The organism is Paraburkholderia sp. NMBU_R16 (genome assembly GCF_013282575.1).
Classification (GTDB): Bacteria; Pseudomonadota; Gammaproteobacteria; order Burkholderiales; family Burkholderiaceae; genus Trinickia.
Genome location: NZ_JAAAYE010000020.1, coordinates 1 through 57671, shown reverse-complemented (window position 1 = coordinate 57671; position 57671 = coordinate 1). Strand labels below are relative to the sequence as shown.

The 57671-nt window shown below is 64.0% G+C and carries 49 protein-coding genes, 1 other RNA gene and 2 pseudogenes; 12 read left to right on the top strand and 40 right to left on the bottom strand.

Going from position 1 to position 57671, the window contains the following annotated elements; translation table 11 throughout:
• Positions 1-82 precede the first annotated feature (82 nt).
• Together bktB and rimO are read right to left on the bottom strand one after the other, a co-directional pair.
• Complete coding sequence (gene bktB, locus GWC77_RS12635; RefSeq protein WP_173257242.1) at positions 83-1267, bottom strand: beta-ketothiolase BktB; 1185 nt, start codon at positions 1265-1267, stop codon at positions 83-85.
• 132 nt (positions 1268-1399) lie between these two features.
• Positions 1400-2797 carry a 30S ribosomal protein S12 methylthiotransferase RimO gene (gene rimO, locus GWC77_RS12630; RefSeq protein ID WP_173257241.1) on the bottom strand — a complete coding sequence of 466 codons (1398 nt, stop codon included), beginning with the start codon at positions 2795-2797 and terminating at the stop codon, positions 1400-1402.
• Between the two features lie 230 nt (positions 2798-3027).
• Here rimO and GWC77_RS12625 point away from each other — a divergent pair, with 230 nt between their 5' ends.
• The gene (locus GWC77_RS12625; protein WP_173257240.1) at positions 3028-3921 is read left to right on the top strand and encodes an alpha/beta fold hydrolase; all 894 of its coding nucleotides are present in this window, start codon (positions 3028-3030) and stop codon (positions 3919-3921) included.
• A gap of 32 nt (positions 3922-3953) precedes the next feature.
• Here GWC77_RS12625 and phaR read toward each other — a convergent pair whose 3' ends face one another.
• The 6 genes from phaR to GWC77_RS12595 form a co-directional block, all read right to left on the bottom strand.
• Positions 3954-4526 carry a polyhydroxyalkanoate synthesis repressor PhaR gene (gene phaR, locus GWC77_RS12620; RefSeq protein WP_173257239.1) on the bottom strand — a complete coding sequence of 191 codons (573 nt, stop codon included), beginning with the start codon at positions 4524-4526 and terminating at the stop codon, positions 3954-3956.
• A gap of 146 nt (positions 4527-4672) precedes the next feature.
• Entirely contained in the window at positions 4673-5413 is a 741-nt protein-coding gene (locus tag GWC77_RS12615) for a 3-ketoacyl-ACP reductase (RefSeq protein ID WP_173257238.1), read from the bottom strand.
• A gap of 101 nt (positions 5414-5514) precedes the next feature.
• Positions 5515-6696, bottom strand: a complete 1182-nt coding sequence (locus tag GWC77_RS12610) for an acetyl-CoA C-acetyltransferase (protein ID WP_173257237.1) — start codon at positions 6694-6696, stop codon at positions 5515-5517.
• A 98-nt stretch (positions 6697-6794) separates the two neighbouring features.
• Entirely contained in the window at positions 6795-8681 is a 1887-nt protein-coding gene (gene phaC / locus GWC77_RS12605) for a class I poly(R)-hydroxyalkanoic acid synthase (RefSeq protein ID WP_173257236.1), read from the bottom strand.
• Positions 8682-9014: 333 nt separating this feature from the next.
• Positions 9015-9845, bottom strand: coding sequence for a peptidoglycan editing factor PgeF (pgeF, locus tag GWC77_RS12600; RefSeq protein WP_173257235.1), 831 nt, complete (start codon positions 9843-9845; stop codon positions 9015-9017).
• Positions 9846-9894: 49 nt separating this feature from the next.
• Positions 9895-11091, bottom strand: a complete 1197-nt coding sequence (locus tag GWC77_RS12595; protein ID WP_173257234.1) for an RluA family pseudouridine synthase — start codon at positions 11089-11091, stop codon at positions 9895-9897.
• Between the two features lie 71 nt (positions 11092-11162).
• Between GWC77_RS12595 and GWC77_RS12590 the strand changes: the two genes are divergently transcribed.
• Positions 11163-12023, top strand: coding sequence for an outer membrane protein assembly factor BamD (locus tag GWC77_RS12590; protein WP_254366929.1), 861 nt, complete (start codon positions 11163-11165; stop codon positions 12021-12023).
• A 103-nt stretch (positions 12024-12126) separates the two neighbouring features.
• Here GWC77_RS12590 and GWC77_RS12585 read toward each other — a convergent pair whose 3' ends face one another.
• The 3 genes from GWC77_RS12585 to GWC77_RS12575 all read right to left on the bottom strand — a co-directional run bounded on the left by GWC77_RS12585 (position 12127) and on the right by GWC77_RS12575 (position 15592).
• The gene (locus GWC77_RS12585) at positions 12127-14316 is read right to left on the bottom strand and encodes an ATP-dependent DNA helicase (protein ID WP_367949041.1); all 2190 of its coding nucleotides are present in this window, start codon (positions 14314-14316) and stop codon (positions 12127-12129) included.
• A gap of 131 nt (positions 14317-14447) precedes the next feature.
• On the bottom strand, positions 14448-14663 hold the full coding sequence (locus GWC77_RS12580; protein WP_173257231.1) for a DUF465 domain-containing protein: 216 nt from the start codon (positions 14661-14663) through the stop codon (positions 14448-14450).
• 83 nt (positions 14664-14746) lie between these two features.
• Positions 14747-15592, bottom strand: a complete 846-nt coding sequence (locus tag GWC77_RS12575) for a colicin transporter (protein ID WP_173257230.1) — start codon at positions 15590-15592, stop codon at positions 14747-14749.
• Positions 15593-15756: 164 nt separating this feature from the next.
• Between GWC77_RS12575 and GWC77_RS12570 the strand changes: the two genes are divergently transcribed.
• Positions 15757-18099 (top strand): Tex family protein, encoded by a 2343-nt coding sequence (locus GWC77_RS12570; protein WP_173257229.1) that lies wholly within the window; start codon positions 15757-15759, stop codon positions 18097-18099.
• Between the two features lie 125 nt (positions 18100-18224).
• Here the strand turns inward: GWC77_RS12570 and GWC77_RS12565 are convergent, their stop codons facing one another.
• The 17 genes from GWC77_RS12565 to ndk all read right to left on the bottom strand — a co-directional run bounded on the left by GWC77_RS12565 (position 18225) and on the right by ndk (position 37077).
• The gene (locus GWC77_RS12565) at positions 18225-20117 is read right to left on the bottom strand and encodes a potassium transporter Kup (protein ID WP_173257228.1); all 1893 of its coding nucleotides are present in this window, start codon (positions 20115-20117) and stop codon (positions 18225-18227) included.
• A gap of 145 nt (positions 20118-20262) precedes the next feature.
• The gene (locus GWC77_RS12560; RefSeq protein WP_173257227.1) at positions 20263-20835 is read right to left on the bottom strand and encodes a phosphoribosyltransferase; all 573 of its coding nucleotides are present in this window, start codon (positions 20833-20835) and stop codon (positions 20263-20265) included.
• A 15-nt stretch (positions 20836-20850) separates the two neighbouring features.
• Positions 20851-22197 (bottom strand): adenylosuccinate synthase, encoded by a 1347-nt coding sequence (locus tag GWC77_RS12555; protein ID WP_173257226.1) that lies wholly within the window; start codon positions 22195-22197, stop codon positions 20851-20853.
• Positions 22198-22320: 123 nt separating this feature from the next.
• A complete protein-coding gene (locus GWC77_RS12550; RefSeq protein WP_173257225.1) occupies positions 22321-23475 on the bottom strand; it encodes an ATP phosphoribosyltransferase regulatory subunit in 1155 nt (384 codons plus the stop codon).
• Between the two features lie 39 nt (positions 23476-23514).
• Entirely contained in the window at positions 23515-23706 is a 192-nt protein-coding gene (locus tag GWC77_RS12545; RefSeq protein ID WP_173257224.1) for a DUF2065 domain-containing protein, read from the bottom strand.
• 42 nt (positions 23707-23748) lie between these two features.
• Positions 23749-24657, bottom strand: a complete 909-nt coding sequence (gene hflC, locus GWC77_RS12540) for a protease modulator HflC (RefSeq protein ID WP_173257223.1) — start codon at positions 24655-24657, stop codon at positions 23749-23751.
• A 13-nt stretch (positions 24658-24670) separates the two neighbouring features.
• Positions 24671-26026, bottom strand: coding sequence for an FtsH protease activity modulator HflK (hflK, locus tag GWC77_RS12535; RefSeq protein ID WP_173257222.1), 1356 nt, complete (start codon positions 26024-26026; stop codon positions 24671-24673).
• A gap of 32 nt (positions 26027-26058) precedes the next feature.
• Positions 26059-27261: a GTPase HflX gene (gene hflX, locus GWC77_RS12530; protein WP_254366927.1), complete on the bottom strand. Its 1203-nt coding sequence runs from the start codon at positions 27259-27261 to the stop codon at positions 26059-26061.
• A 76-nt stretch (positions 27262-27337) separates the two neighbouring features.
• Complete coding sequence (gene hfq / locus GWC77_RS12525; protein ID WP_035930711.1) at positions 27338-27574, bottom strand: RNA chaperone Hfq; 237 nt, start codon at positions 27572-27574, stop codon at positions 27338-27340.
• A 142-nt stretch (positions 27575-27716) separates the two neighbouring features.
• On the bottom strand, positions 27717-29054 hold the full coding sequence (gene der / locus GWC77_RS12520) for a ribosome biogenesis GTPase Der (RefSeq protein WP_173257221.1): 1338 nt from the start codon (positions 29052-29054) through the stop codon (positions 27717-27719).
• A 275-nt stretch (positions 29055-29329) separates the two neighbouring features.
• Complete coding sequence (bamB, locus tag GWC77_RS12515; RefSeq protein WP_173257220.1) at positions 29330-30475, bottom strand: outer membrane protein assembly factor BamB; 1146 nt, start codon at positions 30473-30475, stop codon at positions 29330-29332.
• 101 nt (positions 30476-30576) lie between these two features.
• The gene (locus GWC77_RS12510; RefSeq protein WP_173257219.1) at positions 30577-31206 is read right to left on the bottom strand and encodes a tetratricopeptide repeat protein; all 630 of its coding nucleotides are present in this window, start codon (positions 31204-31206) and stop codon (positions 30577-30579) included.
• A gap of 71 nt (positions 31207-31277) precedes the next feature.
• Entirely contained in the window at positions 31278-32618 is a 1341-nt protein-coding gene (gene hisS / locus GWC77_RS12505) for a histidine--tRNA ligase (RefSeq protein ID WP_173257218.1), read from the bottom strand.
• A 25-nt stretch (positions 32619-32643) separates the two neighbouring features.
• Positions 32644-33948: a flavodoxin-dependent (E)-4-hydroxy-3-methylbut-2-enyl-diphosphate synthase gene (gene ispG, locus GWC77_RS12500; protein ID WP_173257217.1), complete on the bottom strand. Its 1305-nt coding sequence runs from the start codon at positions 33946-33948 to the stop codon at positions 32644-32646.
• 93 nt (positions 33949-34041) lie between these two features.
• On the bottom strand, positions 34042-35187 hold the full coding sequence (locus GWC77_RS12495) for a helix-turn-helix domain-containing protein (RefSeq protein ID WP_173257216.1): 1146 nt from the start codon (positions 35185-35187) through the stop codon (positions 34042-34044).
• 214 nt (positions 35188-35401) lie between these two features.
• A complete protein-coding gene (gene rlmN / locus GWC77_RS12490) occupies positions 35402-36538 on the bottom strand; it encodes a 23S rRNA (adenine(2503)-C(2))-methyltransferase RlmN (protein ID WP_173257215.1) in 1137 nt (378 codons plus the stop codon).
• Between the two features lie 113 nt (positions 36539-36651).
• Positions 36652-37077 carry a nucleoside-diphosphate kinase gene (ndk, locus tag GWC77_RS12485; RefSeq protein WP_173257214.1) on the bottom strand — a complete coding sequence of 142 codons (426 nt, stop codon included), beginning with the start codon at positions 37075-37077 and terminating at the stop codon, positions 36652-36654.
• A 246-nt stretch (positions 37078-37323) separates the two neighbouring features.
• On the opposite strand from ndk, the gene GWC77_RS12480 reads away from it, so the two are divergent.
• A complete protein-coding gene (locus GWC77_RS12480; protein ID WP_173257213.1) occupies positions 37324-38022 on the top strand; it encodes a Bax inhibitor-1/YccA family protein in 699 nt (232 codons plus the stop codon).
• Between the two features lie 66 nt (positions 38023-38088).
• Here the strand turns inward: GWC77_RS12480 and rlmD are convergent, their stop codons facing one another.
• Positions 38089-39492 (bottom strand): 23S rRNA (uracil(1939)-C(5))-methyltransferase RlmD, encoded by a 1404-nt coding sequence (gene rlmD / locus GWC77_RS12475; RefSeq protein WP_173257212.1) that lies wholly within the window; start codon positions 39490-39492, stop codon positions 38089-38091.
• Between the two features lie 83 nt (positions 39493-39575).
• Here rlmD and GWC77_RS12470 point away from each other — a divergent pair, with 83 nt between their 5' ends.
• Positions 39576-40430 (top strand): endonuclease/exonuclease/phosphatase family protein, encoded by an 855-nt coding sequence (locus tag GWC77_RS12470; protein WP_173257280.1) that lies wholly within the window; start codon positions 39576-39578, stop codon positions 40428-40430.
• 30 nt (positions 40431-40460) lie between these two features.
• Here GWC77_RS12470 and GWC77_RS12465 read toward each other — a convergent pair whose 3' ends face one another.
• From GWC77_RS12465 to ffs, 10 genes are all read right to left on the bottom strand, one after another.
• Positions 40461-41240, bottom strand: a complete 780-nt coding sequence (locus tag GWC77_RS12465) for a 3'-5' exonuclease (protein WP_173257211.1) — start codon at positions 41238-41240, stop codon at positions 40461-40463.
• Positions 41241-41257: 17 nt separating this feature from the next.
• Positions 41258-42358 carry an RNA polymerase sigma factor RpoS gene (rpoS, locus tag GWC77_RS12460; RefSeq protein WP_173257210.1) on the bottom strand — a complete coding sequence of 367 codons (1101 nt, stop codon included), beginning with the start codon at positions 42356-42358 and terminating at the stop codon, positions 41258-41260.
• A gap of 11 nt (positions 42359-42369) precedes the next feature.
• Positions 42370-43335 (bottom strand): peptidoglycan DD-metalloendopeptidase family protein, encoded by a 966-nt coding sequence (locus GWC77_RS12455; RefSeq protein ID WP_173257209.1) that lies wholly within the window; start codon positions 43333-43335, stop codon positions 42370-42372.
• Positions 43336-43340: 5 nt separating this feature from the next.
• Positions 43341-44171, bottom strand: a complete 831-nt coding sequence (locus tag GWC77_RS12450; protein ID WP_173257208.1) for a protein-L-isoaspartate(D-aspartate) O-methyltransferase — start codon at positions 44169-44171, stop codon at positions 43341-43343.
• Positions 44168-44926 carry a 5'/3'-nucleotidase SurE gene (gene surE / locus GWC77_RS12445; RefSeq protein WP_173257207.1) on the bottom strand — a complete coding sequence of 253 codons (759 nt, stop codon included), beginning with the start codon at positions 44924-44926 and terminating at the stop codon, positions 44168-44170. Before surE ends, GWC77_RS12450 begins: the two co-directional genes overlap by 4 nt.
• A gap of 89 nt (positions 44927-45015) precedes the next feature.
• On the bottom strand, positions 45016-46221 hold the full coding sequence (locus GWC77_RS12440; protein ID WP_173257206.1) for a CaiB/BaiF CoA-transferase family protein: 1206 nt from the start codon (positions 46219-46221) through the stop codon (positions 45016-45018).
• Positions 46222-46257: 36 nt separating this feature from the next.
• Entirely contained in the window at positions 46258-46854 is a 597-nt protein-coding gene (recR, locus tag GWC77_RS12435; RefSeq protein WP_173257205.1) for a recombination mediator RecR, read from the bottom strand.
• Between the two features lie 49 nt (positions 46855-46903).
• Positions 46904-47230 (bottom strand): YbaB/EbfC family nucleoid-associated protein, encoded by a 327-nt coding sequence (locus GWC77_RS12430; RefSeq protein WP_173257204.1) that lies wholly within the window; start codon positions 47228-47230, stop codon positions 46904-46906.
• 85 nt (positions 47231-47315) lie between these two features.
• A complete protein-coding gene (locus tag GWC77_RS12425; protein ID WP_173257203.1) occupies positions 47316-49538 on the bottom strand; it encodes a DNA polymerase III subunit gamma/tau in 2223 nt (740 codons plus the stop codon).
• A gap of 114 nt (positions 49539-49652) precedes the next feature.
• An RNA gene (ffs, locus tag GWC77_RS12420) (signal recognition particle sRNA small type) lies at positions 49653-49751 on the bottom strand.
• Between the two features lie 369 nt (positions 49752-50120).
• Here ffs and trxA point away from each other — a divergent pair.
• From trxA to GWC77_RS12390, 6 genes are all read left to right on the top strand, one after another.
• Positions 50121-50447, top strand: a complete 327-nt coding sequence (trxA, locus tag GWC77_RS12415; RefSeq protein WP_173257202.1) for a thioredoxin TrxA — start codon at positions 50121-50123, stop codon at positions 50445-50447.
• Positions 50448-50637: 190 nt separating this feature from the next.
• Positions 50638-51900, top strand: a complete 1263-nt coding sequence (gene rho, locus GWC77_RS12410) for a transcription termination factor Rho (RefSeq protein WP_173257201.1) — start codon at positions 50638-50640, stop codon at positions 51898-51900.
• A gap of 118 nt (positions 51901-52018) precedes the next feature.
• Positions 52019-52867: a M90 family metallopeptidase gene (locus tag GWC77_RS12405; protein WP_173257200.1), complete on the top strand. Its 849-nt coding sequence runs from the start codon at positions 52019-52021 to the stop codon at positions 52865-52867.
• Between the two features lie 173 nt (positions 52868-53040).
• Entirely contained in the window at positions 53041-53307 is a 267-nt protein-coding gene (locus GWC77_RS12400; RefSeq protein WP_173257199.1) for a type B 50S ribosomal protein L31, read from the top strand.
• Between the two features lie 197 nt (positions 53308-53504).
• On the top strand, positions 53505-55259 hold the full coding sequence (locus GWC77_RS12395) for a glycosyltransferase family 39 protein (RefSeq protein ID WP_173257198.1): 1755 nt from the start codon (positions 53505-53507) through the stop codon (positions 55257-55259).
• Between the two features lie 2 nt (positions 55260-55261).
• Complete coding sequence (locus tag GWC77_RS12390; protein WP_173257197.1) at positions 55262-56644, top strand: MATE family efflux transporter; 1383 nt, start codon at positions 55262-55264, stop codon at positions 56642-56644.
• Here GWC77_RS12390 and GWC77_RS12385 read toward each other — a convergent pair.
• Positions 56611-56928, bottom strand: a pseudogene (locus tag GWC77_RS12385) (carboxymuconolactone decarboxylase family protein); the annotation flags it as partial. The gene GWC77_RS12390 and the pseudogene GWC77_RS12385 sit on opposite strands and share 34 nt — an antisense overlap.
• Positions 56929-57153: 225 nt before the next feature.
• Between GWC77_RS12385 and GWC77_RS12380 the strand changes: the two are divergent.
• Positions 57154-57671, top strand: a pseudogene (locus GWC77_RS12380) (IS21 family transposase); the annotation flags it as partial.

The window sequence follows — 57671 nt, the reverse complement described above, 5'->3', positions numbered from 1 at the left end:
GATGGAAGAATAAAAAAGCGGCCCCTCGCCCTTCAAAGCCCTTCAAAGCCCTTCAAAGCCCTTCAAAGCCCTTCAAAGCCCTTCAAAGCCGCTCGAAGATCGCGGCGATACCCTGGCCGCCGCCGATGCACATCGTCGCGAGGCCGTAGCGCCCGCCGCTGCGAGCCAGTTCGTAGATCGTCTTGACCGCAATGATGGCACCGGTTGCGCCGATCGGATGCCCGAGCGAAATGCCCGAGCCGTTCGGGTTGACCTTGGCCGGATCGAAGCCGAGCTCGGCAGACACCGCGCAGGCCTGTGCGGCGAACGCCTCGTTTGCTTCGATCACATCGAGATCGCCCACTTGCAGCCCGGCGCGCTCGAGCGCCTGACGTGTGGCCGGCACGGGCCCAATGCCCATGTAGGCGGGGTCGACACCCGCGTGCCCGTACGCGACGAGCCGCGCGAGCGGCGCGATGCCGCGCGCCTTGGCCGTGCCATGCTCCATCAGCACGAGCGCGCCGGCGCCATCGTTGATACCCGATGCGTTGCCGGCCGTCACCGTTCCGCCCTCCCTCTGATAGACGGGCTTCAAGCGAGCGAGATCGGCGGCCGACGTGTCATGGCGAACGTGCTCGTCCGTATCGAAGATCGTTTCGCCTTTCTTGCCCTGCGATGCGATGGGCAGAATCTGATTGCTGAAGTAGCCTTCGCGGATCGCGCGCGAAGCGCGCCGGTGCGATTCGACCGCGAGCGCGTCCTGCATTTCACGCGTGATTCCGTACCGGCGGGCCACGTTTTCGGCGGTCACACCCATATGAAACGACTCGAACGGATCGTGCAGCGCGCCGAGCATCATGTCGACGAAGCGCGCGTCGCCCATGCGCTGCCCGAAGCGAGCGGCCGGCGCGATATAGGGCGCCCGGCTCATGCTTTCGGCACCGCCGGCAACGGCAATATCGGCATCGCCGAGCAAGATGCTTTGTGCGGCGGACACGATGGCCTGCAGACCCGAACCGCATAGCCGGTTGACCGTCATGGCCGGTGCGTGTTGCGCCACGCCGGCGTTGAGCGCCGCCACGCGCGCGAGATACATGTCCTTCGGCTCGGTTTGAATCACGTTGCCGAAAACGACGTGTCCAACGTCCTCGCCCGATACTCCCGCGCGGCGAAGCGCTTCCTTGACGACGCGCGCGCCGAGCTCGGTCGGCGCAAAGTCCTTGAGGCTGCCGCCGAAATCGCCGATCGCCGTGCGTACACCGCTCACTATCACCACTTCACGTTGCATTGCTGTCTCCGTAGTCTCGTGCAGTGGTCGGCGCTAAGCGGCACCGATGGCTACACTGGGTTGTCGGTACGATGCAGATACATCAAGGCAGCGAAGTGCGGCGAATGTCGGGGACCGGCGGGGAGCCGCCGTTCAGACTTCTCCCCATAGATCGTGGCTGTCTGCACCCGTGATCCGGACCGACACGAACTCACCGACCTTGTAGCGCTTCGACGCCTTCGTAGCCGGCGCGACGTAGACGACGCCGTCGATCTCCGGCGCGTCGGCAGCCGTGCGGCCGATCCCGCCTTCGGCATGAACCTCGTCGATGAGCACCTTGACCGTCTTGCCGACCTTGCGCGTCATGCGCTTGGCCGACACTTCCTCGGCCACTTCCATGAAACGCGCGCGGCGCGCCTCGCGGACTTCGTCGGGCAGCGCGCCATCGAGCTCGTTCGCACTCGCACCCTCGACAGGAGAGTACGCGAAGCAGCCGACGCGATCGAGCTCCGCGGCCCGAATGAATTCGAGGAGCGTCTCGAATTGCGCTTCCGTCTCGCCGGGGAATCCGGCGATGAACGTGCTGCGGATCGTGAGATCGGGGCACATGCGTCGCCAGGCCGCCACACGCTCCAATGTGCGTTCGGCGTTGGCGGGGCGCTTCATGCGCTTGAGCACCTGCGGATCGGCATGCTGGAACGGCACATCGAGGTAGGGCAGCACATGGCCCTGGTATGGCCCTTCGGCCATCATCGGAATGATCTCGTCGACGTGCGGGTACGGGTAGACGTAGTGCAGCCGCACCCATGCGCCGTACTGCGCGGCCAGCTCGCCGAGGGCGCCGACGAGCTCGGTCATGCGCGTCTTGACCGGACGGCCATTCCAGAAGCCCGTGCGGAATTTGACGTCGACCCCGTAGGCGCTCGTGTCCTGCGAGATGACGAGCAGTTCCTTGACTCCCGATTTGAAGAGATTTTCGGCCTCGAGCATGACTTCGGCAACGGGACGCGATACGAGATCGCCGCGCATCGACGGGATGATGCAAAAGCTGCAGCGATGATTGCAGCCTTCGGAAATCTTCAGATAGGCATAATGCCGCGGTGTCAGCTTGATGCCGGCCGGCGGAACCAGATCGACGAACGGATCGTGCGGTTTCGGCAAATGGCTGTGCACCGCCTGCATGACCTCGCCCACCGCATGCGGCCCCGTCACGGCCAGGACTTTCGGATGAACCTCTTCGATGAGGCCCGAGCCGCTCGCGCTTTTTTTCGCGCCGAGGCACCCGGTCACGATGACCTTACCGTTTTCGGTCAGCGCTTCGCCGATGGCATCGAGGCTTTCCTGCACCGCCTCGTCGATGAAACCGCATGTGTTGACGACCACGAGATCGGCGCCGTCGTAGGTGCCGGAAATCTCGTAGCCCTCCGCCCGCAGCTGCGTAATGATCTGCTCGGAGTCGACGAGGGCCTTCGGGCAGCCGAGCGAGACGAAACCGACCTTAGGGGCCGCAGGCGTAGGCATAGCCGCGGCGGGAGAAGAACTCTGGGGCATGTGATGGATCCAGCGATAACGGGAACGAATGGCGCGTAGCGGCGAACGGCTGCGAACGACGCGCGTTCCGGCCCGTTGTCCGATATGACGGGAAAACCGCGTATTGTACCGCGTCGCATCGACACCGGCTCGGCCCGACGCAACGCATTCACGCGCGCTCTGCGGTAACCTTTCTGAACTGCGCGGCCCCGGCCCGCCCCATCCTGCACGATTTTCCGCGGAGAAAAGCGATGCTCGATCATCCACGTCACATTCGAACCAGCAAGCTCGATATCGCCTACACCGACACGGGCCCGTCCGACGGTCCACCGGTTCTGCTGCTGCACGGCTGGCCCGATTCCGGGCGCGCCTGGCTCGGCATCGCCCCGCGGCTCAACGCCGCGGGATGGCGCACCATCGTGCCCGAATTACGCGGATTCGGCGCGACGCGTTTCCTGCGCGAGGACACGATGCGCGACGGTACGGGCGTCGCATTGGCACAGGACGCCATCGATCTGGCCGATGCGCTCGGTATCGCGCGTTTCGATGTAATCGGCCACGATTGGGGCGCTCGCGTGGCCTACACGCTCGGGGCGCTCTTTCCCGAACGCGTGAAGCGGATTGCGGCAATCGCGCTGGCCTTCCAGCCGAAAGGTGCTTTCGAGCTGCCGGACACGTTCGCTCAGGCGCGCCGCTTCTGGTATCAATGGTTCATGACGCTCGACGATGGCCCTGCCGCGGTGCGACGAGACCCGAAAGGCTTCGCCCGGATCCAGTGGGAAACGTGGTCTCCACCGGGCTGGTTCGACGACGCGGAATTCGAGGCGACCGCACGTGCCTTCGACAATCCCGACTGGGCGGAAATCACGCTCAACGGCTACCGCACGCGCTGGTGCACGGGCGACCCGACCGACCCCGATTACGAGCCGCTACGGTTGCGGCTCCATGCAATCGAAACGCTGGCGACACCTACGCTGATGATCCAGGGCGGCGCCGACGGGTGCGACGAACCGGAGCTTTCCGCCGGCCTGGAGCGCTATTTCACAGGGGGCTACCGACGCCTCGTGCTCGACGGAGTCGGGCATTTTCCGCCGCGCGAAGCGCCCGAAGCCGTCGCCGATGCGCTCATAGGACATCTGGGCTGAGGGTGGCCGGACGTTCGGGCGTCGAGCGCGGGTTACTTTTTCTCGGGCTCGGGCCCGGCGCCGCCCGGCTTGTTGAATGGAAACGTGCTGAACATGGTCTTCGCCTGGTTCTGCATCTGCTCTTGCAACTGGACGAACATGTTCTTCGACTGTTCGATGTAACTCGTCATCATGCCCTGCATCATCGGCGCCTGCATGTTCATGAACTGGGACCAGACTTCGGGGTTGAGCGCATTGCCTTCGTAGAGATTTTTCGATTGCTCGGTGAGCTTGTTCTGAATGTCGATGAAGGCCTGGATGTTCTTTTCGAGGTAGGTCCCCATCATGCCCTGCATCGCGTGCCCGTAAAAACGGATGATCTGCGAGAGCATCGACGACGAGAACATCGGCACCCCGCCGCTTTCCTCCTCGAGGATGATCTGCAGCAAAATGCTGCGCGTCAGATCTTCGTTGGTCTTGGCGTCGATGACCTTGAACTCCTCCTGCTCGAGCACGAGTTGCTTCACGTCGCTCAACGTGATGTAGGTGCTCGTCTCCGTGTCATAGAGCCGGCGATTCGGATATTTTTTGATGAATCGCTCGGCTGTTTTCTTTGTAGTCGACATGTACGCCTTCTTTATGAACGCAAACGCAGCGCAGTAATGGCGCCCGCGCGCCTGCCCGCGCAACGCGGGCAGGCCGGACCCCCGAAACCGAAACGCTCTGACGCGAAAAGCGGCCGGGGCGTGAAAGCCGGCCAGCCGCCCCCGCATCAGCCCATGTGCAAACCGCCATTCAACGAGAAGTCGGCACCCGTGGCGAAACCGGACTCGTCGGATGCGAGCCACGCCACGATCGACGCGATCTCGTCCGGCGTGCCGAGCCGGCGCACGGGAATCGTCGCAATGATCTTCTCGAGCACGTCGGAGCGAATCGACTTGACCATATCCGTTCCGATATAGCCTGGCGAAACCGTATTGACCGTCACGCCCTTGGTCGCCACTTCCTGCGCGAGCGCCATCGTAAAGCCGTGGATGCCGGCCTTCGCCGTCGAATAGTTGGTCTGGCCGAACTGCCCTTTCTGGCCGTTGACCGACGAAATATTGATGACGCGCCCGAAGCCGCGCTCGACCATTCCGTCGATGACCTGCTTCGTCACGTTGAACAGGCTCGTGAGGTTCGTATCGATGACCGCGGTCCAGTCTTCATGCGTCATCTTGCGAAACACGACATCGCGCGTAATGCCCGCATTGTTGACGAGGACGTCGATTTCGCCGACTTCGGCCTTGACCTTGTCGAACGCATCCTTGGTCGATTCCCAATCGCCGACATTGCCCTCCGAGGCGATGAATTCGAAGCCGAGCGCCTTTTGCTGCTCGAGCCATGTCACGCGGCGCGGCGAGTTCGGCCCGCAGCCGGCGACCACCTTGAAGCCCTGTTTGTGAAGGCGCTGACAAATACCGGTGCCGATGCCACCCATTCCGCCGGTTACGTATGCAATACGCTGACTCATGAATCACGCTCCATTTTCGTTTTCTGCAGGGCCCATGCGAGCCCCTCGTCTTCGCCGCCCGCCCAGGCGCGGCGCGCCGGCGGCCCTCATGCCGCCCGGCGTCAGACTCGCTCGACGGCCAGCGCGACGCCCATCCCGCCGCCGATACACAGCGACGCGAGGCCCCGCTTCGCGTCACGCTTTTTCATCTCGTGCAGCAGCGTGACGAGAATACGGCAGCCGGACGCTCCGATCGGGTGCCCGATCGCGATGGCACCGCCGTTCACATTGATCTTCGACGTATCCCAGCCCATTTGCTTGTGCACCGCTAGCGCCTGAGCCGCGAATGCCTCGTTGATCTCCATGAGGTCGAGATCGCCGACCGACCAGCCGGCGCGCTCGAGGCACCGGCGCGAAGCCGGCACCGGACCCATGCCCATGACCTTCGGGTCCACGCCCGCGTTGGCATAGGCCTTGATGCGCGCAAGCGGCGTGAGCCCCAGCGCCTCGGCTTTTTTGGCCGACATGACGAGCACCGCGGCCGCGCCGTCGTTCAGGCCCGATGCATTCGCGGCCGTCACCGTGCCCTCCTTCGAAAACGCCGGCTTCAGGCCCGCGAGCGATTCGGCCGTGACGCCGTGACGCACGAACTCGTCGGTCGCGAAGCGCACGGGCTCGCCCTTACGCTGAGGAATGTCGACCGGCACGATCTCGTCGTCGAACCGACCGGCCTTCTGGGCCGCCTCGGCCTTGTTTTGCGAGAGCGCCGCGAACTTGTCCTGCTCCTCGCGCGTGATCCCGTGCTCCTTGGCGACATTCTCCGCGGTGACACCCATGTGGTACTGGTTATACACGTCCCAGAGGCCGTCGACGATCATGGAATCCACGAGCTTCGCGTCGCCCATGCGAAAACCGTCGCGCGAGCCCGGCAGCACGTGCGGCGCGGCACTCATGTTTTCCTGGCCGCCGGCCACGACGATGTCCGCGTCGCCGGCGATGACCGCGTTGGCGGCCAGCATGACCGCCTTGAGTCCCGAGCCGCAGACCTTGTTGATCGTCATGCCGGGCACCGCGCTCGGCAGTCCCGCCTTGATGAGCGACTGGCGCGCCGGGTTTTGACCCGAGCCAGCCGTCAGCACCTGCCCCATGATCACTTCGCTGATCTGCTCCGGCTTCACGCCCGCGCGCTCCAGCACCGCGCGGATCACCGTCGCGCCGAGCTCGGGTGCCGCAATGCGCGCCAGCGAGCCGCCGAATTTGCCGACCGCCGTGCGGGCAGCCGATACGATCACTACGTCTGTCATTTGAAGCTCCTTCGAGCGAGGCGGCTCAAAGAACCGCAACTCGTCCAGTTGAAAACGATCGCGCCGAACATGACGCGATACCCGTCGTCGCGTGCGCGTCAGTCGCGCTGTTGCACATAACGCCCCGGCGCCGGCTCGATGACCGGATAACCGGCCGAGCCGAGCTGCGCACGGGGCTTCACTTTCTTGCCGCCGTACTGATCGAGCCAGGCGATCCATTCCGGCCACCAGCTGCCGGGCTTTTCGACGGCGGCACCGAGCCACGCGTCAGGATCGGCATCGAGCTCGCGCTCCTTCGTCTCGTGCGCCCAGTAGCTGCGCTTGCCTTTCGCGGGCGGATTGATGACCCCCGCGATGTGCCCAGACGCACCGAGCACGAACCGCTTCGGCCCGGTTAGCAGCGGCGCGGAGGCATAAGCGGTCCGCCAAGGCACGATATGGTCGTCTCGCGAACCGTAGATGAACGTGGGTACGTCGATGCGCGACAGATCGAGCGGCTCGCCGCATACGGTCAGCGCCCCGGGCTCGCGCATCTTGTTTTCCAGATACGTGTTGCGCAGGTACCAGACATACATCGGCCCCGGCAAATTCGTCGAGTCACTGTTCCAATAAAGCAGATCGAACGACGCCGGCGTGCGGCCCTTTAGATAGTTATCGACGACATAGTTCCAGACCAGGTCGTTCGGCCGCAGAAACGAGAATGCGTTGGCAAACTCGATGCCGCGCATGAGGCCCGGCGGCGTGCCGTTCGCCCCGCCGATCGTCCGCTCGCGCATGAGCACATGCGCTTCGTCGACGAAGACATCGAGCACGCCCGTGTCGCAGAAATCGAGCATCGCCGTGAGCAGCGTCATCGACGCCGCGGGATGCTCGCCGCGTGCCGCGAGCACGGCGAGCGCGGCCGCAATCATTGTCCCGCCGATGCAAAAACCGAACGTGTTGATCTGCTCGCGCCCGCTGACGGCCTTCACCACCTCGATCGCGGCGAGCACGCCATCCGTCGTGTAGTCGTCCCAGGTCTTTGCCGCGAGCGTCGCATCGGGATTGCGCCACGAGATCATGTAGACCTGGTGTCCGCACTCGAGCGCATAAGCCACGAGCGAACTCTCGGGCTGTAGATCGAGGATGTAGTACTTGTTGATGCACGGCGGCACCATCAAGAGCGGCCGCTCGAAAACGCTCTCGGTCCGCGGCTTGTACTGAATGAGCTGCATCAGCTCGTTTTCGAAGACGACGGCGCCTTCCGTCGTGGCGAGATTCTTGCCGACCACGAAGCGCGATTCGTCGCTTTGCGAGATTTTCCCGCGCTGCAGATCGGACAACAGGTTCATCACGCCCTGGCGAAGGCTCTCGCCGTGGCTCTCGAGCAGTGTTTTCTGCGCTTCGGGATTGAGCGCGAGAAAGTTGCTCGGCGAGGTGGCCGCGGTCCACTGCTGGACCGCGAAGCGAATGCGCTCGCGGGTCTTCGGATCGGTATCGAGCGCGTCGGCAAGCTCCTGCAGATAACGTGCGTTGAGCAAATACCACGCAGCCATGTACGCGAACGCCGGCGACGATTTCCATGCGTCGGACGAGAAACGCCGATCCGGCAATTCGGGCGCGGACAGACCGGGCGCGCCGAATTGCTTCATGAGTTCGAGGCACTCGCGCGAATAGTCGGCCTGCAGTTGCTGCAATCGCTGCGGCGGCACCGAAGCGACAGGCACCTTTAGCGTATCGAATGCCGGCGCGGCAGCACTGCCCATCCCGGGCGTCGCCCCGGGCATCGGTGGCATCATGAACGGGAACGGCATCGCAGTGCCGTTCATGGTCGCGCCCGCTGGGCCCGCGCCCGGCCGCGGCATCTTCTCGGCGAACGCGCGCCACGCGTTCATCCATGCATCGAACATTCGCTGGGCCTCGGCGGGGCCGGTTCCGGCCTGCTGCTCGCTCGTCGAGGAGGTGTCGGGATGAGAGGAAGCTGATGGACGTTTTGATGCAGACATACCCGCTTATGACCGGTGAGTCTCGGAAGACTGGTTGAAAGGCGGGTGTGAAGCGCGGTCGGGGCGAACCCTCATGACCTTCATGCGCTCACCCTTGCGAGCGGCCATTCTGTCTCCCAGGCGCAAAATATGTCAATGCTTGGGCCGATTTTGCCGCACCGCGATAAGTTTTTTATTATCGTTTTCCCGATATCGATTGATCGGGCCGAGCCTCCGGCCCGGCTTGGCGTTGCATGCGTCGGCCGCTCCCGGCTGTCGCCGGGCGTCCGCCAGCGCACGGACCGCCAGCGGCGTTCGTGCGCTACATCTTTGTGCAGCGCATTGCTGCTGCCGTTACGCTCGATCGGCAAGCCAGATCAGCGCGGCCATGCGCCCCGTCCTGCCGTCGCGGCGAAACGAGTAGAACCGCTCGCGCTCGGTGACCGTGCACGCCCCGCCGCCGCCCACTTGCGCCAGACCCAGCCGGGCCAGCCGTAAGCGCGCCAACGCATAAAGATCGGCCCAATACTTGCCCGGCGCGTTCTCGCGAGGTACGAACGCTCGCACCGTGGCCTCCGCGTCTCGGGCATCGCCGGCACCCTGCATGAACGCGTCGCGTACCTCGGCGCCAACCTCGAAAGCCCGCGGGCCGATGGCCGGACCGAGCCAGGCATGCAGCGAAGCCGTAGGAATCCCGGCCAGCTGCGCCACGCGCTCAGCCGCCTTTTCGACTACACCGGCCGCCAGACCCCGCCACCCCGCGTGTGCCGCACCGACCGCGCGGCCTGCCGGATCGCAAAGCAGCACCGGCAGACAATCGGCCACCATCACCGTACACGCCAGCCCCGTCGCAGCCGTGACGCACGCATCGGCGAGCAAGGGCTGCGCCGATGCCACCGCGTCCTGCGCGCTCGCCACCGCATCGCCGTGGACCTGATCGAGCCAGGCCACGCGCGCGCCGGTCAGCGCCGCGAGCCGCGCGCGATTTTCCGCGACCCGCTCCGGATCGTCCCCGGTATGCAACCCAAGGTTCAGGCCGCCATGCTGCTCGACGCCTTCGGCGAAGCGTCCATAGGGCGGCAGACTGACGCCGCCCGCGCGCGTCGTCACGAGTGCCCGCACACGCGGCGATACTTGCCACGAGGGCACCACGCAATCGGCCTGCGTCAATTCCGCGCGATTCATTCTGAGCCTTCCCTTCTCGTTTTCGTTAGCGATTGCGCATGGCGGGACCTCACTCGAGGTCATCGTCGGCGTCATCGAACTCGAACGTAACGGACTCGCCCGCTTGCCAGGCCTCGTCGAATCCGGCGTCCGTTGCATCGAGCGGCACCTCGGCCTCGGCGCCGAATCCCAATTCCCGTGCGAGCTCCGCCATATCGGCCGGCACTTCGGCGCGCCACTGCATTGCGCGCCCTGTTGCCGGATGAATGAGCCCGAGACGCCACGCATGCAGCGCCTGTCGCGCAAAACCACCCGGCAACGGAATGGTCGAACGCCTGCCGCGCGCGTTGCCGTAAAGCGGATCGCCCAGCAGCGGATGCCCGATATGCGCGCAATGCACACGAATCTGATGCGTGCGCCCCGTCTCGAGATCGCAATGCACCGCGGAGATGGGCTGCCGGTGCCAAAGCGTTTCATCGATCCGGCGAAAATGCGTGCGCGCGGGCTTGCCCGACGCCCCCGCAACCACGGCCATACGCTTACGCTCGCGGGGATCGCGTCCGATCGGCGCGTCGATCGTACCTTCGTCCGGCGTGGCGCCCCAGACCAGCGCGACGTAACGCCGCTTGACCGTGCGCGCCTGCAGTTGGCGAACGAGGTCCGTCTGCGCTTCGAGCGTGCGCGCGACGACCATCAGTCCCGAGGTGTCCTTGTCGAGCCGGTGCACGATCCCCGCACGGGGCAGCCCGGCCGCGGCCTCGCCGTAGCGATGCAGCAATCCGTTCAGGATCGTGCCGCTCCAATTGCCGGCGGCCGGATGAACGACGAGTCCGGCCGGTTTGTCGATGACGACGAGCGCATCGTCCTCGTAGACGATGTCGAGTTCGAGCGGCTCGGGCGCAAAAGCCAGTTGCTCGGGCAGCAGATCGGGTTCGAGCTCGATCACCGCATCGAGCGGCACCGCTTGCCGCACCTTCGACGGCATGCCGTTCACACGTACGCGACCAGCCTCCACCCAAGTTTGCAACCGGCTGCGGGAAAACTCGGGGAATACCCGGGCGAGCACCTTGTCGAGCCGTTCGCCGGCAAGCGCTGCCGGCACGCAGACGCTGCGCGGGGCCGGCGCGGCGATGCTCGCCATCGGCCGTGTGCGATCCCCCTCGGTGAGTGCACCGCCGAGGGCGTCGGCGCGGTCAATGCTTCGGCTATAATCGGCGCTTCGATCTTTGGAGCCGGGCTCGGCGCCTGAAGGACTTTTGCGGGTCATTAAAACTGGGTCACTGAGTGAGACTGATAGCTAGGAAGCATGGAGAAATGCGGCAAGCCTCGAACACCATGATGCGATCGGCCATTCGCGCGGCCGGGCACGCACTCGAAAGCACCGCCCGGCGCGCCGCCCGGCCCGCGGCAGCGAGCCTCTCGCTGGCGGCCGCGGCGTTGATCGTGACGGGTTGCCACGGCCTGCCCCAAAAGACCGACGAGACGGTGACCTGGTCGAACAACAAATTATACTCGGAGGCGCAAGACGCCCTCACGGGTGGCGACTGGGGCAAGTGCGCGAAATACTTCGAAGCGCTGCAAGGCCGCGATCCGTTCGGCCACTTCGCGCAACAGGCTCAGATCAATGTTGCGTACTGCAACTGGAAAGACAACGAAGCGGCGGCGGCGGACCAGGCTATCGACCGCTTCATCAAGCTGCATCCCGATCATCCCGATGTCGCCTACGCGTACTATCTGAAAGGGATGATCCACTTCAATGACGATCTCGGTCTGTTCGGACGATTCTCCGGGCAGGACATGAGCGAGCGCGATCCGAAATCGCTGCGCGAGTCGTATGACGCGTTCAAGATCGTCGTCGACAAATACCCGGATAGCAAATACGCCCCCGATGCGGCGGCGCGCATGCGCTATATCGTCAATGCTCTCGCCTCGTATGAAGTCCATGCGGCCGACTACTACTACCGGCGCGGCGCCTATGTCGCTTCGATCAACCGTGCTCAGCGGGCGCTCAAGGAATACAAGAACGCGCCGGCGATCGAAGATGCGCTGCATTTGATGATGCTGTCGTACACGAAGCTCAATGAGCCGCAGCTCGCCGAAGATTCGCGCCGGGTGTTGGCGGCAACATTCCCCGACAGCCCCTATATCACGGGTCGCCCGCGTCCGGGCACGAAGAAGGCCTGGTGGCAGATCTGGTGAAGATTCGCGCGGGGGTGAAACGAGCGCCGCCGCGTCAACGCGGCGCGCTCTCCCAGCGTGTACCGAATGGATGCAACTGAGCGATCCGGCTGTTGCGGCAAGGCTATGACGCTTCGGCGTCGCGTACGGCATCCTGCGTTGGCTCGGCAAAGAACTCCCGCACGACTTCGATCTCGCGCGTACGCTTGAACGGCGGCAGGCTCTGCCAGATGCGCTTGCCATAGGGCTTCTCGACGAGGCGCGTGTCGCAGATCATCAACACGCCCCGATCGGTTTCCGCCCGGATGAGCCGCCCCGCCCCTTGCTTCAGCGTAATCACGGCCTGCGGTACCTGATGGACCGCGAACGGGCTCAAACCTTTCTTCGTCAGGACGTCGAGCCGGGCCGACAACACCGGATCGTCGGGTGGCGCGAAAGGCAACTTGTCGATGACGACGAGCGACAGCGCATCGCCGCGCACATCGACGCCCTCCCAGAAGCTTTGACTGCCCACGAGAATCGCATTGCCGTACGCACGGAAACGATCGAGCAATTCCGTGCGGCTCGCGTCCCCCTGCGTCAATAGCGGCGTCGACCAGCCACGGGTCTCGATGACGTCGCGCAGCTTGGCCGCGATGCGATCGACGGCACGCAGCGTCGTGCAGAGCACGAAGACGCCGCCGCCGGCCGCTTCGATGGCAGGCAGCGCCGCATCGAAGACGGCATCGGTAAACGCCGGCGACGACGGTTGCGGCAAATTGCGCGGCACATAAAGCAGCCCTTGCGTGCCATAGTCGAACGGGCTCGGCAACGTCATCGAACGCTTGGCGTCGAGACCCATCTGCGCCGCATAGTGGGTGAAATCGCCACGAACCGAAAGCGTCGCCGACGTAAAGATCCACGCCCTCGGCACCCCTGCGCGCTGCTTCGCGAAAATGGGCGCCACTGAAAGCGGGGTCTCGTGCAATTGAACGCTGTGCGAGAACACCTCGACCCAGTGAATGCGATCGTCGGCATGCTCGGACGCGGCTCTCGGCTCTCGGCTCGCCGAAGCGGTTCGTTCGGCGTCGGCTGCAGGCGTTGGCGCAGCGATCCAGCGCGCCAATTGATCCTGCAGCTCGCGGGCGCGCCGCAGGCAGGCACCGAGCGATTCGGCGCGCTCGGCCTGTGCCGCCAGTGCCTGAGCCAGCGTATCGAGCGCCGCATCGAGTGCATCGAGCGCCGCGTAAAGCGGATGGGTCTCGCCGAGCTGGGCCGCGGAGACTCGCAGCGAATCTTCCCTGAACGTTAGCCGGACGTCGCGCGCCGCGCGCTCGAGCGCGGCGCCGAGTTTGACCCATTCCACGGCATCGCGCGCATGGACGAGCCCTTCGGCGACCGTGTCGCGCGCGAGCTCGAGCAATTGCGCCGTGGAAAGCGTTTCGCCGAAAAACAAGGTGGCCGTTTCCGGCAATTGATGCGCTTCGTCGAAGACGATCGTATTGGCTGTCGGCAACAGCTCGGCCATGCCGGTATCGCGCAACATGATGTCGGCGAAAAACAGATGATGGTTCACGACGACGATATCGGCCTGCTGCGCCTCGCGGCGCGCCTGCATGACGAAGCAGTCCTTGTAGTTCGGACACTCCTGCCCGAGGCAGTTTTCGCGTGTCGAAGTCACCATCGACCAGACCTGAGCCGTCTCGGGCACACTCGCTAGCTCCGCCTTGTCGCCCGACTTCGTGATCTTCGCAAAGCGGACGATGTCCTGCAAATAGGCCGTCTCCTGCCGCGAAGGCAGCCGCCCGTTATCGGCGGTACGCTGCAGGTAGTAGTGGCACAAGTAGTTGGCGCGCCCCTTGAGCATGGCGACGCTGACCGGCACCGCGAGTGCGTCGCGGACGGTCGGAATGTCGCGTGCGAAGAGCTGGTCTTGCAAGTGCTTCGTACCGGTCGAAATGACGACCTTGCCGCCCCAGAGCATCGCGGGGACAAGGTAGGCAAAGGTCTTCCCGGTACCCGTGCCCGCCTCGACGATCAGCGTGTTCTCGCCGCTGTCTTCTCCGTCCGAAACGCTGCCGGTCTCGTCGACTTTGCCCGGGTCTCCGCCTTGCGGGTTGCCCTCGCCCGAGAGGCGCCTCGCCGGCCGGCGCTGCAACTCGAACATCGCGGGCTCGGGGAGCGCGCGCGCCGACGCTTCCATCGTCGCCGCCACGGCGCGCGCCATTTCGATCTGGGATGCTCGCGGCCTATAGCCGTCGATGGCGCGGGCGAGCACACCGTCGGCCGCGAAAATCGCGTCGAGCTCGGCCCCGCGCTTCGCGCTCAATGCGATGGCAGTGTCTCGCTGCGGTGCACCGGTGCGCCCCGCGGCGTTCGAAGATTGATCCGGCGATGAATTCAAGGCAAGCGATTCCTGCTCCGTCCGGCGTCAAGTCGCAGCGCCGGCGCCCGCCCGACGGTCGCTCATGCGTGCTTGTCCGGTTCAAGCTGCAATTGCAGCAGCATGATGTTGTCTTTGACCTTGAGCTTGCGCTTTTTCAGGCGCCGCAGCTCGAGGTCGGAAATATCCGATGAGTCCGACAATCTGTCGATCATGCGATCGAGTTCACTGTGCTCCCACTCCAACTGCACGATGCGGTCGCGTAAAGCGCTCGTGGTGATCGCGTGATGGCCGCGCATGGTCCGCCTCCTCGGTCGATAGGCGCTCGCCCGCCTCGCGGCGGTCTTCACCTGAGGTTGCCGTCCAGCAAAAACGCGTCGCGTCAGTCGCTCTCCTGCTGCTCCTTTTGCAACTGCTTTTGCTGCTCCTGCTGCTGCAACTGCTCCTGCTGTTTTTCCTGCGCTTTTTGCGCCGCCTGCTTCTGGCGCGCCTCCACGTCCGCCTTGTGCTGCGCGGCATCCGTCTGCTTCTGTTCGAAGCGCTGCGCGCGCTCGGCGCGCTCGCGCGCATCTTGCGCCGCCTGGCGCCGCGCATCGTCGAGCTTGCGCCGATAGTCGGCCTGTTTGCGATCGTATGCCGCTTGATTCGCGGCGCGCTCCGGCGCTTGCGCTCCTCGGCGCGCCTCGTCGAGCGCATGCTGGCGCTGCTTGTCCTCGAACGCCTCGGCGTTGCGCGCATCCGCTGCGGCCCGTTGCGGCGCGTCGGCAGCCTCGCTCGCCGCCTTCAACGCCTCGCGCTGATCCCGCTCCTGCGCGTGCGCCGCGCGCCGTTCGCCGTTGAGCGCGAGCTGCTCGGCCTGGATGCGGGCCTGCACGGCGCGCATTTTGTCGCGCGCGCGCCCGAGGCACGCGTTCACGAAGAATTTCGAATAGCAATCGTGCACGGCCACGCCGTACGCGTAATCGTTCTGAGCCCCGCGTTCATCGAGCGCCTTTTGACGCGCGTCGAAATCGCTCGTGGCCGCGGCATTCGCCGAGGCTTGCGCCTCGGGCTTGCCTGCCGTCCCATCGACGCGCTGCGGCGAAGAACCAGCGGAAGACCCTTCGGCCACCGACGGTTGCGCCGCCAGCGCGAGCGGACAAACGACGATCGCCGCGGCCAATCCGGCAGCGCGCACGAAGGCGGGAAAACGGGAAGTCTGCAACGTGTTGGACAGGGACTGGAACATGAGCGAAATTCTAACACTCGGGGATTCGCCGCCGATCATTTATGGCAAAATGCGCCGCTCCAGCAACCCGGCTTCGCACCCGCCTTGCAGCTGCTTCGGACCTATTTCGGCCCCGTTTCACGCGGCTCGGCGCGGCCCGCACGGCCCTGCAGCCCAACGCCTCTATGACGGACACCGTAGCACTGAAGATCGTACAGCGCATCGCCACCGAATTGACTGTTCAGCCGCGCCAGGTCGCGGCCGCCGTACAACTGCTCGACGAAGGCGCAACCGTCCCGTTCATCGCGCGCTACCGCAAGGAAGTCACCGGCAATCTCGACGATACGCAGCTTCGTCAGCTCGAAGAGCGGCTGCTTTACCTGCGCGAGATGGAAGAGCGCCGCGCCACCATCCTCGCGAGCATCGAAGAGCAAGGCAAGCTGACCGACGAGTTGCACACCGCGATCGTCGCGGCCGACAGCAAGCAAGCGCTCGAAGACCTGTATCTGCCCTATAAGCCGAAGCGTCGCACGCGCGCGCAAATTGCGCGCGAAGCCGGGCTGGAGCCGCTCGCGCAGGCGCTGCTCGAGGACCCGCGTCTCGATCCGCAACAGGAGGCCGCCCGGTACGTCGATGCCGAAAAAGGCGTGGCGGATGTCAAGGCCGCACTCGACGGCGCGCGCGACATTCTGTCCGAGCAGTTCGGAGAGCGCGCCGAACTGCTCGGCAGGCTGCGTGAATACCTGCAAGAGCGCGGCATCGTTTCGTCGACGGTCGTCGCCGGCAAAGAGAACGAAGAAGGCGAGAAGTTCCGCGACTACTACGACTACTCCGAGACGCTGAAAACCGTGCCGTCGCACCGCGCGCTGGCGCTTTTCCGCGGGCGCAACGCCGGCATCCTGATGGTCAAGCTCGGGCTCGGCGCTGAGCTGGACGCCGAAGTGCCGCACCCATGCGAAGCCATGATCGCGCGTCACGTCGGCATCGCGAACCAGGGGCGCGCGGCCGATAAATGGCTCGCCGATGTCTGCCGCTGGTGCTGGCGCGTGAAAGTCCAGCCCCATCTCGAGAACGAACTGCTGACGCAACTGCGCGAAACCGCGGAGCATGAAGCCATTCGCGTTTTCGCCCGCAATCTCAAAGACCTGTTGCTGGCCGCGCCGGCCGGCCCCAAGGCCGTGATCGGGCTCGACCCGGGTCTGCGCACGGGTGTGAAAGTCGCGGTCGTCGACCGGACGGGCAAGCTGCTGGCAACGGATACGATCTACCCGCACGAGCCGCGCCGCGACTGGGACGGCTCGCTCGCGAAACTTGCGCGCATTGCCGCGCAAACGCAAGCGGAGCTGATCAGCATCGGTAATGGCACGGCGTCGCGCGAGACCGATAAGTTGGCGAGCGAGCTCATCAGCCGCCATCCCGAGCTGAAGCTTCAGAAAATCGTCGTATCCGAGGCGGGTGCGTCGGTCTACTCGGCCTCGGAGCTGGCGGCCAAGGAATTCCCCGATCTCGATGTCTCGCTGCGCGGTGCCGTCTCGATTGCCCGTCGTCTGCAGGATCCGCTCGCCGAACTCGTCAAGATCGAGCCGAAAGCGATCGGAGTCGGCCAATACCAGCATGACGTCAATCAGCGCGAACTCGCCCGCTCGCTCGATGCCGTTGTCGAAGACTGCGTGAACGCGGTCGGGGTCGATGCGAATACCGCTTCGATCGCCCTGCTCGCTCGTGTCTCGGGCCTGAATGCCACGCTCGCTCGCAACATCGTCGAGTTCCGCGATGCCAACGGTCCCTTTCCATCGCGAGAGCATCTGCGCAAGGTCCCACGTCTTGGCGACAAGACCTACGAGTTGGCGGCCGGCTTCCTGCGTATCAACGGTGGCGAAAATCCGCTCGATCGATCGTCGGTGCACCCCGAGGCCTATCCCGTCGTCGAACGGATTCTCGCGAAGATTCGCAAGGACATCGACGTGGTGCTCGGCAATCGCGAGGCCCTCGCCGGTCTAAGCCCGGCCGAGTTCGTCGACGAGCGCTTCGGCTTGCCGACCATACGCGATATCCTCGCTGAGCTCGAGAAGCCCGGCCGCGATCCGCGGCCCGAGTTCAAGACCGCGACTTTCCGCGAAGGCGTCGAGAAGATCTCCGATCTCGCACCGGGCATGGTCCTCGAAGGCGTGGTGACGAACGTCGCGGCGTTTGGGGCGTTCGTCGATATCGGCGTGCATCAGGACGGCCTCGTGCACGTCTCGGCCCTGTCGACCAAATTCGTGAAGGATCCGCACGAAGTCGTGAAAGCAGGCCAAGTCGTGAAGGTCAAGGTCCTCGATGTGGATGTGAAGCGTCAGCGCATCGCGCTGACGATGCGACTGGCCGACGATGCGGCTCCCGTGCGCAGCGGCGGCCCGACCGGCGAGCGCAGCGCAGGCCAGGCGAACGGAAACGGACGCAACACGGTCATGCGTGGCCAGCGTACGCGCGACGAGCAACCGGCGGGCGCGATGGCGGCCGCATTCGCGAAATTGAAGCAGCGCTGACGCGCTCACGAAAAGCGTCGCATCCCGCGCGGCGCCTAACGGAAAATGCCCGTGTCGAAGCCAGACACGGGCATTTTTGCATCACGAGCCCGCCGCGCCGCCTTCGGCGTCGGGCAAGCCGCCGCTCAAATCTCGATCTTCGTGCCCAATTCGACGACCCGATTGGCCGGAATACTGAAGAAGTCCGTGGGCTTGGCCGCGTTCTGGTGCATCCAGGCGAACACGCGCTCGCGCAGAATCGACATACCGGGCAACTGTGTCGGCACGACCGTTTCGCGGGCGAGGAAAAACGATGTATCCATGAGTTCGAACGTCATCCCGTACAGCCTGCTGATTTCCGAGAGCACCGCTTTCACATCGGGCGTTTCGTTGAACCCGTAAGCGGCCTTCACCAAGAACAAGCCGCCGCCCTCGTCTTTGATCGTGACGCGCTCGTCGTCCTTGACGTATGGGATATCGAGCGTGACGAATGTCAGAAACAGCGTGCGCTCATGCAGCACCTTGTTGTGCTTGAGATTGTGTAGCAGGCTGACGGGCACGAGCGTATCGCTGCCCGTCAGATAGATCGCCGTGCCCGAGACCCGATGCGGCGGGTGTGCGAGCAAGCCCTGCAGGAACGGCGCGAGCGGGATGCCGTCCGCGGCGGTGCGCTCCTTCACGAGCAAACGGCCCTTGTGCCAAGTCATCAGCAGGAAGAAGAGCAATGCGCCGATGCCGAGCGGCAGCCAGCCGCCTTCTGCCACCTTCAGCAGGTTCGCACCGAAAAAAGCGAGGTCGACGACGATGAAGGTTGCGATGATCAGCGCAACGAGCAGTTTGTTCCAGTTCCACACTTTGACCATCACGACGCAAGCCAGCACCGTCGTAATGACCATCGTCGTCGTCACGGCGATGCCGTATGCCGCCGCGAGATTATCGGAGCTCTTGAACCCGATGACGATCATCAGGATCACGAAGAGCAGCATCCAGTTCACGACGGGAACATAAATCTGACCGATTGCAAGATCCGAAGTATGGAGGATCTTCATGCGAGGAACGTAGCCGAGCTGAATGGCCTGGCTCGTGAGCGAATAAGCACCGGAGATGACGGCCTGCGAAGCAATGACCGTTGCGATGGTCGAGAGCACGACGAGCGGCAGCGTGGCCCAGTCGGGCGCCATGAGAAAGAACGGATTCGCGAGCGCGCTATGATCGTGCATGAGCAGCGCGCCCTGCCCGAAGTAGTTCAGCACCAGCGAAGGCATGACGATGCAATACCAGCCGACCCGGATCGGCTTCGCGCCGAAATGACCCATATCGGCATACAGTGCCTCCGCGCCCGTCAGCACGAGAAACACCGAGCCGAGCACCACATACGCCTGCAGAAGATGGCGGCTCATGAATGTCATCGCGTAGTACGGATTGAGCGCGGCGATGATGCCGGGTTCGCGAATCACATGCGCCACACCGAGGACGGCCAGCGTCAGGAACCAAACGACCATGATCGGCCCAAAGAGCTTGCCGACCAGCGACGTGCCGTGCCGTTGAATCCAGAAGAGCGCGACGAGGATCACGATTGTGATCGGAATGACGAGATGCGAGAGCTGAGGTGTGGCAACCTCGAGACCTTCGACGGCGGACATGACGGAAATGGCCGGCGTGATGACCGCATCGCCGTAGAACATGCAAGCGCCGAAGATGCCGAGCATCAATAAGGTGGACGAGGTCCGCCCCTTGCTCGTAAACGGGCGAAGCGAGAGCGCCATCAGCGCGAGCACACCGCCTTCGCCGTTGTTGTCGGCCCGCATGACGAACAGAACGTACTTGATCGAGACGACAACGACTATCGCCCAGAAAAGCAGCGAAATAACGCCAAGAATCGACGCATCGGTCAATGGAATGCCATGCGACTCGCTGAATGCTTCCTTGAGCGCATACAGCGGGCTCGTGCCGATGTCGCCGAATACGACGCCAATGGCGGCCAGCGCAAGCGCAGGCAAGGATTGCTGGCGGATATGATCGTGGCCGTTATCAGTCATAGGCGAACAAAGGTAGAGCGGATCAGCGGGCAGCGAGCGCTATTCTAGCGGTGCTTGCATGGCGCGCACATACAAAAAAGCGGAGCCGGTCGACTCCGCCGCCATGCGACTCGTTCGCATCCGCGTTTTTTCGCCCCCGGGCACGTTATGTGCCGGATGGCGACCCGGCCGTGCCGCGTTTGATCCACGCGGCAAGATTGTGAGGACGCACGGTGTCCCACTCCTCGAACGGCTGATGGATCCACGGGTTCGTTGGCAGATACTGCACGAAGTAATCGGGCTTCACCTGCGAGCAGCCCTTGTACCAGAGCACGGCCGAGCGCACGGCCGTGACGGCCGGATACCGCTCTTTCAGGTGTTGCTGAACCCGCGCAAGCGTCACGCCCGAATCGACGAGATCGTCGACGAGCAGCACGTTGCCCGACAATTCGCCGCGCGTCATCGTGATGTACTGCGCGATGTCGAGCTCGCCTTGTTGCGTACCCGCTGCCTCGCGGTACGAGCTCGTTGCAAGAATGGCCAACGGCAAATCGTAGATGCGAGAGAGCTGATCGCCTACACGCAAGCCGCCGCGCGCGAGACACAGGATCTTGTCGAATGTCCATCCGGAATCGTGCACCGCGAGAGCGAGCATTTCGATCAGCCGGTGGTATTCGTCCCAGCTGACCCAAAGGTTCTTCTCGTCGTTGCGCGCATCCGCCATCGAGAATGTCGTCATGTCCCGCACCGCCCGTTACACCTTGAACGGATGACGCAGGAGGATCGTTTCATCCCGGTCCGGTCCGGTCGAGACCATGTCGATCGGCACGCCCGCCACTTCCTGAACACGCGTCAGATACGCCTGCGCAGTCGCCGGCAGCTCGCTCCACTGCGTGATCCCGATCGTGCTCTCCTTCCAGCCGCCGAACGTCTCGTAGACCGGCTCGCAGCGCGCCACCTCGGCGGCACCACGCGGAAGCAAATCGACATCCTTGCCGTCGATCTTGTAGCCGACACACAACTTCACTTCGTCAAGCCCGTCGAGCACATCGAGCTTCGTCATGCACAGCCCCGAGACGCCGTTGATCTGAATCGAGCGGCGCAGCGCGGCGGCGTCCAGCCAGCCGGTGCGACGCGGTCGCCCCGTCACCGAGCCAAATTCCTTGCCGACGTTCGCGAGCGTCACACCGACCGACTCCTGCCGCTGCGGATTGTCCGCATCATAGAGTTCGCTCGGGAACGGCCCCGCGCCCACGCGGGTGCAGTACGCTTTCGTGATCCCGAGGATGTAATGAAGCTTTTGCGGTCCGACGCCTGCGCCAGCGGCAGCGGCACCGGCCACGCAATTACTCGATGTCACGAACGGATAGGTACCGTGATCGATGTCGAGCAGCGTGCCTTGCGCACCCTCGAACAGCAGGTTGCGCCCCGCGGCGTTTTCGTCGTACAAGCGACGCGATACATCGGTGACCATGGGCCCGATACGTTCGGCGTAGCCGAGCATCGTGTCGAGCGTTTGCTGGAAATCGACCGCCGGAGCACCGAGATACTGGGTCAGCACGAAATTATGAAAATCGAGGTTGTCCCGCAGACGTTCGGCGAACGCGGCCGGGGCAAACAGATCCTGAACGCGCAACGCGCGCCGGCCTACCTTGTCTTCATACGCGGGGCCGATGCCGCGGCCCGTCGTGCCGATCTTGCCGGCGCCTCGGCGCAGCTCGCGCCCCTGGTCGATGGCAACGTGGTACGGCAGGATCAGTGTGGCCGCTTCGGAGATGAACAGGCGCCGCCGCACATCGAGGCCGGCCGCTTCGAGCTCTTCGATTTCCTTGAAGAGCGCCTCCGGCGAGAGCACGACGCCATTGCCGATATAGCAGGCCACGTCCGCACGCATGATGCCCGACGGGATCAGACGCAGGATGGTTTTTTTGCCACCGATGATGAGCGTATGGCCGGCGTTATGACCGCCCTGGAAACGCACGACGCCTTGCGCGTGGTCCGTCAGCCAGTCGACGATCTTGCCTTTGCCTTCATCACCCCATTGAGTCCCGACCACGACGACGTTGCGTCCCTGGGCTGCGTTCACTGCACTGGCAGACATGTTGATTCTTGAGCTGGTTAAAAACGTATTCTACCCATGTTCGCCGGGCGTTCCGACTTTTTCGTTTCGCGTCAACGGCATGGGATTCTTGGACGATGCGGCACCGCTCGCGGTGCGCACGGCTTAGGGTCGCAGCACCTCGACTACCCACGCGCCGTCGCGCTCGATCAGCACGCGATCACAGGCGAATTCGTCGAGGTCGTGATCGTGGCCCGGCAACGCCTGAATGACGATTTCGCCCGCATCGCGCAGCGCGGCGACGCTGGCACGCAACGCGTCGTCATGCCGCCACGGTGCCAGGATCGCGCTGCTGCGCGCCTGGGCCGGCAAAATCCGGGCAAGCTCGCGCAGATCGAGCGAAAAACCGGTCGCCGCGCGCGCGCGCCCGTACGCCTGACCGACATGGTCGTAGCGCCCGCCCCGTGCAACGGCATTCGATACGCCATCCACATAAGCGGAAAACATGACACCGCTGTGATAGGCATAGCCACGCAGATCGGCCAGATCGATCGTCACTTCGGCTCCCTCGACTTGCGCCGCGAGGAACGTCAAGTCATCGAGCGCCTGTGCGATATCGGGCCATTGCGGCAAACGCTGCCGCGCCTGGTCCAGCACCGATGCGTCGCCATAGAGCGAAGGCAATAGCCGCAGCGCGTCGCGTATGGGTGCGTCGAGTCCCTCCGTGAGTTCGTCCAGTCGGGCGACGTCCTTGCCTGCGAGCGCCTCGTAAAGCGTCTCGCCCATGGCCGCTGCGGCCGGCTCGCGCGCGAACAACGCGGCGAGTACGCCGGCATGGCAAAGGTCCAGCCGGACCTTGCCGAACCCGGCCAGCCGCATGGCATCGAGCATCAGCTGCTGAACTTCGACATCGGCTTCCAGTCCTGCGTGACCGTAGATCTCGGCACCTACCTGGATCTGCTCGCGCGTCGCGTGCAGCCCGCGCGGCCGGGTATGCAACACACTGCCCGCGTAACACAGCCGCGTAACGCCCTGCCGATTCAGCAGATGCGCATCGATGCGCGCCACCTGGGGTGTCGTATCGGCTCGGAGTCCCAGCGTGCGACCCGATAACTGGTCGACAAGCTTGAACGTGCGCAGATTGAGGTCGGCGCCGCCGCTCGTGAGAAGCGATTCGAGATATTCCAGCAGCGGCGGCATCACCAGCTCATAGCCGTAGGCGCGAAATCGATCGAGCAGCGCGCGGCGCAACTCCTCGATCTTTCGCGCTTCCGACGGCAGCACATCGGCAATATTCTCGGGAAGCAGCCAGGTCGACATTCGGGTGAGTCCTACGACATTGATGGATAACGCGCGGCCTCATGTGGCCACGAGAAGCAACACGAGACCCAACGCCATGACGATGAGCCCGCCGACGCGAATATGATGCGCCGGGCGTGCCGCAATTTTACGGAACGTCTCCCGCCATGCAGTCGGGAATACGAACGGGAACATGCCCTCGATAATGAGCATCAACGCGACCGCAAGCAGTAACGAGCCAGCCATGTCCATACGCTTTCAGCCGCGGACCGATGAGCGCGGCGTCCCCTCTTGTCAGTGTTTTTTCGGCGCAGCCTCGGCGCGGGTGGCCGTTTCGGCATTGCCGCCGGAGTTGCGCATGAAGCGGAAAAACTGGCTGTCCGGATCGACGACGATCACGTCGTTCGGCTTGAACACCGCCCGGTAGGCCTGCATGCTCTGATAAAACTCATAGAAACCCGGGTCCCGGCTGAACGCGTCCGCCGCGATTTCCGCGGCTTTTGCATCGCCTTGACCCTTGATCGTCTGGGCCTGTTTGTATGCGTCGGCCAGCACGGTCTGGCGCTGCCGGTCGGCGTCCGCCTTGATCGCCTCCGCCTGCGCGGCACCGTCCGCGCGTGCGGCGCTTGCCGCCTGTTCGCGCTCCGCCGCCATGCGTTTGTAGACGGTGTCGGACATGTTGCCGGGGAAATCGACGCGCACGAGTTGCAGATCGACGACATCGATACCGAGCGAGCGGGCGCCGTTTGCCATCGCCTCGCGGGCACTCGACGCAATCTGAGTCTGATGCGAAAGCGTATCGGTCAGCGTGCGCTTGCCGAGCGCATCGGCGAGCGCCTCACGCGCGAGCGCGCTCAGACGCTCGGGTGTGCTTTGCAGATCGCCCCCGGTCGTCGCAAACAGCTTGAGCGGCTCGACGACGCGATACTTCAGGAGCGGACTGACGAGCAGATCGCTTTTGTCCGACGTCGTGTAGCGATCGGGATTGCCGGCATCGACGGTCTGGATGCGCATATCGATGCGCACCGCCGCTTGAATGGGCGTGGGCAGCTTGAAATGCAGGCCGGGGCCGACGACCGTCGGGTCCGCCTGGCCACGCGAATAGACGATGCCGACATGCCGCTGATCGACGACCACGAGCGTGGATGCGCCCGCGAACAGCAGCAAGACGACGACGATGACGAGCGCAACGATACGGTTCATGATCGGGCGCCCCTCATTGCTGCAACTCGTCTTCGCGCGAGCGGCTTCGGAACCCGTCGCGTGAACGCATCGCGTCGCTCGCGGCGGCCGCGCGGCTCGCGGGACTGGCGACGGCCGGGGCAGCCGCCGAAGCGCCCTGTGTGGGCGCCGCGGCAGACGATGCGGGTGCTGGCGCGCCCGGCGCCGCCTGAGCATCGCCCGCGCCACGTGCCTTCGCCTCGATCAGCTTGTCGAGCTGCAACTGGACGACGCTCGAACCCGCTTTCGTGTCGACGAAAACCTTGGTCGTATTCGAATAGATGTCACGCATGGTATCGAGATACATTCGCTCGCGCACGATGGCGGGCGCCTTGGCGTACTGGGCATAAACCTGAGAGAAACGATCCGCATCGCCTTGCGCCTGCGTCACCACGCGCTCGGCATAGGCCTTGGCGTCATCGAGCGAGCGAGCGGCATCGGCTTGCGCGCGCGGCAGAACTTCGTTCGCGTACGCCTGCGCTTCGCGCTTCATGCGCTCGCGATCGTCTTTCGCCCGAAGCGCGTCGTCGAACGCCGCTTGCACCTGCTGCGGCGGCTCGATGCTCTGAATCGTCACACCGGCAACGGTCAGCCCCGCGCGATACAGGTCGAGCGAGCGCTGAATCGCCGCGGTCAACTGCTGGCTCAGTCGATCGCGATTTTGATCGAGCAGCGCCTGCGTGCCGCTCGCGCCGACAATCGCTCGCGCCGCCGCTTGAGCGGCCTGCGTGACGCTGCGATCGGGGTCGACCGCGTGAAAGAGGTAGTCGGTCGGCGATTTCACCTGGTATTGCACGCTGAAGCGCACGTTGAGGATGTCGCCATCTCTCGTGAGCATCGAGGCATCCATCAGGTTGCCGTCGTTCACGGCGTTGCGCCGGCCGACTTCAATGGAGCGGATCTCCGATACGTTGACGATTTCGCTCGTCTCGAACGGATACGGCGAGCGCAGATGGACACCGGGCCCGACCGTCCTGCGCAATTTTCCGAACTGGAGCACGACGCCGGTCTGGCCATCTTGTACGACGAAAACGCCACTGCCGATGTAGATCGCCACGAGTACGCCGATGACGATGCCGACACCCACGCGCGCTGCGCGCCCATTATCGGGTCGGCGCTCGCCCGGCCCTGGGCCGCCGCCCTTGCCGCCGAAAAGCCGCGAAAGGCGCCGATTGAATTCGCGCCACATCTCGTCGAGATCGGGCGGACCTTCGCCGTTGCCGCGCCCGCGATTCGGCTCGTTCGGACGCTGCCGGTCGCCGTTGCCGTCGCTGCGCCCCCAACGAGGGTCGCTGATGGAAAGAATGGCGCGCGCACGCATCCAGAAACTCCGCTCGTTGTATTCGTTCACCTGTGTTCGTTCGCTCGAGTTGGGAGAGCCGGTCAATGCAGATCGGAACGGCGCACAACCGCCATTCCGTCCAGCCGCGGTACGTCGAAATCTTTGTGCTCGTCCGCCGCTGCCTGGGGTTCCGGCAGCGCCCGCCCGGTGTCTGGGAGATGTTCTGAGGTGGCGATCTCGGCGATGGCTGCGCGCAGCGAATCGAGTCCTTGCCCGGTGCGCGCGCTCAAAAAGACGCGCGAAATATTACCATACTCGTCGCGCTCGACCGCCTCCTTGCGAGCCGCGAGTTCCGGCACCGCATCGATCTTGTTGAAGACGAGGACTTGCCGCACGGTATCCGCGCCAATCTCGCGCAAGACTTCGTTCACTTGATCGATCTGATCGAGCCGCACGGCGCTCGATGCGTCGACGACATGCAGCAGCACATCAGCATGGATCGTCTCCTCCAGCGTCGCGCGAAACGCAGCCACGAGCTGGTGCGGCAACTCGCGAATGAACCCGACCGTATCGGACACCACGACCTGGCCGGCCTCGTCGCCGAGGAACACGCGCCGCGATGTCGTATCGAGCGTGGCGAACAGTTGATCGGCCGCATAGGCTTGCGCCTTCGTCAATGCATTGAAGAGCGTCGACTTGCCTGCGTTCGTGTAGCCCACGAGCGAGACCGACAGCGTGCGGTTGCGCTGGCGCTGGCGGCGCTGCGTGCCGTGCTGGCGCTGCAGCTTCGCGAGGCGCGTCTTGAGCATCTTGATACGGTCGCCGATGAGCCGCCGGTCCGTCTCGAGCTGCGTTTCGCCGGGCCCGCGCAGGCCGATACCGCCTTTTTGCCGCTCGAGGTGAGTCCAGGCGCGCACGAGCCGCGTTGCAATGTACTGCAGCTGAGCAAGCTCCACTTGCAGCTTGCCCTCGTGGCTGCGGGCGCGCTGGGCGAAGATGTCGAGAATCAGGCTTGTCCGGTCGATCACGCGCCGATTAAGCGCCCGCTCCAGATTGCGTTGCTGTGCCGGTGCGAGCGCATGGTTGAAGATGACGATTTCGATGTCGTTCGCCTCGCAGGCGAGGCGCAACTCCTCGGCCTTGCCACTGCCGACGAACAGCGCGGCATCGGGGCTCGACCTGCGCCCCGTCAACATCACGGCGGGATGGGCGCCCGCGCTTTGCGCGAGCAGGCTGAGTTCTTCGAGACTGGCTTCGAAGTCGATCTTGCCGAAATCGATGCCGACGAGCGCTGCGTTGATCAAATTGGTGGACGTCAAATTGAAGAGGCCGGCACGGCGGCGCGGTGCAACCGCCGCCGTGCCGTCCGCAATGATGGGTTCAGGACGTCTCGGCGTCCGGATGGAAATTGACCGGACGGGCGGGAACGACCGTCGAAATAGCGTGCTTGTAAACCATCTGAGTAACGGTATTCCGGAGCAACACGACGTACTGGTCGAACGATTCGATGTTCCCTTGCAGCTTGATGCCGTTGACCAGATAAATCGAGACAGGCACGTGCTCTTTGCGCAGTGCGTTCAAAAACGGGTCTTGTAACAATTGCCCTTTGTTGCTCATAGCAAACTCCGTCGTTTTTTTGCAGGTTGGATCCACATCGACGCCGAAGAAAAAGAGATCCGGCGTCAATCGCTACACTATAGCCGATTTTCGTTGGCGCACGCGGTGCCCGGCCGTCCGGCCGATCCTCCGTCGGAGCCGGTCAGCTCTTGTCCGCGTAGGGATTCGCCGATGAGCGAAACTCGATGCGCAATGGAGTTCCGGTCAGCGAGAAAGTTTCTCTGAAGCGGTTCTCGAGGTACCGTTTATAGGTATCCGTCACCGCATCGAGCGCATTACCGTGAATCACGATGATCGGGGGATTCTGCCCCCCCTGGTGCGCGTAACGCAGTTTCGGGCGCACTGGCCCCCGACGCCGCGGCTGCTGGAACTCGACCGCTTCGATGAGCGCACGCGTGAGCTTCGGCGTCGGCAGTTTCGCCATGGCCGCGGCATACGCCGCGTCGACTGAGCGCATCAACGCGCCAATGCCGGACTTCTCCGTGGCGGAAACGAAATGGAATTTGGCGAATTCCAGGAATTTCAGCTTGCGCTTCAGATCGGCCTTCGTGCGCTCGCGCACGTGTTCGTCGAGTCCGTCCCATTTGTTGACCCCGACGACGAGCGCGCGCCCCTGCTCGACGACGAATCCCGCAATATGCGCGTCCTGATCGGAAATATCCTGCCGCGCATCGAGCAGCAGAATGACGACGTTTGCATCGGCAATCGATTGCAGTGTCTTGACGACCGAGAACTTCTCGACGGCCTCGAACACCTTGCCCCGACGGCGTAACCCGGCCGTGTCGATGAGCGTATAGCGGCGGCCCTGCCGTTCGAAATCCACGTAGATCGAATCGCGCGTCGTGCCGGGCATGTCGAACGCGATGACGCGATCCTCCCCGATCAGCGCATTGACCAGAGTGGACTTGCCCACGTTCGGGCGCCCGACGATGGCGATCTTGACGCCGTGCGGAGCCTGGTCCGCCTCGGCTTCGTCAGGATGGCCCGAATAGGCGATCTCGAGCGCGTCATTGATCATTTCGGTGACGCCGTCGCCGTGCGCGGCCGAAATCGCCCGGGGGTCTCCGAGCCCGAGCTCATAGAAATCCGATGCGACGGCCGTGTACTTCATGCCTTCCGCCTTGTTGACGACGAGCATGATCGGCCGCCCCGTCTTGCGCAGGTATTCAGCGATCGACTTATCTTGCGGCGCCAAGCCATTGCGGCCGTCGACGATGAAAACCACGACGTCGGATTCCTCGACCGCCTGCCGCGTCTGGCGAGCCATCTCGTGAAGGATGCCGTCTTTCGCCACGGGCTCGAAGCCACCGGTGTCGACGACGAGATAAGGCCTGTCGCCCGCGCGCCCTTCACCGTAATGGCGATCGCGCGTGAGACCCGGCAAGTCGGCGACGAGAGCATCCCGCGAGCGAGTGAGCCGATTGAACAGCGTGGATTTCCCCACATTGGGGCGCCCAACGAGGGCAATAACGGGTTTCATGAGATGTCATCAAAGTAAAGCGCCGGTGCCGTGATCGGCACCGGATGGCGCGCGCGTTGCCTGAAGCGCCGGCGCCCGGACAGCGCGGCTTCGCGCGGCGCGCGCCGTAAAAGGCCTGTCGTCTTGCCGCACGTTATCACGATCGCGTCATGACGCCCATGCGGGGCGTGACCGACGGGCCGCCGCCGTACGACACCGGCCGCGGCCTCATCGATACGCAAAGGCCGGCGCGGAGCGGCCCATGGCGGCTAACCAGGCGCCGCCCGCTTTTGCGTTCAGCGCGGGCGGAAACCGAACAAATTGCCGTCCTTCGTCTGAACGACCAGCGTATCGCCCGCTACCACGAGCGGCGCGCTGATACGACTGCCGTCGGTCGGTACGCGCGCCACGAACGAGCCGTCGTCGCGCGAGAGGAAATGGACAAAGCCCTTGTAATCGCCAAAGACGGCCGACGGCCCTAGCAACAGGGGTGCGCTCAGATCGCGATTCTTGAGCTTGTCGTTACGCCAGAGCACATGGCCGTCGCTGGCGCTGAATGCTTCCGCGACCGACCAATCGTCGCTCGAGATCACCGTGGTGCCGTCTTGCGCCACCCCCGTCGTGCTCGAGAACGGCTGTTCCCAAATCGGCCGCCCCGAATTCGCATCGAAGCAGCCGATGCGCCCCTGAAACGTAGCGGCGCAAGCTTCGGCGCCGACGAGAACCGGCGCGCCCGTCACGTCGTTGATCCGCTCGACTTCGGTGACGCCCTTCGGGTACGACACAGGCGCCTGCCAGTAATCGTCGCCCGTCTTCAAGTCGATCGCGGCCAGCCCGCCGCCCGGGAAACCAGCCAGTACCGCCACGTCGCCCGCGAAGGTCATTCCGGCCGACACGCGCAGATTGAGCGGCACCGCCCGATTGTGATAGACCCACTTGAGCTCGCCGGTTTGCGCGTTGAACGCATTGATCTGTCCGTCGATCGTGCGCACGAGCACGAGCCCGTTGCCCACGAGCGGCGGGGAGATGACCTCGCCCGGTACGTCGGATTTCCAGAGCTGCTTGCCGTTCGCATCGAGCACATAGACGCCGCCGCGCACCGCGCCGACGGCCGTCAAGGTGCCGTCGCTGCCGACGCCGGCCGTCAGATCGGTATGAAGCTTGGTGTGCCAGATTTCCTTGCCCGTCTTCGCGTCGATCTTCGCCACGGTGCCGCCCGCGCCGGCCGCATAGACCGCATCGCCGACCGCGATCGGAGAAAACAGGTAGCGCCCGGCCTTGCCGACGCTCGCGCGCCAGACGCGCTCGACCGTGAGGGCGGGCTTGAACTCCGTGAGCGGTGTTGGCACGCGACGCTCGTCCTTGGAAGACGAGCAGGCTGTCATCGCGAGGACGGTCATCGCACAAGCAACGGGCACGGCTAAACGTTTCAGCAAATTCATTGGAGGGCGAAGCATCGTCTAGGGTTGATCAATCGAGGCGAGCGGCGCTGCCTGTGCGGCAACCGCCCGACGGCGAACCGGCGCGCCATCGCTAAGCCGGCTCAGCTGCCCAGCGCGTCGAGCTTGAATTGAATCAGCTGACGCGCGGACGTGTCGCTCTTCGCCAGTGAATCGAGTGCGACTTGATAGGCGGCACGCGCATCGGCGCGTTTGCCGCCAGCGGCCAGCAGATCGCCGCGACGGTCGGCCACGACGCCCTTGAACCCCTCGGGTGGCGCGCCGGCCAGTAACGCAAGCCCCGCATCGTACGACTTTTCGTCGAGCAGGACGCCCGCGAGCCGCAGCTTCGCGATTTCCTTGTATTCGTCGTCCTTCGCGTGGTCGATCGCCCATTGCAGCTGGGTTTTGGCCGCCGCGATATCGCCGGCCTCGTACAACGCCTTGGCAGCGGCGAGCGCCGTCATTTGGGCATACGCGGTGCCGCCGTACCGCGATTCCATGTCGGCGGCATCCCGCACCAGGTTCGCCTTATTCTTCGACGAAACCGCCTGCTGCACTTGCTCATATAGCACGGCCGCTTGAGCCGCCTCGCGGCGTTGCCAGAAATTCCAACCGTTCCAGGCGGCAGCGGCGAGGAGCGCAACGAGGACGATCCAGGTCGCCGCGTTACCCCACTGCGCCCACCAGGCCTTGAAGCTCTCTATCGATTCTTGTTCGTCGTGATAACTCATCGCCAAGCGATTCCTTCTTTCCTGCGTCTTGTGATTGTCGGGTCGCCGTCATGCGCCGCACGGGGCGTGCATCAATCCTCGCCGTCTTCGGCGGTTGCAACCATCGCATTGATTAGAAATTCGGTCAAGTTTTCGACCGGAACACTGCGTTGTTCGCTTTTCTCGCCCGCGGCACCCGTTTCGCGCAACGGCTTGATCGCCACCGTCCCGCTCGCGACTTCGTCTTCGCCGAGGATGACGGCGAACGCGGCCCCGCTCGCATCGGCGCGTTTCATCTGCGATTTGAAACTCGCCGATGCGCCGTCGGCGCTGCAGTGCAAGACGACGTCGAGGCCTGTATCGCGCAACCGCTCCGCGATCACGAACGCCTGCTCGCGCGCGGCATCGCCCTGATGAACGACGTAGACATCGCAACCTTCTTCCTGCGGCACGAGCCCGTCCTCCTTCAGCAGCTCGAGAATGCGCTCTACGCCCATCGCCCAGCCGCACGCGGCGGTCGGCTTGCCGCCCAATTGCTCGATGAGCGGATCGTAGCGGCCGCCGGCGGCCACGGTGCCTTGCGCGCCGAGCTTGTCGGTGACCCACTCGAAGACGGTCAGGTTGTAATAGTCGAGCCCGCGTACCAGCCGCGGATTGATCGAGAACGGAAGGTTGTTGGCTCTCAAGAGCCGCTGCAGTCCTTCGAAATGCGCACGCGACTCCTCGCCGAGGAAGTCGATGAGCTTCGGTGCATTTTGCGCGATTTCCTGCAGCGCGGGATTCTTCGTATCGAGCACGCGCAGCGGGTTCGTGTAGAGGCGGCGTTTCGCGTCCTCGTCGAGCGCATCGATATGCTGTTCGAGATACCGGATGAGTTCGACGCGATGCGCGGCACGCTCTTCGGCCAGACCGAGCGAGTTGATTTCCAGTCGGATACCGGTCAAGCCGAGGTCGTCCCACAAGCGCTGGCACATGAGGATGATCTCGGCATCGGTGTCGGGGCCCGCAAAGCCCAGCGCTTCCACGCCGACCTGATGAAACTGCCGGTATCGCCCACGCTGAGGCCGCTCGTGACGGAACATCGGACCGACGTACCAAAGCCGCTTCGGGCCGTCGTAAAGCAGATTGTGCTCGATGCAGGCGCGTACGACGGCCGCGGTGTTTTCCGGGCGCAGCGTCAGGTTTTCGCCGTTCAGCGCATCGACGAAGCTGTACATCTCCTTCTCGACGATATCGGTCACCTCGCCGATACCGCGTGTGAACAGCTGCGTGTGCTCGACGATCGGCGTACGGATGTTCTGATAGCCGTACGCACGCAGCATCGACTTCACGGTCGACTCGAAAAACTCCCAGAGCGCGGCATCCTGCGGCAGGATGTCGTTCATGCCTTTCACGCCGGTCAGTTTCTCGAGCTTCTTTTTCGGTTCAGTCATTCTGGATTGTGTTGACGATTGATGCTCAGTTCGCGACGGCAGCGCGGCCATACCGGCGCTCGACATAGTCGCTCACGATCTGCTGGAATTCCTCGGCGATGCGCTCTCCGCGCAGCGTCTTGACCTTTTCGCCGTCGATGAAGACAGGCGCGGCGGGGTTTTCGCCCGAGCCCGGCAAACTGATGCCGATATTCGCCTGCTTCGATTCGCCGGGACCGTTGACGATGCATCCCATCACGGCGACATGCATCTTCTCGACGCCGGGATACTGCTCGCGCCAAACGGGCATCTGCGCGCGCAGATAGGACTGGATCTGCGCGGCCAGCTCCTGAAAAAGCGTACTCGTCGTACGTCCGCAGCCCGGGCACGCGATGACCATCGGCGTGAACGACCGCAGTCCCATGGTCTGCAGAATCTCCTGTCCCACGATGACTTCGCCGGTACGCGACGCGCCGGGCTCGGGCGTGAGCGAGATGCGGATCGTATCGCCGATGCCTTGCTGTAGTAGCACGCCCAGCGCGGCTGTCGAAGCGACGATGCCTTTCGAACCCATCCCGGCCTCCGTCAGCCCGAGATGCAGCGCGAAGCGGCAGCGGCGCGCAAGCTCGCGATAGACGGCGATCAGATCCTGCACGCCGCTCACTTTGCACGACAGAATGATTTTCCCGCGCGCGAGCCCTAGTTCCACGGCGCGCTCCGCGGAGCCGATGGCCGATTGGATCAGCGCCTCGTACATGACGCTTTGCGCATCCCAGGGTGCGCTGCGCGCTGCGTTTTCATCCATCATGCGCGCGAGCAGATCCTGGTCGAGGCTGCCCCAGTTGACGCCGATGCGCACCGGCTTGTCGTAGCGGATCGCGGCCTCGATCATCTGCGCGAACTGCGTGTCGCGCTTCGCGCCCTGCCCCACGTTGCCGGGGTTGATCCGATATTTCGACAGCGCCTCGGCGCAGCCCGGATAGTCACGCAGCAACAAATGGCCGTTGTAATGGAAATCGCCGACGAGCGGCACGAACACACCCATGCGATCGAGCTGCTCGCGAATCGCCGGTACCGCCTGCGCGGCTTCCGGTGTATTCACGGTGATACGGACGAGCTCGGAGCCGGCCTGCGCCAGCTCTTTCACCTGAATTGCCGTGCCGATTGCGTCGGCCGTATCGGTGTTCGTCATCGATTGAATGCGCACGGGAGCATCCCCGCCGATCGTCACCAGCTGACCGCCCCAGCGGACGTCCACGGCATGCGAGACGCGACGCGGAGCGGGACCACCGAAAATCGGCTCGGACGAACAAATCTGGCTGCTGCTGTCGGATTGCATCGAAAGACCCATTGTTGCTGATTACGCTACGTGCTCCGCGCGCTCATGAGCGGCGGTTCACCCATGTGAGAGGCGCCACGGCGGCGCCGGCGCCCACGCTCATATTCACGGCAGCGTGAAGCGCGCGACATTGCCTTTAGTCGGACCGTACTTCGCGGCCTCGACGGGCTTGCCGTCAACGGTGACGGACTGAAGGCCCGCCCGATTGCCCGCGATCACCTTCAAAGGCGCTTGGCCCGTCACTTGTTTGGTATCGCCAGCGTGCACAATACCCGAGAACACTTCCTTGCCTGCCTTGTCCCGTACGCTGAACCAGCTGTCCTGCGTCACGGCGAACGAAAGCGTCGTGGCGCCGGCCGGAACCGCCGACGCCTCGGCCGGCGTTGCCGCGCTCGCCGCGGCGAGCGCCGGCGATTGCGCGGCCGGCGCCGGTGTCACCGTGGCAGCCGAAGCTGGCGCCTCTGCCGGCGGCAGGGCCTGCTGCTGCGCCGAAGGCGGAGTGGCGGCGGAAAGCGACGCAAGCGGAGTGGGCGTGAGCGCCTGTCCTTCGCTTGCAGCGCCGGCGACCGCGGCCGGCGCGCTGGCCGGCGCGAACCCCGTATCCGCGGCGGCCGCGGTACCCGATGCGATCGTCTGTCCTTGCGCGGTCGTCGTCGACGGACCGCTCGAATTGGCCGCCGCTCCGTTCGCGCTCGCTTTCAGGCGCGCGAGCCAGGCCGGCGGTTGACCGCCGCTATGCCACATGACGAGCGCAACGAGCCCAACGACGACAGCGGCAACACCCCACCACCACGAGCGGTGCCTCGGCGTGCCGCCCAACGAAACCGAGACGCGCCCGCGCGGCAAATCGGTGCCCGTCGATGCCGGCATCGAAAGGTCGGGCTCGGGCTCGCCTTTCTCGCGGCGCAACGCCTGCACGAACGGCGCCGCGTCGACGCCCAGCATCTTCGCGTAGCTGCGCACGACCCCGAGCGCGAACGTCGTGCCCGGCAAATGGCTGACGTCGCCCGACTCGAGCGCCCGCATCTTGGCCGGCGGTACCTTCAGCCGTGCCGACACATCGTCGATCGACCATCCCTTCGCCTCGCGCAGCTGCGCGAGGCATGCCCCCGCCGCTGTAAGCGAGCCGAACGAGGCCGCGATTGCCGCGTGCCCCGATTGTGGCGCGGCACGATGCCCGGTCGAAACCGGCCCCGATTGTCCCTCGCCCGTCTGAGTGCCCTCTGTATGCGGATGCTGCGGCTCACTCATCCCTGATCCTCGCGTCGATTCTTTTTCACCTGTGCGCCCCGGTTCGACTTTTCGTCCGCCGGATTCGCAGACCGTTTATAACAAAATGCGCTGCACCACGTATCGCTTCCGTGCTTCTTGGTGCTTCTTGGTACTTCCTGCCGCTTTTCGACACTTCGTGACGCGTCGCGCTACGCCGCGCGCCCCTCCGCTCGCATTCGCCCGATATGGGCGTTCACTGGGCTCGCCGCAACTCGATGACGCGGCTTGACCGCCCCATCCGCTCGGCTACGCGTGTGCGATCCTTGATCGCCCCCGCGAGCTGACCGCAGGCGGCATCGATGTCGTCTCCGCGCGTCTTGCGCACGGTCGTGACGACCCCGGCATCGATGAGAATCTGAGCGAACCGTTTGATGCGCTCGGCTTTCGAGCGTACGAGCCCCGACTCCGGAAACGGATTGAACGGAATGAGGTTGAACTTGCACGGCACGTCGGCAGTCAGCTCGAGAAGTTCCCTTGCGTGGGTCTCACTGTCGTTGACGCTGTCGAGCATGCAGTACTCGAACGTGATGAAATCGCGCGGCGCCACGGTCAGATAGCGCCGGCACGCGGCCATCAACTCGGCAAGCGGGTATTTCTTGTTCAGCGGCACGAGTTCGTCGCGCAGTGCATCGTTCGGCGCGTGCAACGATACCGCGAGCGCCACCGGCAAATCGGCGCCCAGCCGGTCCATCATAGGCACGACACCCGAAGTGGAGACCGTGACGCGCCGGCGCGACAACCCGTAGGCGTTGTCGTCGAGCATTAACCGCAGCGCCGGCACGAGCGCATCGTAATTGAGCAGCGGCTCGCCCATCCCCATCATGACGACATTGGTGATGACGCGCTCGCCTTTGCCCGTTTCGGCGCCGCCCGAGGCCGCGCGCAACGCGAATTCGGCCATGCGCAACTGCCCGATGATCTCGCCTGTCGTCAGATTGCGCGAAAAACCCTGTTTCCCGGTGGAACAGAAACGGCAGTTGACGGCGCATCCCGCCTGTGACGACACGCACAGCGTACCGCGCGTTTCCTCAGGAATGAAAACGGTCTCTACCGCGTTCCCGTTGCCGACGTCGACGAGCCATTTGCGCGTGCCGTCGGCCGAGACGTGATCGCTGACGACGGCCGGCATCGTGATCGTCGCGCGGCCCTTGAGCTTTTCGCGCAGCGACTTGGCGAGGTCGGTCATGCCGTCGAAGTCGGCGGCGTTGTATTGATGGATCCAACGCTGCAACTGCTTGGCGCGAAACGCCTTCTCGCCCAGGCTGTCGCAATAGGCGACGAGACCCTCGGCGTCGAGATCGAGAAGGTTGACGGATGAACTGCTCGTCATATCGAATCCTGCTGTTTCATTGCGTCAGCACCGGTCGTGCCAGCGCCCGCATCGCGTGCGAGGCCGACCCGTGCCGTTCGCGCCCTATCGGGCAGTGCGCCCGAGCGCGCTCGTCAGCGCGAATAAACGTTGATCTCGGGGAAGAAGAAGGCGATTTCGACGCGAGCGGTTTCCGCCGCATCCGAGCCGTGCACCGCATTGGCGTCGATGCTGTCGGCGAAGTCCGCGCGAATCGTTCCCTTGTCGGCCTTCTTCGGATCCGTTGCGCCCATCAGATCGCGGTTCTTCAGAATCGCGTCCTCGCCTTCGAGCACTTGCACCATGACCGGGCCCGAAATCATGAATTCCACGAGATCCTTGAAGAACGGACGCGCGGCGTGCACGGCGTAGAATTTCTCAGCATCGGCGCGCGAAAGCTGCGCCATCCGGGCCGCCACGATCTTGAGGCCCGCATTCTCAAAGCGGCTGTAGATCTGCCCGATCACGTTCTTTGCCACTGCGTCAGGCTTGATAATCGACAGGGTACGCTCGATCGCCATAAAAACTCCAAAAAATTAAGGGGTTACGATTTCTAACGAATCTGCAATTGTAGCATGTTCCGGTGTATGATTGCGATTGAACCCTTACGGGGGTGAAAGGTTCGAATGAATAGGATGCCGGGCGCATGCGCGGCCGTTGAAACTCGCGGCGTCCGTACCTATCTTAGTGTCGGGATGGCCTGGAAAAACGCCCTGTCGCGTGTTCAAGCCTGCCCAACGTCACTGCGTCTTACGCAAGGAGAAAGCATGAACGACTATCCGTACAACTTCGGCCGCGGCGGCGCCATCGCCACGGCGGAAACCCGCAACCGCGTGCTACGGAACACTTATTGGCTGCTCGCGCTGTCGATGGTGCCGACGGTGCTCGGGGCTTGGGTCGGCGTCGTGTCGGGCTTCTCGCTCTTTGCCGCGACGAGCCCCGCCATGAGCCTGCTCGCGTTTTTCGCGATCGCGTTCGGCTTCATGTTCGCGATCGAGCGCACGAAAAACAGCGGTGTGGGCGTTGTCGTGCTGCTCGGATTCACGTTCTTCATGGGCCTCATGCTCTCGCGGCTGCTGAGCTTCATCCTCGGCTTCTCGAACGGCCCTTCGCTGATCATGCTGGCCTTCGGCGGTACCGGCGTCATCTTTACAGCCATGGCAACGATCGCCACGGTCAGCAAGCGCGATTTCTCCGGGCTGGGCAAGTGGCTCTTCATGGGCGTGATCGTCTTGTTGCTGGCAATGGTCGCGAACATGTTCCTGCACCTGCCCGCGCTGATGCTGACGGTTTCGGTGCTTGCGATCGCGATCTTTTCTGCCTACATGCTGTTCGATGTGCAGCGCGTCGTGAACGGCGGCGAGACGAACTACATCACCGCCACGCTGGCGATCTACCTGGATCTGTACAACGTGTTCGTCAACCTGCTCTCGCTGCTCGGGATTTTCGGCGGTAACCGGAACTGATCGAGCGCTGCCAGCCACAAAAAACCGGCCCTCGGGCCGGTTTTTTTTCGCCTGGTCGACTCGGGGTCAGTCTCGCTCGAAGAGCGCGATCGATTCGACGTGGGAGGTATGCGGAAACATGTTGACGACGCCGGCGCCCTTGAGCCGATATCCGACTTCATGCACGAGAAGCCCCGCATCGCGGGCGAGCGTCGCCGGGTTGCAGGAGACGTAGACGATCCGGCTTGGCAGCGGTCCTTGTCCGCTTTGCGCAATCTCGGCGAGCCCCTTCGAAACGGCCAGCGCGCCCTCGCGCGGCGGATCGACGAGGAATTTGTCGAATGGCCCGAGCGCGCGCAGGTCATCGGCAGTGATCTCGAAGAGGTTACGGCAAGCGAATGACGTATGGGCGTCGACGCCGTTCGAGCGCGCGTTCTCGAGCGCTCGGGCTGTCAGCGTTTCGCTGCCCTCGATGCCCACTACGTCGCGTGCACGCCGTGCCAGCGGCAGGGTGAAATTGCCGAGTCCGCAAAAGAGATCGAGCACGCGATCGCTCGGTGACGGCGACAGCAAACGTACCGCACGCCCGACGAGCACGCGATTGATCGCATGATTGACCTGAGTGAAGTCCGTCGGCTTGAACGGCATGCGGATTCCGAACTCGGGGAGCGTGTAATCGAGCACGACGTCGAGCGGGTAAAACGGCACAGCGGTGTCCGGACCTTTCGGCTGCACCCAGAACTGAACGCCGTGCCGATCCGCGAACTGCCGCACTTGCGCTTCATCCTCGGCATTCATCGGTTCGAGCACGCGTAGCACGAGTGCGGTCACGCTCGAGCCGACGGCCACTTCGATCTGCGGCAACCGGTCGCGAATCGAAAGGCTTTCGACGAGCCGGCGCAACGGCACGAGCAGCGCCGAGACGTGCGGGGGCAGCACTTCGCAGCTCGTCATATCGGCGACATAGCTGCTTTTTCTTTCATGGAAACCGACTAGCACCCCGCCCTTTTTCACGACATGGCGCACCGTGAGGCGCGCCCGGTAGCGGTAGCCCCACGTCGGCCCGTGGATCGGCCGGAACACCGTTTCGGGGCGCAGCTTCGCCAGATGCCATAGATTGTCCTCGAGCACGCGTTGCTTCACGGCCACCTGCGCGCGGGCGTCGAGGTGCTGCATCGAGCAGCCACCGCAGGTGCCGAAAAACGCGCAGCGCGGCGCGGTACGCATCACGCTTTCGCGCAGAACCTCGACGACCTGAGCCTGCTCGTAGCTCGGCTTTCTCCGATAGCTCGAGTACGTGACACGCTCGCCAGGCAAGGCCCCTTCGACAAAAACAACTTTCCCGGGCTCGCCGTTCTCATCGACGAGGCGTCCGACGCCTCGCGCATCCATGTCGAGCGAGTCGATCTCGATCATTGGGGCGGGAGCAGAAACGGTATCCGGTCTGGCAGACTTGATGCGCGATACGATGGGGCGGGAAGATTCAGACACCGGCTTTTTCCTGGCGGAAATCGAATGAAAGGCGAGATTGTAGACGAACGACGGGGGCGAACGGCACACCGAAGGAGTCCATGATGCGGTTACTCAGCTGGAACATTCAATGGGGACGCGACGCACACGGCGTGGTCGATCTCGCGCGCACCGTCGATGAAGCCCGCAAGCTTGCGAATTTCGACATCCTGGCCCTCCAGGAGGTCACGCGCGGCTTTCACGCCTTACCCGGCGGCCCTTCGGACGATCAATTCGCCGAACTCGCGGCCGCGCTTCCCGGTTTTACCGTGCTCGATGCGATCGGCGCAGACCTGCCGCCCACCGCCGCGGGCCTTCCCCGTCGCCAATTCGGGAACGCGCTGGCCACCCGCTTACCCGTCGAAAAGGTCATTCGCCACAGCTTGCCGTGGCCGGCCGATGCGAGCGGACCGTCGATGCAGCGCGTCGCGCTCGAGGCCGTATTGCAAGCACCGGGCGGCCCGTTGCGCGTGATCGTCACGCATCTCGAATTCTATTCCCTCAGTCAACGGCTCGCCCAAGTCGACGAACTGCGACGCCTGCAGCGCGAAGCGGCGGACCATGCGCGCCATCCGGCACCGGCCGAAAATGCCACCGGTCCGTTCGCTCCCTCAGGCCGGCCGGTCAGCGCGATCGTCTGCGGCGACTTCAACAGCGAATTCGGATCGCCTGCATATCGGCGCTTCATCGAACCGATCGATGACGGACCGGGCTTCGTCGATGCATGGACGTTTCTTCATCCCAGCCGTACGCCGCCGCCCACGGCCGGTGTCTATGACAAAGCGCAATGGTCCTCGGGCGCAATTCCCTGCGACTTCGTATTCGTGACCGCCGATCTGTGCGATCGCCTCGTGCGATGCGAGATCGATGGCGCTACGCAGGCTTCGGATCATCAGCCGATCGTTCTCGAGCTGCGCTAGACGCCGGGCTACGTTTGGCCCAACGGCGGACTAGATACTTTCGAATGCGGCCAGGTACTCGGGCCACTGCGCGCCCGGTTCCTGCGCCAGCGCGTTCTTCACAAATGCGATCTCGTCGGCGTACTCGTCAGCCGAAAACGCGCCGCGCATCAATTGAAAGCGGCAATAGAGCAGGTAGGTGTTGACCACATCCGTCTCGCAATATTGGCGGATCTCCTCGATACGCCCGTCACGGAAGGCCGTCCAGACCTGAGCACCGTCCATCCCGAGCTTGCCCGGGAATCCGCACAGCTTGGCGAGCGCGTCGAGCGGTGCATTCGCGCGGGCCTGATACATCGCGAGCACATCCATCAAATCGGTGTGACGTGCGTGATAGCGGCTGATGTAGTTATTCCATTTGAACTCGCGATCGTCTTCTCCCAGATCCCAGTAGCGCGGAGCCGAAACGCCGTGCACGAGTGCGCGATAGTGCAGGACCGGTAGATCGAAGCCTCCGCCGTTCCATGAAACGAGTTGCGGCGTGTACTTTTCGATGACGCGATAGAAGGACTGAACCAACGCGGCTTCGCCGTCCTCGGGCGTACCCAGCGAGCGCACCCGAAAACCGCCGCGGTCGCGGAACACGCAAGAGATCGCCGCGATACGCTGCAGGTAGTGCGGCAGGAAATCGGTGCCGGTTTTTTCGCGGCGGGCTGCGAAGGCGTGCTCCGCCACCTCGGCGTCGCTCATCGACTCGGGAAGGCCATCGAGCCGGCGAATGCCGGCGACATCGGGAATGGTCTCGATGTCGAAAACGAGAATCGGTGTCATCCAGGTCTGAGTCTTATCTAGAGCACGGCGTCCTTGCGCACGCCGTTGGAAGCGAAAAAGCGTTTGAGCCTGACAAGCGCCTCTTGCTGGATCTGTCGGACGCGTTCCCGCGTGAGTCCCATTTCGTCGGCCAGTTCTTCGAGCGTGGCGGGTTCGATATGGTTGAGTCCGAAACGGCGCTCGATGACGTGCCGGTGCTTGTCGGACAGACGAGAAAGCCAGGCGCGGGTCAGCGTTTCCAGTTCGCGATGCTGAACTTCCGCGTCGGGAGACTGGCTCTGTTCGTCCGAGAGCAGATCGAGCAAGCTGCTCGCTGGGTCGAGGTCGAGCGGAGCATCGAGGGATGCCGTGTGCTCGTTCAATGCCAGAATGTCAGTGACTTCGTCGGTCGTCTTTCCGGTCAGATAGGCGATATCGTCGATGCTCGCGTCGCGCCGCTCGCTCGCGTCGCCCGAATTCATTGAATTTTTTTCCAGATGGCGCTTCGCGCGCAGCACCTGATTCAATTCGCGGATCACGTGCACCGGTAAGCGCACGGTGCGCGCTTGATTCATGATCGCGCGCTCGATGCTTTGCCTGATCCACCACGTCGCGTAGGTGGAGAAACGGAACCCGCGCGTGGGATCGAACTTCTCGATTGCATGCATCAAGCCCAGATTGCCTTCTTCGATCAGATCGAGCAGCGGGACGCCGCGGTTCAGATAGCCCTTGGCAATGCTGACGACGAGCCGTAAATTGCGCTCGATCATGACCTGGCGCGCTTCGAACTCCCCCGCCTTCGCGAGCCTCGAGTAGCGCTGCTCCTCCTCCACAGTGAGAAGCGGCTTGACGCTGATGCGATTCAGGTAATGCTGAATGGTATCGGCCGTCAACTCGGCCTGTAGCAACGCACGGAAATCATCGGGATCGGGGGCGGCCGCCCCCTCCCGCGCTTCGGGCTCGGCATCGTCTGCCTCGCCCTCGCCTGCCGCTCCCTGCGCCTCGAATTCCGCGTCGGCTTCAGGGGCGTCGTCATCCGGCTCGCTCGTCGAAGCGCCCGTCTCCGGTGCTACTTCCTCCGCGATACGGGTAAGCGTTTCCGTCTCGGCTTGTTGCTTGCGGCGCTTCGATTTCGGCATGGTCGTATCGCTTATTGCGGCGGCAAGTATTTCATCGGGTCAACAGGTTTGCCTTGCTGGCGGACTTCGAAGTGAAGCATGACTCGAGGTGCATCGGTCGAGCCCATCTCGGCGATCTTCTGGCCTCTGGTCACCGAGTCCCCCTCTTTTACCATCAAAGCGCGGTTGTGTGCATATGCGGTCAAATACGTTGCGTCGTGCTTGATGATAATGAGATTGCCGTATCCGCGCAGCCCATTTCCTGCATATACCACGCGACCATCGGCAGCGGCCTTCACCGGATCGCCCGCGGCACCGCTGATATTGATGCCCTTGTTGGTCGAGTCGTTGAACGGCGCGATGACGGGTCCCTTCACGGGCCACGCGAAACTGATCGCACCGGCGGCGGGTGCGGGAACGCTCGAAGAACTCGGCGCGGCCGGCTGCGGGGGGATCGTCGTGGCCGCCGAGGCGCCTCCGACCATCGGCGGCATCGCACCGCCGGCACTTGCGCCATTGCCTCCGCTCGGCGTGGTCGGGTTGGGCGGCGACGCCGGATTGCTCGAAAGCGGTGCGGCCTGAACCGCCCCGCCCGTGATCGGTGCCGTCGCGACGCCCGGCGTGACGGCTGCGGCATTGGCGCCCGGCGGCACGACACGGAGCAGTTGATCGACTTCGATCTGGTTCGGATTCGTGAGGTTGTTCCAGGCCGCTATGTCGCGGTAGTTTTGGCCGTTTTCCAGCGCGATACGATAAAGCGTGTCGCCAGGCTTCACGCGGTAGTAGCCGGGCGGTGGCGGTCCGAGCGGCACGGCCGGTTGCGCTGCCTGCGCCGACGATTGAGTAGCGAGCGTGCCGGAACGGTCGACGACCGGTGCCTGATCCATCCGTGTCGCGCAGGCTGCCAGCGACGCGAGGGCCACCGCACACATGACGCGTTGGGCGGCAACCAGCCCGCCGTTTCTGTTGATTGTTCGCATCGCGCTCAACGTAAACATCGGTGTCAAATCACTCCGGATTTTAAGGGGACAAAGAAAACGCTATCAAGCTGCGACTCCCGCCATTGGCTGGGCCCGAGCCGCTCCACGAGCGTGAGTACCTGCGAGTGCCCACCCAGCGCCGCGACAGGTGCGACGAGCCGTCCACCGACCGCAAGTTGCTCGGCGAGCGCCTGTGGCACGTCGAAGCCGGCCGCGGCGATCACGATCGCATCGAAAGGCGCGGCCGCCGGCAAGCCGAGTCGGCCGTCGCCATAATGCAGGCGGATGTTCGGCACCCGCAGCGGCCGTAGATTCTGCTTGGCGCGCTCATAGAGCGGCTTTACCCGTTCGATCGAATAGACGTCGCGCGCAATCTGGCTCAGCACCGTTGCCTGGTAACCGCACCCCGTTCCGATCTCGAGCACCCGATCGAGCGTTCGCCCGGCCGCCGCGAGCTCGAGCATGCGAGCCACCACCGATGGTTTCGAAATCGTCTGCTGATGACCGATCGGCAGCGCCGCATCTTCGTAAGCCTGAGGCGCCAGCCCCGGATCCACGAACAGGTGGCGCGGAACCGCCGCCATCGCATTGAGCACGCGCGCATCGCGGATTCCGTTCGTTCGAAGGCGTTCGACCATGCGCTCGCGCACCCGTTCCGAAGTCAGCGCATGCGCGCCCGAAATGGGCACATTGGGCGCGCCCATTTTGTCGACACCTTGCGACGGCTGCGTGTCGGTGCGCCGCGCGCCGGGCTCCGTCGAACGCAGCGGCGCGTTGCCGGCGGCACGCGAGCGCGGTTTGCGCTCGAGATCGGCGAGCCCGAGCGGAAAACGCCTGGCGCGCTCGCTCGTCATGAGGCCCCGCGCCCCGCAAGCGACCATTCGCGCGTGGCGGCGAGCATCTGAGTATGCGTGAGATCGAGTTGCAGCGGCGTAATGGATACGCGTCCATTGGCAAGCGCGTAAAAGTCCGTGCCCTCGCTCGCATCGAGCGCCTCGCCGGACGGACCGATCCAATAAATCGGCTCGCCTCGGGGATTGGTTTGCCGAATCACCGGCTGCGACGGGTGACGCTTGCCGAGCCGGGTCACCTCCCATCCGCGCATCTCGTCGTAGGGCAGATTGGGAATGTTCACGTTCAGCAGCGGATGGCCGGGAAGCGGATTCGACAGGAAATGCCGGACGATATCGAACGCGACACGCGCGGCATCTTCGAGGTGTGCCCAGCCTTTGTCGACTAGCGAGAACGCAATCGCCGGCACACCGAACATCACGCCTTCTGTCGCTGCCGCCACCGTTCCCGAATAGAGCGTGTCTTCACCGACGTTCTGGCCGTTGTTGATGCCCGAGACCACCAGGTCGGGCTTGTCGTCGAGCATGCCGGTGAGCGCGATGTGCACCGAATCGGTCGGCGTTCCGTTCACGTAGTAAAAACCGTTAGACGAGCGCAGCACCGACAGCGGACGCGCCAGCGTGAGAGAATTTGATGCGCCGCTGCAATTTTGCTCGGGTGCCATCACGGTGATGTCGCCGAGCGGCTTCAGGGCGCCATGAAGCGCGGCGAGACCCGGCGCCAGATAGCCGTCGTCGTTGCTCAGTAAGATTCGCATGCGGCGATTGTAACCGAGGAGTCGGCGCCGCTGATCGCCTGGGCCGGCGTATTCGCGCCCAATTTCCACGTCACGCGAGCCAAGCGCGATTAGACGATCTTACGCTCGCGCAGGCTCGCAATCGCGTCGTCGTCATAGCCGAGCCCGTGCAGCACTTCATCCGTGTGCTCCCCGAGCTCGGGGCCGAGCCAGCGCGTCCCGCCCGGTGTAGCCGAGAGCTTGGGCGTCACGTTCGGCAAAGCGATGTCGAGTTCTTCTTGCCACTTGAAACGCTGAATCATCTCTCGCGCCGCGTATTGCGGATCGTCGAACATGTCGGCCACGCTGTAGATGCGGCCGACGGGCACATCGGCCGCATTGAGCACCTCGAGCGCTTCGTCGATCGTGCGTCCGGCGAGCCACGCGCCGATCGCCTCGTCGATTTCCGCTGTGCGCAGTACCCGGCCGTCGTTTTGCGCAAGCGTGGGATCGTTCGCCAAGTCGCTGCGCCCGATGGCCGTCATGAGGCGCTTGAAGATCGGATCGCTGTTGCCGCCGATCACGATCTGACCGTCCCTGCATGCGTAAGTATTCGAGGGCACGATGCCCGGCAGCGCAGCCCCGGTGCGTTCGCGCACGGCGCCATATACGCCATACTCCGGTACGACGCTTTCCATCATGTTGAAAACCGCCTCGTAAAGCGCGACGTCGACGACCTGCCCTTTACCGCCCGTTGCCTGCCGATGATGCAGCGCCATCATTGCGCCGACGACCGCATGCAGCGCCGCGATCGAATCGCCGATCGAAATGCCGATCCGCGGTGGGGGAAGATCGGGAAAACCCGTGATGTGCCGCAAGCCTCCCATCGCTTCCGCGATCGAGCCAAAGCCCGGCCGGTCGCGGTATGGGCCGGTTTGCCCGTAGCCCGAAAGGCGGACCATGACGAGGCCCGGATTCTCGGCGCTCAGCACGTCATAGCCGAGCCCGAGCTTCTCGAGCAGGCCGGGCCGAAAATTCTCGACGACGATATCGGCCTCGCGCGCCAGCTGGCAAACGATCTTTTTGCCTTCCGGCGCCTTCAGGTTGACGGTCACCGACTTCTTGTTGCGCGCCTGCACCGCCCACCATAGCGAGGTACCGCCCGCTGCCGGGTAGAGCATGCGCCACTTGCGCAGCGGATCGCCCCCGTTCGGGTCTTCCACTTTGATGACCTCGGCGCCGAATTCGCCGAGAAACCGGGCGGCAAACGGGCCAGCGATCAGGGTGCCGAGTTCGAGCACCTTGATGCCCGCAAGCGGGCCAGGAGTTGCGGTCATAGCGTTCCTTTCAGAAAGGCGGCGAGCGCCGCCCGGTCAAAGCGAGCGCCGGTCGAGCATGGCACGCGCGATCGTTCCGGCATCGACATATTCGAGTTCGCCGCCGACCGGCACGCCGCGCGCAAGCCGCGTGACCGCAAGCTGGCGCGCCTTGAGCATTTGCGCAAGGTAGTGTGCCGTGGCTTCTCCCTCGTTCGTGAAGTTCGTGGCCAGCACGACCTCCTTGACGACCCCATCCGAGGCACGTTTCACGAGACGGTCGAAATGAATCTCTTTCGGACCGATTCCGTCGAGCGGGCTCAGTCGCCCCATGAGGACGAAGTAAAGACCGCGATACGTCATGGTCTGCTCGAGCATGATCTGATCGGCGGGCGTTTCGACGACGCATAGCAGCGTCGGGTCGCGAGATTCGTCGCTGCATACGTCGCAGATGCGAGCCTCGGTGAATGTATTGCACTTTTCACAGTGTTGCAGATGCTCCACCGCAAACAGCAGCGAGCGTCCGAGCCGCTCGGCGCCCTGCCGATCGTGCTGCATCAGGTGGTACGCCATGCGCTGCGCCGACTTCGGACCGATGCCGGGCAACGCGCGCAGCGCCTCCACGAGCGCGACGAGCGCAGAAGGCTGTTTCATGGCGATAGCGCGAATCTTGCGCTCGGCATGTGCATGAACGGCTCCGGCCTCAGAACGGCAGCTTGAAACCCGGCGGCAACGGCAAGCCGGCTGTCATACCGCTCATTTTCTCCTGCGCCGTGGCCTCCGCCTTGCGGACCGCATCGTTGAATGCGGCGGCAACGAGGTCTTCGAGCATGTCCTTGTCGTCGGCGAGCAGGCTCGGGTCGATCGCCACGCGACGGACCTCGTTCTTGCAAGTCATCGTGACCTTGACGAGACCTGCGCCGGACTGCCCTTCCACTTCCATCTGGGCAAGCTGCTCCTGCATCTTCTTCATGTTTTCCTGCATCTGCTGGGCTTGCTTCATCAGCCCGGCGAGTTGGCCTTTCATCATGGACATGCTCCTTGATCGTGTGGATAGTTGGACGACGTCCGGCTAAGCCGGGCGTCGTCGATGTGCGTGGCTGCCCGAGACGCGCTCAGTGGGCCGGCGCCCCCGCATCGGGCGCGATGGGCCGGATCGAGCCGGGGACGATGCTCGCGCCGAAATCGCGAATCAACGAGCGCACGAACGGATCGGCGCCAATTTCCCGTTCCGCGTCGCGCTGACGTTGTGCGCGTGCGGCCGCGTCGATTGCCGCAGCGGTACGCCGCGCGGGGCCGATCTCGACGCGCACGTCGACAGGCCTGCCCAACCGCTCGTGCAGGGCGGACTTCAGCTTCGCGACCTGCGCGGCGTCGGCATATTGCGGCACCGGCACGACGAGCTTCAAGGTCTCGCCGTCGAGCATCGTCAATTCGCTATTGAATGCGAGCTGATGGGCCACCCCTTTGAGCGGCAACTCGGCGGCAAGCGCCGGCCAATCGCCGGCATAACCGAGCGCGTCGAGCATGACGGGCGGCGGCAGCGAGGCGAGATCGATGGCGGGTGCGGCTTCCGACGTCGCTTGGCTCCCATTGCGGGTATCGGCTTGCGCATCGTCGAAACGGTCCGCGGCGAAATACGCGTCTTCGGCGCAAAAGGGCGCGCTGTCGTCGAACGGTGCGTCGGCAAGCGGTGCGTCATCCCAGGGCGGTGGCGATTCCGCCGCCGGCACGCTTGCCGCGCCGGCGTCCGCGCCGCGGGCACGCGGCACCGGGACGACGACGGGTGTGCGTGGTGCGGCCGGTTTCACCGCCGGCGAGGGCGAAGACTTCGCCGCGCCGGCCGGGCGATTGCGATCCGCCGATACGCGCAACCCCGCGCCGCGCAGCACTTCGAGCGCGGCGCTCGCGCCCGTGGCGCGAGACTGGGCAGCCGGCTCGAGGGCCGATCGAGGTGGCGCGCCACGCGCCGACGCAGCGCTCTCGCGCGCGACGGGCGGTGAACGGTCCAACGGCGGAGTCTCCAACGGGGCGGGCGTGTGCGCGGGCGCCGCAACCGCTTCGCGATCCGGTGCGGGCTCGCCGCTAATGGCCTGAATTTCACGTTCGGGCGGCGCCTCTTTCGCCACCGCGCTGTCCTGCGCAGTCGCATCCGTGCGCGCCAGTATGCCGGCCGGTGCGCGCCGGCTCCCCGCCGATGCGACGGACGCAGCCGTACGCTCGCCCGGGCCGGGCGCACCGCCCGTGCCCCGAACCGTCGGCTCGAACGCCAGCATGCGCAGCAGCGTCATCGTGAAGCCCGCATACTCGTCCGGCGCGAGGCCGAGTTCGTTGCGTCCGATCGTTGCGATCTGATAGAAAAGCTGGACTTCTTCCGGCGCGAGCGCATCGGCGAAACGCCGCACGTCGTTCGCTTCGGGCCAATCGTCGAGCACCGAGGCGGGCGCGAACTGCGCCCAGGCGATGCGGTGCATGAGACTCGCCAGGTCTTGCAGCGCCGTCGAGAACGACAGACTGCGCAGCGCCATTTCGTCGGCGATTTCGAGCACTTGCGCGCCGTCCCCCGTAACGAGCGCATCGACGAGCCGGATCAGATAGCTCTGGTCGAGCGCGCCCAGCATGCCGCGCACCGCCTCCTCCGACACCTGATTGGCCGAATAGGCGATCGCCTGATCGGTCAACGACAGCGCATCGCGCATGCTGCCGTCCGCCGCGCGCGCCAAAAGCCGCAGTGCCTGTGGCTCGAACGCAACGCCTTCCGCGCCGAGAATGCGCTCGAGGTGCCCGACGATGTGACCCGCCGGCATCTGCTTCAGATTGAATTGGAGACAGCGCGACAGCACTGTCACCGGGATTTTCTGAGGATCGGTCGTGGCGAGGATGAACTTGACGTGCGGCGGCGGCTCTTCCAGCGTTTTCAACATTGCGTTGAACGCATGGTTCGTCAGCATATGCACTTCGTCGATCATGTACACCTTGAAGCGGGCGTCGACCGGCGCATAGACGGCGCGTTCGAGCAACGCCGCCATTTCGTCGACGCCGCGGTTGCTCGCGGCATCCATTTCGACGTAATCGATGAAGCGCCCTTCATCGATTTCGCGGCATGCGCGGCACACACCGCAAGGCGTCGCCGTGATGCCCGTCTCGCAGTTCAGGGCCTTGGCGAAGATGCGCGAAAGCGTGGTCTTGCCGACCCCGCGCGTACCGGTGAACAGGTAGGCGTGGTGCAGACGTGCGCCGTCGAGCGCGTGCGTGAGAGCACGCACGACGTGCTCCTGGCCGACGAGCGAAGCGAAATCCTTCGGCCGCCACTTGCGTGCGAGAACTTGATAGGTCATCGCCAAATTGTATCAGCAACGATGCGGCGCAAGACGAGGCGAGTAGCGGCGCGGATCGACTGCACGAAACGGCTTGGCGGGAGACAAGAAGAGGACAACGAGAAGAAAAAGGAAGGTGACGAGCCTGACCCTCGGCACTGGCGGAAAACGGCTGTGGCTGCTTCGTTCCCGACCTGACCAGGTTGACCGCCCCTCCATGCGAGGAGGCCCGTCACGGCGCATTCTATCATCGTCGCGCGCACGGCGCGACCCTTCTTGCGCTCCCCTCTTATTGCCCCCGCCGCGGCAATCGAACGCGGGGGCCGCAGCGCCGGGCCCGGCGCGCGTGACCGCATGGCTATCGACCCCGTACGACGGATAGCGATTTGGGCTAATATGGCATTCGGACGACTCGCCGCCGAACGCGCTGCCGCACCTGGCTCTTGCGATCCGTGCGGCTCGCTCGACTGGTTGCATGCAGTGGACGCAGCACATCGCGCCAGCCGCATTTGAGCATCGGCACCGACAGTGCGTTTTCCCGTTTTGGTGTATCGTGGCGGGCAATTGAGGCTCGGGTCCCGGAACCCGATGAGGTAAATCTAAATGAGCGAACAAATCAAGCACATCAGTGACGCATCGTTCGAGCAGGATGTCGTGAAGTCCGACAAGCCCGTATTGCTCGATTTCTGGGCCGAATGGTGCGGCCCCTGCAAGATGATTGCCCCCATCCTCGACGAGGTGGCCAAGGATTACGGCGACCGTCTGCAGATCGCGAAAATCAACGTCGATGAAAACCAGGCTACCCCGACGAAGTTCGGCGTGCGCGGCATCCCCACGCTGATCCTGTTCAAGAATGGCGCTGTGTCCGCGCAGAAGGTCGGCGCACTCTCGAAGTCGCAACTGACCGCATTCCTCGACAGCAATCTGTGATCGTCATGCCAGGCCTGTTGTCCCCGTGCAACAGGCCTTTCAGCCGCGCGATCGTCCGCTGAACGGTAGCTGGCGTGTGCTATGCTAGAATGACAAAACGTCAAGAAAACGTATAAGTCCCTGAGCGGTTCCGCTCATCCTCCTCCCAGATTCTTTCGTCGCACCTTCTCTTCCCCGGCGGGATTTCCGTATGCATTTATCCGAGCTCAAGTCTCAGCACGTTTCTCAATTGATCGAAATGGCCAACGGCCTCGAGATCGAAAGCGCGAACCGCCTGCGCAAGCAGGAACTGATGTTCGCCATCCTCAAGAAGCGCGCCAAAACAGGCGAGACCATTTTCGGCGACGGCACGCTCGAAGTCCTGCCCGACGGGTTCGGCTTCCTGCGCTCGCCTGAAATGTCGTATCTCGCGAGCACGGATGACATCTACATCAGTCCTTCGCAGATCCGGCGTTTCAATCTGCACACGGGCGACACGATCGAAGGCGAAGTCCGCACGCCGAAAGACGGGGAGCGGTACTTCGCACTCGTGAAGGTCGACAAAGTCAACGGGCAGCCGCCCGAGGCCTCGAAACACAAGATCATGTTCGAGAACCTCACGCCGCTGCACCCGAACAAGCCGCTGTTGCTCGAACGTGAAATGCGCGGCGAGGAAAACGTCACGGGCCGCATCATCGACATGATCGCGCCGATCGGCAAGGGCCAGCGGGGCCTGCTCGTCGCGTCGCCGAAGTCGGGCAAAACGGTGATGCTTCAGCACATTGCGCATGCGATCAAGCAGAACCATCCCGATGTCGTCCTCTTCGTGCTGCTCATCGACGAGCGTCCCGAGGAAGTGACGGAAATGCAGCGCTCGGTCACGGGCGAAGTCGTCGCCTCGACGTTCGACGAGCCGGCCACGCGCCACGTGCAGGTGGCCGAGATGGTGATCGAAAAGGCCAAGCGCCTCGTCGAGATGAAGCACGACGTCGTCATCCTGCTCGATTCGATCACGCGTCTCGCGCGCGCTTACAACACTGTGATTCCCGCGTCGGGCAAGGTGTTGACGGGCGGCGTGGACGCCAATGCTCTGCAACGACCGAAGCGCTTTTTCGGCGCGGCGCGCAATATCGAGGAAGGTGGCTCGCTTACGATCATCGGCACAGCCCTGATCGAAACGGGTAGCCGCATGGACGACGTGATCTACGAAGAGTTCAAGGGCACCGGCAATATGGAAGTGCACCTGGAACGCCGTCTGGCTGAAAAGCGCGTCTATCCGTCCATCAATCTGAACAAGTCGGGTACCCGGCGCGAAGAGCTGCTCATCAAGCCCGAGATCCTTCAGAAGGTCTGGGTACTGCGCAAGTTCATCCACGATATGGATGAAGTCGAAGCGATGGAATTCCTGCTCGAAAAGGTTCGCCAGACGAAGAGCAATTCCGAGTTCTTCGACATGATGCGCCGCGGCGGCTGAGATCAGGTTGGCATAACGTTGCGCAAAGCGCGCCGACTGGGCGCGCCGGCAGCCGATGCCGGCGCGGATCGATTCCGGCGCCAGTCCTTCCCGCTCCCGCCCAACCGAGCACTGCATCATGCTCACGAAGCTCTCCCGCTGGCTCGACACGCGCCGCCGCGAACGCGCACTGCGTGAGTACGGTATCGCCGACGATATCTGGCAGGCGACGCTCGACGGCCTGCCGTTCCTCGGTTATCTCGATGCCGCCGATCTCGCTCGCTTGCGAGAAACCACCAGCCTCTTCATCGCTCAAAAATCGTTCTCCACGGCCCACGGCCTCGCGTTGACCGATCGGATGATCGCCGGCATCGCCGTGCAAGCCTCGCTGCCCGTCCTCAATTTGGGCCTCGAGCTCTATCGCGGATGGGTTGGCATCGTCGTCTACCCCGGTGAATTCGTCATTCGCAAAACCGTCGAGGATGAAGACGGCGTGGTGCACGAAGTGGAGCACGACGCGAGCGGCGAAGCGTGGGAGGGCGGCCCCGTCATTCTCTCGTGGGAAGATGCGCAAATGACCGATGCGCGTGACGCCTACAACGTCGTCATCCACGAATTCGCCCATAAGATCGACATGTTGAGCGGCGAAACGGATGGCCACCCGCCGCTCTTCAAGCGCTGGCACGCGCCGCTCACCGCCGACGAATGGGCAAGCGTCTTCGACTCCGCCTACGACCGGTTCTGTGCGCAGGTCGATGCCGTGCCGACGCGGCGCTGGGCGCGTTTCGAACGCGAATCGCTGATCGATCCCTATGCGGCAGATCATCCATCCGAATTTTTCGCGGTCTGCAGTGAGGCGCTCTTCGTCCAGCCGCGCGCATTCGAGGCCGAATACCCCGAACTGTATCGTCTGCTCGCCCGTTATTACCGACAGGATCCGGCGCGCACGGGCGTACTCCTCGATACGCACAGCGGTGAGCCGGATTGATTGGCGCGGGCCGACGACGCGCAAATCTTTTCGCCAACAGCATGATTTTCTGGCATAATCGCCGTCTTTCGACCTTGGGCAAGTGGTTCGCGGTTCGATGCTGCCGGACTTACCGGCACCGCCGTATCGGCGCATCGCAGCGGGCTGGCTACCGCCACATTAAAGGAAGCACCATGAAGGACAATATTCATCCCGATTACCGCGAAGTCGTTTTTCAGGACGTATCGAACGGCTTCACGTTTGTGACGCGCTCGACGATCCAGACGCGCGAGACGATCGACTTCGAAGGCAAGAAGTATCCGCTCGCCAAGATCGAAGTGTCGTCGGAGTCGCACCCGTTCTACACCGGCCAGCAAAAGATCGTCGACACGGCAGGCCGCGTCGAGAAGTTCAACAAGAAGTTCGGTGTGCGCGCAGCCGGCAAGGCCGCCGCAAAGTAACGCGCCGCACCTTTGTACGAGCGTGCAAAGGTACTGCAAGAAAAAGGGCAGCCCGCGCTGCCCTTTTTTCATCGCCATGCCGGTCGGCCAGCGGCATGGCGTCACGGCCGCATGAGCGCGGCTACAATGCCGATTCGCTGCGATGGCGATCGCCCCCGCCATTAGCCGAATAACGATAACGATCGCCGTCCATCCGCATGAGACCCGTCGTCCGACTCACCGCCTCCGCCACGCGTGCGCTGCCTCGCTGGCTGCTGCTGACGATCTGCATCGTCTATGCGGCGTTCGGCCTGTTCGGCCGCGACCCGTGGAAGAACGAAGATGCGGCTGGATTCGGCGTCATGTGGACGATGGCCGGTGGCGAGGTCCGGGATTGGCTGCTGCCGAACCTCGTCGGCAAGTACATCACTGACACCGGCCCGCTCGGCTACTGGCTCGGCGCGGGATGCATCCGGCTGCTCGCGCCATGGGTCGACGCGGCCGATGCGTCGCGGCTGTCGACCGGCATACTTTTTTGCATAACCTGTGCGTTGGTCTGGTATACGGCCTATCTGCTCGGGCGCCGTGCCGAAGTTCAACCGTTCAAGTACGCCTTCGGCGGTGAACCCGCGCCACGCGACTACGGACGCGTGCTCGGCGACGGCGCTTTGCTGATTTTGCTCGCCTCGTTCGGACTCGCCGAGCGAGGCCACGAAACGACACCCCAGCTCGGCCAGTTGATGAGCATCGCGCTCATCGTGTACGGACTGGTGCGCACGCTCGACAAGCCATTGCAAGGGGCCGTCTGTTGGGGCCTCGGGCTCGGCCTCCTCGCGTTGAGCGGCAATCCGCTGCTGGTTGCCGCCCTTTTCGCCGGTACGCTGGTGCTGCTGGCGCTGGTGCCGGAAGCACGCTCGGTCTGGTTGCTCGTCGTCGGCATACCGCTCGCGGCGGCGTTGTCGGTGGCGTGGCCGCTCGCGGTGCTCAAACTCTACGGCGACGACGCGCGGTGGTTCATCCAACAGTGGGTCAACGGCAGCATCAATCGCTTTTCGGCGCCGCCGGGGCACGTCGTGCGTTACGCCTTCAAGAACCTGCCGCTTTTCACTTGGCCCGCGTGGCCCCTGGCGGTGTGGGCCTGGCTTAGTTGGGGCGGTCTGCGCCGCAAGCCGCATATTGCCGTACCGCTTTCGGTCGTCGCCCCCGTGCTGGTTCTCGTGGTCTTGCAAAGCCATCAAACGAACCGGCTTTACATGCTGCTGTTGCCGCCGCTCGCCGTGCTGGCGACGTTCGCGTTACCGACGCTCAAACGTGGAGCCATCAACGCGATCGACTGGTTCGCGCTGCTCAGCTTCACGATTCTCGGCACGTTCGTCTGGCTGGTCTGGCTCGCGTCGCAAACCGGTTTCCCCGCCCCGCTGGCGCGCAACCTGGCGCGGCTCGTGCCGGGCTTCGTGCCGCATTTCGACGTGCTCTCTTTCGTCTGCGCCATCGGCGTCACCGTGTGCTGGCTCGCGCTCGCGCGCTGGCGTCTGGCACGACATCCGAACGTGCTCTGGCGCAGCGTGGTGCTCTCTAGCGCCGGCACGACGTTGATGTGGGTGCTGCTGATGACGCTGTGGCTGCCGATCGTCAACTACAGCCGGACCTACCGCGATGTCGCGATGCAGATCGCCGAGCATCTGCCCGACGACTACAGCTGCATTTCGCCGGTTCGCCTTGGCGACGCGCAGCTCGCATCGTTCGCTTACTTCGGCGACATGCAGTTCTCGTTCAGCGGTGACTGCGACGTGTTGCTGCGCCAGGATGCGCAAGACTTCATCGCGCCGAGCCCGATGCCGAGCTACGTTTGGAAGCTCGTATGGGAAGGCCGCCGCGCAGCGGACCGTGACGAACGCTTCCGCCTCTATGTGCGCGTCGATCGTCCGACGCCGCCCGCACCGCGGCGCAAGCATCCGATTCGCCGGCGGTAGCCATGTTCGCGGATATCCGCAATATCGCGGGGCTCGCATGGCCCGTGCTCGTCGGGCAGCTCGCCATCATCGCATTCGGAGTCATCGATACGGCCATGGTGGGCCGCTTCTCCGCGGTCGATCTTGCCGCGCTCGGACTCGGCTCGTCCATCTATGTGTCGGTCTACGTCGGCCTGACGGGCGTCGTGCTCGCGCTGCAGCCGATCGCCGGTCAGCTTTTCGGCGCGCGCCGTCACGCGGAAATCGGCGAGGAGGTTCGCCAGGCACTCTGGCTTGCGGCGGGGCTTGCCGTGCTCGGCTTCGCGGTCATGTACTTCCCCGCGCCGTTGCTCGCCATTGCGCGCGTTCCCGCGGCGCTTCACGAACGAACCGAGCTCTATTTGCGCATCGCCGCGTTCGGTTTGCCAGCCAGCCTCGCCTTTCGCGTCTATTCGGCACTTGCCAACGCGGTCGGCAAGCCACGGCTCGTGATGATGCTGCAAGTCGCAGCGCTCCTGGCGAAAGTTGCGCTGAATCTCTGGTTCATCTTCGGCGGCTTGGGGCTCCCGCCGTTGGGCGGCCCGGGCTGCGCACTCGCCAGCACGCTGATCAACTACACGCTCGCGGGCATTGCGCTGACCTTGCTCGCCAGGCTGGAGCTCTTCGCACCGTTCGGAATCTTCACGCGCTTTTGCTGGCCCAGCGTCCAGCGGCTCGCGGCACTTCTCAAGCTGGGACTGCCCATGGGGCTCTCGTATCTGATCGAGGTCACCTCATACACGTTCATGGCGCTTTTCATCGCGCGCTTCGGCACGACCACGCTCGCGGGGCATCAGATCGTCGGCAACTTCGGTGCAGTGCTCTACATGACACCGATGTCGATCGGCATCGCCACTTCCACGCTCGTGGCCCATGCTCTCGGCGGCGGGCGCCATGATGCGGCGCGGGCGCTCGCACGGCACGGCATCGCCCTGGCCTGCGCTATCGGATGCGGCTACGCCGCTGTCTCCTGGCTACTCCGCCCGCTGATCCTTGCGGGCTACACGCCCGACGCGACCGTCATCGCTGCGGCCATGCCGCTCCTGCCGATCATGCTCGTCTACCACATCTTCGATACCTTTCAGACGGCCACGGCGTTCGTGCTGCGAGCCTACAAGGTTGCCGTCGTACCGACCGTGATCTACGCCGTGGCGCTTTGGGGCGTTGGACTCGGCGGCGGTTATCTGCTCGGGTTCGATATCGGCGGCGCCGTACCCGAATGGCTGAGAGGCGCGCGCGGATTCTGGGCGGCCAATGCCGCGAGTCTCGCAGCGGCCGGCGCGGGACTCTTCGTCCATTGGCGCTCGGTCAGCGCACGCCTTGCGCGTAACGCTCAGGCCACCTCAGGCGCATCGGCCGCGTCCTGACGGCTCTCGAATACCTCCCGCGCCGCAAAGAGCGCGTTGAGCGCTGCCGGAAAACCGGCATAGACGGCCATCTGCATGAAGACTTCGACGATCTCGGCCTGGGTCGCGCCGACATTGAGCGCACCTTCGATGTGTACTTTCAATTGCGCCGTCGCATTGCCGAGCGCGGCAAGCGCCGCGATGGTCGCGATCTCACGCGACTTCAGGTCGAGCCCCGGGCGGCTGTAGATATCGCCGAACGGGAATTCGATCAAGAGACGGGCGAAGTCCGGCGCGATCGGCGCCTGCCGCGCGTCAATCAAGATGAGAACAGCGCGTCAATCAGGATGAGAATGCAGACGCAGCAGCGGCGGTGACGGGCGTAGCCCGGAACCGGCGCCGCTGCGCCGCGCCGAAAGCGCTCGGCTTGAGTGCAGAGCCTTTTCGGTGGTCGCGGTGGATCGGGTATGAACGAGTCTTCCTTGCAAGGGAGGCTCGCCGTGCCCGGACGACACGTCAACGACCACCAAATGAGGCTCTACATGAAGTACAGACGCACGGAAGGACCGTCCACGGCGGCCGCGCGCGCGGGATTCAGCATGGCCACGGCCTATCGCATCGAACAGGATTTGCGGTTGCCGTCGCAGAAGAAGGCGCCGCGCGAGCGGCGCCGCCCCGATCCCTTGGCCGAGATCTTTGACGCGCAGGTCGTGCCGCTGCTGCGCTCTGCTCCGGGTATTCGGCCGGTGGCAGTGTTCGAGGAGATGCTTCGACGGCATCCGAGCTTGTCGCGCACCGTGCGCCGCACGTTGGAGCGACGCATCCGCGATTGGCGTGCCGTGCATGGCGAGGAGCGCGACGTCATATTCCGCCAAGTGCATGAGCCCGGTCGCCTCGGGCTGTCCGACTTTACCGACATGCACAGCCTGGGCGTCACCGTGGCAGGTGTCGCGCTGGACCACCGCCTGTATCACTTTCGGCTGGCCTGCTCGGGCTTTGAACACGCCCACGTCATTCTCGGCGGCGAGAGCTATGTCGCGCTGGCCGA

Excerpts from the sequence above, each read along its gene's own strand:
- bktB (WP_173257242.1), bottom strand. The coding sequence starts at position 1,267 with ATGCAACGTGAAGTGGTGATAGTGAGCGGTGTACGCACGGCGATCGGC.
- rimO (WP_173257241.1), bottom strand. The coding sequence starts at position 2,797 with ATGCCCCAGAGTTCTTCTCCCGCCGCGGCTATGCCTACGCCTGCGGCC.
- GWC77_RS12625 (WP_173257240.1), top strand. The coding sequence starts at position 3,028 with ATGCTCGATCATCCACGTCACATTCGAACCAGCAAGCTCGATATCGCC.
- phaR (WP_173257239.1), bottom strand. The coding sequence starts at position 4,526 with ATGTCGACTACAAAGAAAACAGCCGAGCGATTCATCAAAAAATATCCG.
- GWC77_RS12615 (WP_173257238.1), bottom strand. The coding sequence starts at position 5,413 with ATGAGTCAGCGTATTGCATACGTAACCGGCGGAATGGGTGGCATCGGC.
- GWC77_RS12610 (WP_173257237.1), bottom strand. The coding sequence starts at position 6,696 with ATGACAGACGTAGTGATCGTATCGGCTGCCCGCACGGCGGTCGGCAAA.
- phaC (WP_173257236.1), bottom strand. The coding sequence starts at position 8,681 with ATGTCTGCATCAAAACGTCCATCAGCTTCCTCTCATCCCGACACCTCC.
- pgeF (WP_173257235.1), bottom strand. The coding sequence starts at position 9,845 with ATGAATCGCGCGGAATTGACGCAGGCCGATTGCGTGGTGCCCTCGTGG.
- GWC77_RS12595 (WP_173257234.1), bottom strand. The coding sequence starts at position 11,091 with ATGACCCGCAAAAGTCCTTCAGGCGCCGAGCCCGGCTCCAAAGATCGA.
- GWC77_RS12590 (WP_254366929.1), top strand. The coding sequence starts at position 11,163 with ATGCGATCGGCCATTCGCGCGGCCGGGCACGCACTCGAAAGCACCGCC.
- GWC77_RS12580 (WP_173257231.1), bottom strand. The coding sequence starts at position 14,663 with ATGCGCGGCCATCACGCGATCACCACGAGCGCTTTACGCGACCGCATC.
- GWC77_RS12575 (WP_173257230.1), bottom strand. The coding sequence starts at position 15,592 with ATGTTCCAGTCCCTGTCCAACACGTTGCAGACTTCCCGTTTTCCCGCC.
- GWC77_RS12570 (WP_173257229.1), top strand. The coding sequence starts at position 15,757 with ATGACGGACACCGTAGCACTGAAGATCGTACAGCGCATCGCCACCGAA.
- GWC77_RS12565 (WP_173257228.1), bottom strand. The coding sequence starts at position 20,117 with ATGACTGATAACGGCCACGATCATATCCGCCAGCAATCCTTGCCTGCG.
- GWC77_RS12560 (WP_173257227.1), bottom strand. The coding sequence starts at position 20,835 with ATGACGACATTCTCGATGGCGGATGCGCGCAACGACGAGAAGAACCTT.
- GWC77_RS12555 (WP_173257226.1), bottom strand. The coding sequence starts at position 22,197 with ATGTCTGCCAGTGCAGTGAACGCAGCCCAGGGACGCAACGTCGTCGTG.
- GWC77_RS12550 (WP_173257225.1), bottom strand. The coding sequence starts at position 23,475 with ATGTCGACCTGGCTGCTTCCCGAGAATATTGCCGATGTGCTGCCGTCG.
- GWC77_RS12545 (WP_173257224.1), bottom strand. The coding sequence starts at position 23,706 with ATGGACATGGCTGGCTCGTTACTGCTTGCGGTCGCGTTGATGCTCATT.
- hflC (WP_173257223.1), bottom strand. The coding sequence starts at position 24,657 with ATGAACCGTATCGTTGCGCTCGTCATCGTCGTCGTCTTGCTGCTGTTC.
- hfq (WP_035930711.1), bottom strand. The coding sequence starts at position 27,574 with ATGAGCAACAAAGGGCAATTGTTACAAGACCCGTTTTTGAACGCACTG.
- der (WP_173257221.1), bottom strand. The coding sequence starts at position 29,054 with ATGAAACCCGTTATTGCCCTCGTTGGGCGCCCCAATGTGGGGAAATCC.
- bamB (WP_173257220.1), bottom strand. The coding sequence starts at position 30,475 with ATGAATTTGCTGAAACGTTTAGCCGTGCCCGTTGCTTGTGCGATGACC.
- GWC77_RS12510 (WP_173257219.1), bottom strand. The coding sequence starts at position 31,206 with ATGAGTTATCACGACGAACAAGAATCGATAGAGAGCTTCAAGGCCTGG.
- hisS (WP_173257218.1), bottom strand. The coding sequence starts at position 32,618 with ATGACTGAACCGAAAAAGAAGCTCGAGAAACTGACCGGCGTGAAAGGC.
- ispG (WP_173257217.1), bottom strand. The coding sequence starts at position 33,948 with ATGGGTCTTTCGATGCAATCCGACAGCAGCAGCCAGATTTGTTCGTCC.
- GWC77_RS12495 (WP_173257216.1), bottom strand. The coding sequence starts at position 35,187 with ATGAGTGAGCCGCAGCATCCGCATACAGAGGGCACTCAGACGGGCGAG.
- rlmN (WP_173257215.1), bottom strand. The coding sequence starts at position 36,538 with ATGACGAGCAGTTCATCCGTCAACCTTCTCGATCTCGACGCCGAGGGT.
- ndk (WP_173257214.1), bottom strand. The coding sequence starts at position 37,077 with ATGGCGATCGAGCGTACCCTGTCGATTATCAAGCCTGACGCAGTGGCA.
- GWC77_RS12480 (WP_173257213.1), top strand. The coding sequence starts at position 37,324 with ATGAACGACTATCCGTACAACTTCGGCCGCGGCGGCGCCATCGCCACG.
- GWC77_RS12470 (WP_173257280.1), top strand. The coding sequence starts at position 39,576 with ATGCGGTTACTCAGCTGGAACATTCAATGGGGACGCGACGCACACGGC.
- GWC77_RS12465 (WP_173257211.1), bottom strand. The coding sequence starts at position 41,240 with ATGACACCGATTCTCGTTTTCGACATCGAGACCATTCCCGATGTCGCC.
- rpoS (WP_173257210.1), bottom strand. The coding sequence starts at position 42,358 with ATGCCGAAATCGAAGCGCCGCAAGCAACAAGCCGAGACGGAAACGCTT.
- GWC77_RS12455 (WP_173257209.1), bottom strand. The coding sequence starts at position 43,335 with ATGTTTACGTTGAGCGCGATGCGAACAATCAACAGAAACGGCGGGCTG.
- GWC77_RS12450 (WP_173257208.1), bottom strand. The coding sequence starts at position 44,171 with ATGACGAGCGAGCGCGCCAGGCGTTTTCCGCTCGGGCTCGCCGATCTC.
- surE (WP_173257207.1), bottom strand. The coding sequence starts at position 44,926 with ATGCGAATCTTACTGAGCAACGACGACGGCTATCTGGCGCCGGGTCTC.
- GWC77_RS12440 (WP_173257206.1), bottom strand. The coding sequence starts at position 46,221 with ATGACCGCAACTCCTGGCCCGCTTGCGGGCATCAAGGTGCTCGAACTC.
- recR (WP_173257205.1), bottom strand. The coding sequence starts at position 46,854 with ATGAAACAGCCTTCTGCGCTCGTCGCGCTCGTGGAGGCGCTGCGCGCG.
- GWC77_RS12430 (WP_173257204.1), bottom strand. The coding sequence starts at position 47,230 with ATGATGAAAGGCCAACTCGCCGGGCTGATGAAGCAAGCCCAGCAGATG.
- GWC77_RS12425 (WP_173257203.1), bottom strand. The coding sequence starts at position 49,538 with ATGACCTATCAAGTTCTCGCACGCAAGTGGCGGCCGAAGGATTTCGCT.
- trxA (WP_173257202.1), top strand. The coding sequence starts at position 50,121 with ATGAGCGAACAAATCAAGCACATCAGTGACGCATCGTTCGAGCAGGAT.
- rho (WP_173257201.1), top strand. The coding sequence starts at position 50,638 with ATGCATTTATCCGAGCTCAAGTCTCAGCACGTTTCTCAATTGATCGAA.
- GWC77_RS12405 (WP_173257200.1), top strand. The coding sequence starts at position 52,019 with ATGCTCACGAAGCTCTCCCGCTGGCTCGACACGCGCCGCCGCGAACGC.
- GWC77_RS12400 (WP_173257199.1), top strand. The coding sequence starts at position 53,041 with ATGAAGGACAATATTCATCCCGATTACCGCGAAGTCGTTTTTCAGGAC.
- GWC77_RS12395 (WP_173257198.1), top strand. The coding sequence starts at position 53,505 with ATGAGACCCGTCGTCCGACTCACCGCCTCCGCCACGCGTGCGCTGCCT.
- GWC77_RS12390 (WP_173257197.1), top strand. The coding sequence starts at position 55,262 with ATGTTCGCGGATATCCGCAATATCGCGGGGCTCGCATGGCCCGTGCTC.